Annotated in this window: 47 protein-coding genes; 18 read left to right on the top strand and 29 right to left on the bottom strand. The window is 73.5% G+C overall.

Translation table 11 applies throughout. The features are described from left to right. Window positions 1-85: 85 nt before the first annotated feature. A complete protein-coding gene (locus tag ACZ7GX_RS38215; protein WP_498784350.1) occupies window positions 86-604 on the bottom strand; it encodes a hypothetical protein in 519 nt (172 codons plus the stop codon). A gap of 186 nt (window positions 605-790) precedes the next feature. Between ACZ7GX_RS38215 and ACZ7GX_RS38210 the strand changes: the two genes are divergently transcribed. Further along, the gene (locus tag ACZ7GX_RS38210) at window positions 791-1378 is read left to right on the top strand and encodes a superoxide dismutase (protein WP_498784348.1); all 588 of its coding nucleotides are present in this window, start codon (window positions 791-793) and stop codon (window positions 1376-1378) included. A 4-nt stretch (window positions 1379-1382) separates the two neighbouring features. On the opposite strand, the gene ACZ7GX_RS38205 is transcribed toward ACZ7GX_RS38210, so the two are convergent. The 3 genes from ACZ7GX_RS38205 to ACZ7GX_RS38195 are packed head-to-tail and all read right to left on the bottom strand — an operon-like array spanning window position 1383 to window position 3192. Beyond that, window positions 1383-1688 (bottom strand): GNAT family N-acetyltransferase, encoded by a 306-nt coding sequence (locus ACZ7GX_RS38205; RefSeq protein ID WP_498784346.1) that lies wholly within the window; start codon window positions 1686-1688, stop codon window positions 1383-1385. A 26-nt stretch (window positions 1689-1714) separates the two neighbouring features. Further along, the gene (locus ACZ7GX_RS38200; RefSeq protein ID WP_498784344.1) at window positions 1715-2701 is read right to left on the bottom strand and encodes a hypothetical protein; all 987 of its coding nucleotides are present in this window, start codon (window positions 2699-2701) and stop codon (window positions 1715-1717) included. Next, complete coding sequence (locus ACZ7GX_RS38195; RefSeq protein ID WP_498784342.1) at window positions 2698-3192, bottom strand: SigE family RNA polymerase sigma factor; 495 nt, start codon at window positions 3190-3192, stop codon at window positions 2698-2700. The genes ACZ7GX_RS38200 and ACZ7GX_RS38195 overlap by 4 nt, the downstream gene beginning before the upstream one ends. Before the next feature lie 178 nt (window positions 3193-3370). Between ACZ7GX_RS38195 and ACZ7GX_RS38190 the strand changes: the two genes are divergently transcribed. Continuing rightward, window positions 3371-4111: a GNAT family N-acetyltransferase gene (locus tag ACZ7GX_RS38190; protein WP_498784340.1), complete on the top strand. Its 741-nt coding sequence runs from the start codon at window positions 3371-3373 to the stop codon at window positions 4109-4111. On the opposite strand, the gene ACZ7GX_RS38185 is transcribed toward ACZ7GX_RS38190, so the two are convergent. Then, window positions 4034-4942, bottom strand: a complete 909-nt coding sequence (locus ACZ7GX_RS38185; protein WP_498784338.1) for a S1C family serine protease — start codon at window positions 4940-4942, stop codon at window positions 4034-4036. The two genes, ACZ7GX_RS38190 and ACZ7GX_RS38185, sit on opposite strands and share 78 nt — an antisense overlap. A gap of 107 nt (window positions 4943-5049) precedes the next feature. Further along, window positions 5050-6267, bottom strand: coding sequence for an SGNH/GDSL hydrolase family protein (locus tag ACZ7GX_RS38180; RefSeq protein ID WP_498784336.1), 1218 nt, complete (start codon window positions 6265-6267; stop codon window positions 5050-5052). 191 nt (window positions 6268-6458) lie between these two features. On the opposite strand from ACZ7GX_RS38180, the gene ACZ7GX_RS38175 reads away from it, so the two are divergent. Continuing rightward, complete coding sequence (locus tag ACZ7GX_RS38175; RefSeq protein WP_498784334.1) at window positions 6459-7223, top strand: hypothetical protein; 765 nt, start codon at window positions 6459-6461, stop codon at window positions 7221-7223. 41 nt (window positions 7224-7264) lie between these two features. On the opposite strand, the gene ACZ7GX_RS38170 is transcribed toward ACZ7GX_RS38175, so the two are convergent. From ACZ7GX_RS38170 to ACZ7GX_RS38160, 3 genes are all read right to left on the bottom strand, one after another. Beyond that, window positions 7265-8410: a glycosyltransferase gene (locus tag ACZ7GX_RS38170; RefSeq protein WP_498784331.1), complete on the bottom strand. Its 1146-nt coding sequence runs from the start codon at window positions 8408-8410 to the stop codon at window positions 7265-7267. Window positions 8411-8513: 103 nt separating this feature from the next. Next, the gene (locus ACZ7GX_RS38165) at window positions 8514-9659 is read right to left on the bottom strand and encodes a glycosyltransferase (protein WP_498784329.1); all 1146 of its coding nucleotides are present in this window, start codon (window positions 9657-9659) and stop codon (window positions 8514-8516) included. Between the two features lie 49 nt (window positions 9660-9708). Continuing rightward, window positions 9709-10200: a MarR family winged helix-turn-helix transcriptional regulator gene (locus tag ACZ7GX_RS38160; RefSeq protein WP_498784327.1), complete on the bottom strand. Its 492-nt coding sequence runs from the start codon at window positions 10198-10200 to the stop codon at window positions 9709-9711. Between the two features lie 74 nt (window positions 10201-10274). Between ACZ7GX_RS38160 and ACZ7GX_RS38155 the strand changes: the two genes are divergently transcribed. From ACZ7GX_RS38155 to sigJ, 3 genes are all read left to right on the top strand, one after another. Further along, on the top strand, window positions 10275-12290 hold the full coding sequence (locus tag ACZ7GX_RS38155; RefSeq protein WP_498784325.1) for an MMPL family transporter: 2016 nt from the start codon (window positions 10275-10277) through the stop codon (window positions 12288-12290). An 82-nt stretch (window positions 12291-12372) separates the two neighbouring features. Further along, complete coding sequence (locus ACZ7GX_RS38150; protein WP_498784323.1) at window positions 12373-13113, top strand: SDR family oxidoreductase; 741 nt, start codon at window positions 12373-12375, stop codon at window positions 13111-13113. After that, the gene (sigJ, locus tag ACZ7GX_RS38145) at window positions 13110-14075 is read left to right on the top strand and encodes an RNA polymerase sigma factor SigJ (protein ID WP_498784321.1); all 966 of its coding nucleotides are present in this window, start codon (window positions 13110-13112) and stop codon (window positions 14073-14075) included. The genes ACZ7GX_RS38150 and sigJ overlap by 4 nt, the downstream gene beginning before the upstream one ends. 111 nt (window positions 14076-14186) lie before the next feature. Here sigJ and ACZ7GX_RS38140 read toward each other — a convergent pair whose 3' ends face one another. Continuing rightward, window positions 14187-14909 carry an SAM-dependent methyltransferase gene (locus ACZ7GX_RS38140; protein WP_498784319.1) on the bottom strand — a complete coding sequence of 241 codons (723 nt, stop codon included), beginning with the start codon at window positions 14907-14909 and terminating at the stop codon, window positions 14187-14189. Between the two features lie 224 nt (window positions 14910-15133). Here ACZ7GX_RS38140 and ACZ7GX_RS38135 point away from each other — a divergent pair, with 224 nt between their 5' ends. After that, window positions 15134-17008, top strand: coding sequence for a pectate lyase-like domain-containing protein (locus tag ACZ7GX_RS38135; protein ID WP_498784317.1), 1875 nt, complete (start codon window positions 15134-15136; stop codon window positions 17006-17008). 50 nt (window positions 17009-17058) lie between these two features. Here the strand turns inward: ACZ7GX_RS38135 and ilvD are convergent, their stop codons facing one another. From ilvD to ACZ7GX_RS38115, 4 genes are all read right to left on the bottom strand, one after another. Continuing rightward, window positions 17059-18756: a dihydroxy-acid dehydratase gene (gene ilvD, locus ACZ7GX_RS38130; RefSeq protein WP_498784315.1), complete on the bottom strand. Its 1698-nt coding sequence runs from the start codon at window positions 18754-18756 to the stop codon at window positions 17059-17061. Window positions 18757-18848: 92 nt separating this feature from the next. Next, complete coding sequence (locus ACZ7GX_RS38125; protein ID WP_498784313.1) at window positions 18849-19577, bottom strand: hypothetical protein; 729 nt, start codon at window positions 19575-19577, stop codon at window positions 18849-18851. Window positions 19578-19665: 88 nt separating this feature from the next. Further along, complete coding sequence (locus tag ACZ7GX_RS38120) at window positions 19666-21042, bottom strand: GntP family permease (protein WP_498784311.1); 1377 nt, start codon at window positions 21040-21042, stop codon at window positions 19666-19668. A gap of 34 nt (window positions 21043-21076) precedes the next feature. After that, on the bottom strand, window positions 21077-21616 hold the full coding sequence (locus ACZ7GX_RS38115; RefSeq protein ID WP_498784309.1) for a gluconokinase: 540 nt from the start codon (window positions 21614-21616) through the stop codon (window positions 21077-21079). A gap of 111 nt (window positions 21617-21727) precedes the next feature. Between ACZ7GX_RS38115 and ACZ7GX_RS38110 the strand changes: the two genes are divergently transcribed. Together ACZ7GX_RS38110 and ACZ7GX_RS38105 are read left to right on the top strand one after the other, a co-directional pair. Further along, on the top strand, window positions 21728-22465 hold the full coding sequence (locus ACZ7GX_RS38110) for a FadR/GntR family transcriptional regulator (RefSeq protein ID WP_498784307.1): 738 nt from the start codon (window positions 21728-21730) through the stop codon (window positions 22463-22465). A gap of 231 nt (window positions 22466-22696) precedes the next feature. Beyond that, the gene (locus ACZ7GX_RS38105; protein ID WP_498784305.1) at window positions 22697-23650 is read left to right on the top strand and encodes a hypothetical protein; all 954 of its coding nucleotides are present in this window, start codon (window positions 22697-22699) and stop codon (window positions 23648-23650) included. A gap of 12 nt (window positions 23651-23662) precedes the next feature. Here ACZ7GX_RS38105 and dacB read toward each other — a convergent pair whose 3' ends face one another. Further along, entirely contained in the window at window positions 23663-25213 is a 1551-nt protein-coding gene (gene dacB / locus ACZ7GX_RS38100) for a D-alanyl-D-alanine carboxypeptidase/D-alanyl-D-alanine endopeptidase (protein WP_498784304.1), read from the bottom strand. A 236-nt stretch (window positions 25214-25449) separates the two neighbouring features. Here dacB and ACZ7GX_RS38095 point away from each other — a divergent pair, with 236 nt between their 5' ends. Both ACZ7GX_RS38095 and ACZ7GX_RS38090 read left to right on the top strand, forming a co-directional pair. Next, window positions 25450-26256 (top strand): SAM-dependent methyltransferase, encoded by an 807-nt coding sequence (locus tag ACZ7GX_RS38095; protein WP_498784302.1) that lies wholly within the window; start codon window positions 25450-25452, stop codon window positions 26254-26256. A gap of 122 nt (window positions 26257-26378) precedes the next feature. Beyond that, window positions 26379-26795 carry a cold-shock protein gene (locus ACZ7GX_RS38090; RefSeq protein WP_498784300.1) on the top strand — a complete coding sequence of 139 codons (417 nt, stop codon included), beginning with the start codon at window positions 26379-26381 and terminating at the stop codon, window positions 26793-26795. Window positions 26796-26847: 52 nt separating this feature from the next. On the opposite strand, the gene ACZ7GX_RS38085 is transcribed toward ACZ7GX_RS38090, so the two are convergent. Next, on the bottom strand, window positions 26848-27759 hold the full coding sequence (locus ACZ7GX_RS38085; protein ID WP_498784298.1) for a LysR family transcriptional regulator: 912 nt from the start codon (window positions 27757-27759) through the stop codon (window positions 26848-26850). 74 nt (window positions 27760-27833) lie between these two features. On the opposite strand from ACZ7GX_RS38085, the gene ACZ7GX_RS38080 reads away from it, so the two are divergent. Next, window positions 27834-28880: an alpha/beta fold hydrolase gene (locus tag ACZ7GX_RS38080; protein WP_498784296.1), complete on the top strand. Its 1047-nt coding sequence runs from the start codon at window positions 27834-27836 to the stop codon at window positions 28878-28880. A gap of 6 nt (window positions 28881-28886) precedes the next feature. Here ACZ7GX_RS38080 and ACZ7GX_RS38075 read toward each other — a convergent pair whose 3' ends face one another. From ACZ7GX_RS38075 to ACZ7GX_RS38065, 3 genes are all read right to left on the bottom strand, one after another. Continuing rightward, complete coding sequence (locus tag ACZ7GX_RS38075; protein ID WP_498784293.1) at window positions 28887-29138, bottom strand: putative antibiotic biosynthesis monooxygenase; 252 nt, start codon at window positions 29136-29138, stop codon at window positions 28887-28889. 116 nt (window positions 29139-29254) lie between these two features. Continuing rightward, complete coding sequence (locus ACZ7GX_RS38070; RefSeq protein WP_498784352.1) at window positions 29255-30334, bottom strand: glycosyltransferase family 4 protein; 1080 nt, start codon at window positions 30332-30334, stop codon at window positions 29255-29257. Between the two features lie 5 nt (window positions 30335-30339). Further along, window positions 30340-32487: an amylo-alpha-1,6-glucosidase gene (locus tag ACZ7GX_RS38065; protein ID WP_498784291.1), complete on the bottom strand. Its 2148-nt coding sequence runs from the start codon at window positions 32485-32487 to the stop codon at window positions 30340-30342. 147 nt (window positions 32488-32634) lie between these two features. Between ACZ7GX_RS38065 and ACZ7GX_RS38060 the strand changes: the two genes are divergently transcribed. Together ACZ7GX_RS38060 and ACZ7GX_RS38055 are read left to right on the top strand one after the other, a co-directional pair. Then, the gene (locus ACZ7GX_RS38060) at window positions 32635-33681 is read left to right on the top strand and encodes a glucose 1-dehydrogenase (protein WP_498784290.1); all 1047 of its coding nucleotides are present in this window, start codon (window positions 32635-32637) and stop codon (window positions 33679-33681) included. Between the two features lie 75 nt (window positions 33682-33756). After that, a complete protein-coding gene (locus tag ACZ7GX_RS38055) occupies window positions 33757-34122 on the top strand; it encodes a DUF1330 domain-containing protein (protein ID WP_498784288.1) in 366 nt (121 codons plus the stop codon). Window positions 34123-34126: 4 nt separating this feature from the next. Here ACZ7GX_RS38055 and ACZ7GX_RS38050 read toward each other — a convergent pair whose 3' ends face one another. Both ACZ7GX_RS38050 and bla read right to left on the bottom strand, forming a co-directional pair. Continuing rightward, window positions 34127-34699, bottom strand: coding sequence for a D-alanyl-D-alanine carboxypeptidase family protein (locus tag ACZ7GX_RS38050; protein WP_498784286.1), 573 nt, complete (start codon window positions 34697-34699; stop codon window positions 34127-34129). After that, window positions 34699-35637 (bottom strand): class A beta-lactamase, encoded by a 939-nt coding sequence (gene bla, locus ACZ7GX_RS38045; RefSeq protein ID WP_498784284.1) that lies wholly within the window; start codon window positions 35635-35637, stop codon window positions 34699-34701. The genes ACZ7GX_RS38050 and bla overlap by 1 nt, the downstream gene beginning before the upstream one ends. A gap of 83 nt (window positions 35638-35720) precedes the next feature. On the opposite strand from bla, the gene ACZ7GX_RS38040 reads away from it, so the two are divergent. Next, entirely contained in the window at window positions 35721-36608 is an 888-nt protein-coding gene (locus tag ACZ7GX_RS38040; RefSeq protein ID WP_498784283.1) for a LysR family transcriptional regulator, read from the top strand. A 2-nt stretch (window positions 36609-36610) separates the two neighbouring features. Beyond that, complete coding sequence (locus ACZ7GX_RS38035) at window positions 36611-37513, top strand: serine hydrolase (RefSeq protein ID WP_498784281.1); 903 nt, start codon at window positions 36611-36613, stop codon at window positions 37511-37513. A gap of 1 nt (window position 37514) precedes the next feature. Here ACZ7GX_RS38035 and ACZ7GX_RS38030 read toward each other — a convergent pair whose 3' ends face one another. Continuing rightward, window positions 37515-38711, bottom strand: coding sequence for an MFS transporter (locus ACZ7GX_RS38030; protein ID WP_498784279.1), 1197 nt, complete (start codon window positions 38709-38711; stop codon window positions 37515-37517). A 6-nt stretch (window positions 38712-38717) separates the two neighbouring features. Continuing rightward, a complete protein-coding gene (sigC, locus tag ACZ7GX_RS38025; RefSeq protein WP_498784277.1) occupies window positions 38718-39287 on the bottom strand; it encodes an RNA polymerase sigma factor SigC in 570 nt (189 codons plus the stop codon). Window positions 39288-39350: 63 nt separating this feature from the next. Here sigC and ACZ7GX_RS38020 point away from each other — a divergent pair, with 63 nt between their 5' ends. Continuing rightward, a complete protein-coding gene (locus ACZ7GX_RS38020; protein WP_498784275.1) occupies window positions 39351-40067 on the top strand; it encodes a zf-HC2 domain-containing protein in 717 nt (238 codons plus the stop codon). Window positions 40068-40116: 49 nt separating this feature from the next. Here the strand turns inward: ACZ7GX_RS38020 and ACZ7GX_RS38015 are convergent, their stop codons facing one another. The 4 genes from ACZ7GX_RS38015 to ACZ7GX_RS38000 form a co-directional block, all read right to left on the bottom strand. Continuing rightward, window positions 40117-41319 carry an ATP-grasp domain-containing protein gene (locus ACZ7GX_RS38015; RefSeq protein WP_498784273.1) on the bottom strand — a complete coding sequence of 401 codons (1203 nt, stop codon included), beginning with the start codon at window positions 41317-41319 and terminating at the stop codon, window positions 40117-40119. Next, window positions 41316-42386 (bottom strand): pyridoxal-phosphate dependent enzyme, encoded by a 1071-nt coding sequence (locus ACZ7GX_RS38010; RefSeq protein WP_498784271.1) that lies wholly within the window; start codon window positions 42384-42386, stop codon window positions 41316-41318. The genes ACZ7GX_RS38015 and ACZ7GX_RS38010 overlap by 4 nt, the downstream gene beginning before the upstream one ends. A gap of 97 nt (window positions 42387-42483) precedes the next feature. After that, window positions 42484-43182 (bottom strand): DJ-1/PfpI family protein, encoded by a 699-nt coding sequence (locus ACZ7GX_RS38005; RefSeq protein WP_498784269.1) that lies wholly within the window; start codon window positions 43180-43182, stop codon window positions 42484-42486. Window positions 43183-43257: 75 nt separating this feature from the next. Continuing rightward, window positions 43258-44097, bottom strand: a complete 840-nt coding sequence (locus ACZ7GX_RS38000; protein WP_498784268.1) for a LysR family transcriptional regulator — start codon at window positions 44095-44097, stop codon at window positions 43258-43260. Between the two features lie 88 nt (window positions 44098-44185). On the opposite strand from ACZ7GX_RS38000, the gene ACZ7GX_RS37995 reads away from it, so the two are divergent. Continuing rightward, window positions 44186-45058 (top strand): SDR family oxidoreductase, encoded by an 873-nt coding sequence (locus tag ACZ7GX_RS37995; protein ID WP_498784266.1) that lies wholly within the window; start codon window positions 44186-44188, stop codon window positions 45056-45058. 86 nt (window positions 45059-45144) lie between these two features. Here the strand turns inward: ACZ7GX_RS37995 and ACZ7GX_RS37990 are convergent, their stop codons facing one another. Continuing rightward, complete coding sequence (locus ACZ7GX_RS37990) at window positions 45145-46041, bottom strand: SDR family oxidoreductase (protein WP_498784264.1); 897 nt, start codon at window positions 46039-46041, stop codon at window positions 45145-45147. A gap of 35 nt (window positions 46042-46076) precedes the next feature. Further along, window positions 46077-46853, bottom strand: a complete 777-nt coding sequence (locus tag ACZ7GX_RS37985) for an SDR family oxidoreductase (RefSeq protein ID WP_498784262.1) — start codon at window positions 46851-46853, stop codon at window positions 46077-46079. Between the last annotated feature and the right edge of the window lie 413 nt (window positions 46854-47266).

Raw genomic sequence — 47266 nt, 5'->3', positions numbered from 1 at the left:
GCTGTGGGCACTGTTGCGCGACAACCGGCCGTTCACAACGACAAGTTCCGCCACACCAGCGCCCACAGCCACTTGACACGGGTCATTAAGACTCGGTGACCCGGTAGTAGCGGATCGCGGTGTAGGCGCTCGCCGCCTGCGCCGTCCACTTCCGCTCCACGGGAGGCGCGCCGTCGGGGCCGGTCTGCTCGCGCACGACCGGCTCCGACTTCGCGTCGTCGGCCCAGCGCACGAACAGCGCGGCGTGGTAGGAGGTGATGAGCGCGTCACCCGGGCGCAGGTCGGCGTGCGCGATCGGGGTGGCCACGTCGCCGAGCGTGACCGTGGTGCGGGAGTGCGTCAGGCCCCACGCCATCGAGACGTAGCCCGAGCAGTCGGTGCGGTAGCTGCCGTGCTCGTTCTGGTGACAGGCCTGCTGGCTGTACGGCACCCCGGCGTCCAACCAGGACTGCGACCGGGTCAGCGCCTCGCCGCGCGAGGTGACGCGGTCCTCCGCGGTCGTGCCGCACGCGATCAACGCGCCGGGCTCGTCGGCCGCGTGCGCGATCGGCGCCTGGAACGCCGCCGTGCACGCGAGGGCGGCGATCAGGGTGCGGGTGCTCATCGAACCCCCTCGGGTCCCGGTGCGCCGCCCTCTCGGCGGGCGGCGACGTGGCACCACGAGGTTTCCCCGCGTCCGGCGGACCAGTGCCGAACCACTCGGCCGAGTGGTTCGCCACGCGCGCGGTTTCACCCGGAGCGGCGAGGGTAGTCGAGCGGTGATCGCAGCGGACGCGTGGAGGGAACCGGCATGCGCATCGTCTTCGTCGTGGCCGCGCTCAGCGTGGCGGTGGGGTGCGGCGGCGACCCGGGACCGGACGACGCCAGGTCGTCGGAGGAAGAGGTGGGCGTCCGGGAGATCGGTGTGCTCGCCCCGGTCGAGGCGGCGGACGTGGCGTTCACCTACGACCCCGAGGCCGCGCCGCCCGGCGCGGAGCTGGAGTTGGAGGTGGTCCCGGGCGACGGCGCGACGACCGTGCGGCTGTCCGCCGACCTGCTCCAGCCCGACCGCGGGTACGCCGTCCACGCGCACACCGACCCGTGCGGCAAGAACGGCACCGACGCCGGTCCGCACTACCAGCACGAGGTCGACCCCGCCGCGACGCCCGAGCGGCCGTCGGTCGACCCGGCCTACGCCAACCCGCGCAACGAGATCTGGCTGGAGCTGACCACCGACGGCCAGGGCAACGGCCTGGCCGAGACCACCGTGCCGTTCGCGTTCGACGACCGCGCGCCGTCCTCGATCGTGCTGCACGAGCAGCCGACCACCGCGACCGAGCACGGCCGGGCGGGCAGCGCGGGCGCCCGGCTCGCCTGCTTCACCGCGTCGTTCCGCTGAGCGCTCAGTCCACGGCGGTGCTCTTCGGCGCGCGGTAGACGATGTCGACGTACTCGCGGTGCCGCTCGATGTAGCCCTTGATGAACGGGCACAGCGGCAGCACGGGCAGCTCCCACGCCCGCGCCTGGTCGAGCGCGGCGCGGGCGAGGGCGCTGCCGACGCCCTTGCCCTCGAACGCGGGCTCCACCTCGGTGTGGGTGAACACGATCAGGTCGGGCGTGCGGAGGTAGACCGCCTTGCCCGCCGCCGTGCCGTCGACCACGGCCGCGAAGTGCTTCTCCGCGGGAACGTCGTGCACCTCGATGACCATGGCGGGATCCTCGCACGGCCCACCGCTCACGTCTCCTTGAGGACCACGGCCCAGTCGCCGCTGGTGCGCTCGACGATGACCGTGAGGTCCACCGTGGCCCCCGGCTCCACCGCGACCTCCCAGTACTCCTGACTGGTGTCCATCAGGTAGGAGGACCGGTAGGTCCACGTGGCGTGCTCGATCACCTCGACCCCGTTGACCAGCACCCGGATGCGGCCCGGGGTGTTGACGGCCACCCCGACGTAGACCGGCCGGCCCGGCAGGCTCACGGTGCTCCGCCACGTGCCGTTCGGCTGGTCGGGGTCGGCTCGCAGCTCGTAGACCCTCCGTTGGCCCGGGTTGGTGTTGTCCAGCGCCGGGTCGATGGGCTCCAAGGTCTCCGGGCGGGGCGGGAACGGGTAGTCCTCGGGCGCGACCGGGACGCCGACGGCCAGGCCCAAAGTGGCGTCGGGCGGCATCGGGCCGGAGTGCGGCCACCGCTCCTCCTCGTCCCAGAGCTGCTCTCCCGCCGACAGGGTCACCGTCACGGGCGTGCCGACCCCGATGCCGTGCTTCGCCCACTCGAAGGTGACGTTCATCGGGGGTCCGCAGGTCAGGCCGTCGCCGTACGGCACGCCGTTGACGACGAGGGTGGCGTACATCTGCTTGTCGTCGTCGTTCGCGTCGCAGGCGATGAACAGCTTCGGGTCGGGCGTGGTGGGCGCGAACCGGAGGGTGATGGCCGACGCGGGCGCCCGGCCGGACGTCTGCGCGACGATCCGCGTGCCTTCGTGGTGCTCGGAGAACACGATCGGCTTCGGCTCGGCGGGTTGGGACTCGCGCTGGACCGGCGTCCGCAACGCGAAGGCCACGCCCAGCACGGCCACGAGCGAGGCCGCGACCGCCGCCACCACCCGTCGCCGCCGGGAGGCCTCGACCCGGGCCTGGATACCGGACATGCGGGGGCCGTGCGCGGCGTCGGGCGGCAGTTCGGCGTGGTGGCGCAGCACCTCGGTGAGGTCGGTCAGGTTCATCGCCGCACCCCTTCCCGGGTGATGGTGTCGTCCAGCCGCAACCGGGCCAGCGCCTTGCTGGTCTGGCTCTTCACCGTGCCGACGGAGACGCCGAGGGCGTGCGCCGCCTGTGCTTCGGTCAGGTCCTCGTAGAACCGCAGCACGACCACGGCGCGTTGGCGGCGGGGGAGGCGTCCCAAGGCCTGCCACAGCCAGTCGCGCTGGTCGACGGCGGCCTCCGGGGACGCGCCGACCGGCTCGGGCAGCACGTCGGTCGGCCGTTCGTCGCGCCACTTGCGGCGCCACCAGGTGGCATAGGTGTTGACGATGATCCGGCGCACGTACGGCTCCGGGTCGCCCTGCACCCGCCGCCACGCCCGCCACGCCCGCGCCAGCGCCGTCTGCAGCAGGTCTTCCGCGTGCCCCCTGTCCCTGGTCAACAGGAACGCCGTGCGCAGCAGGCGTGGTGACGCCCCCGCCACGAACTCCTCGAACCCCTCGGGTACTCCCACCACCACGGCCCTTCGCCTCGTCCGACGCACCTACTACCAGTCGGCGTGCGCGGATGGTTGCCGTCGGCCGGGAATCCGGCCGGCCTGTCGACGACGTGCACCTTCTTTCAGGTGGTCCGCCCTCGGCGATCGGAGAAATCAGTGCACCTGGGTGGAGGCGATCGGGCAGGCTGTCGCGATGGGGTACGCGGTGCGCGACTACGTCGCCGGTGACGAACCGTCGTGGCTGCGGTGCCGGGTGTCGTCCTTCCTGGGCACCGCGTGGCACGACGACGCGGTCGCGGCGAAGCCGGCGGTGTCCGGCGCGGAACTCGTGGCGGTGGACGGTGACGTGGTGGTCGGCATCCTCGACCTGGCGGTCGACGGCGAGCTGGCCACCATCGAGACGATCGCCGTGCACCCCGACCACCAGCACCGGGGGATCGGCGGCGCGCTGCTGTCGCGGGCTCGGGCTCGGGCCACGGCGTTGGGGGCGACCACGTTGGACGCCTGGACCCGGGACGACCCGCCGACGGTGCGCTGGTACCGCGCCATGGGCTTCGCCGAGAGCGACCACCACCTGCGGGTGATCGCCGACGGGGCGGCGCGCGCCGTCGTGCCCCGCCCCGGTCCGCGCGTGGCGCAAGCGTTCCCGCGCGCTGGTCGGGTGGAGGAGGCGCGGTCGCGGAAGGCGTTCTCGCGCGCCGATCAGGCGGACGGGGCGGAGCCGCAGGGGAAATCCGCGCGCGTCGATCGGGCGGATGGGCCAGGGGCGCGGGACGCGCGCGCCGATCAGGCGGACGGGGCGCGGACGCGGCGGGAACTTGCGAGGGTGCGCGAGCACCGGCGGTTCGCGATGGCGTTACGTGGTGAGCTCGCTGGGCGTGGCGATGACGTCGACCATCGCGCCGTTGCGCAGGACCGTCACCGGCAGCGGTAGGCCGATGGCCTCGGCGAACAGCTGCCGCTGGATGCCCTGGGCGTCGCTGACCGGCGTGCGCGCCACGCTGAGCACCAGGTCGCCGTCGCGCAGCCCCGCCCGCTCGGCCGGACCGCCCGGCACGACCTGCACCAGCCGGACGCCCGCGCGTTGCCCGGTGCGCTCGGCGACGGCGTCCGGCAGCGGCGCGGGGGCGCCGATCACGCCGAGGTAGGCCCGCCGCACCCGGCCCTCGACCATCAGGGTCGACAGGATGCGCCGGGTGGTGCTGTTCATCGGGATGGCCAGGCCGAGGCCGATGCCCGCCAACGCGGTGTTGATGCCGACCACCTCGCCGGCGGAGTTGGCCAGCGCGCCGCCGGAGTTGCCCGGGTTGAGCGCCGCGTCGGTCTGGATCACGTCCTCGATCACGCGTCCGGCCCGGCCGTTGCTCACCGGCACCGCGCGGCCCAGCGCGCTGACCACCCCGGCGGTCACCGAGCCGGCCAGGCCCAGCGGGTTGCCGACGGCGATGACGAGCTGGCCGACCTGGAGGTGGTCGGCGTCGCCGAACCTCGCCGCGCCGGGGGCCTCCGCCGACGCCTTGAGCACGGCGAGATCGGCGAGCGGGTCGGCGCCGACGACCGTGAACGGCGACTCGGCGCCGTCGGCGAACACCGCCGTGCCGTCCCGCCCGCCGCCGACGACGTGCGCGTTGGTCAGCAGGTAGCCGTCGTCGGTGAACACCACCGCCGACCCGGTCCCGCGCGGCATGCGCACGCTGGCCACGTGCGGCGTGACCGACTTCGCGACCGCGATGACGGCCTGCGAGTAGGCGTCCAGCGGATCCATCGGCGCCTCCCTCGATTACACGATTACGCACTCAATCGTGCTCTCGCGCGGGCCGTGCTGTCCGGGGCGTTCGCCGACAGCGGACCCACCCCGGACAGCGCAGCGGCTCAGCGGCGCAGCAGCATGGCCAGGTCGACGGCGTTCGCCATGGCTTCCGTGCCCGCGTCGTTCGGGTGCAGGTGGTCGCCGCTGTCGTAGGCCGGGTTCAGCGTGGCCGGGTCGCCGGGCACGCCCGTCGCGGCGGCGAAGTCCACCACGCCGTCGAACTCGCCGGACGTGCGGATCCAGTCGTTGAGCGCGCGCCAGGTCGCTTCGCGCTCCTCGGTCCAGATGAAGGAACCCTTGAACGGCAGGATCGTGCCGCCGTAGACCTTCACGCCCGCGGCCCGCGCCTGCGCGATCACGTCCCGGTGCCCGGCGATCAGGTCCTCGGCCGACGCGCTGTAGCCGATGTCGTTGACCGCCTCCAGCAGGATCATCGCCTTGACGCCGGTCTGTGACAGCACGTCGCGCCGCACCCGCGTGACGCCCGCGACGCCCCAGAACGGCTCGTCCCGGTCGGCGATGAGGCGGTTGCCGCCCAGGCCCGCGTTCACCACGGACAGCGTGCGCCCCGGCACCGCGTTCAGCCGCCTGGCCAGGAAGTCCGGCCAGCGGCGGTTCGCGTTGCCGGTGGTGTTGGCGGTGTCGGTGATCGAGTCGCCGAACGCCACCACCGTGCCCGCGACCCGCCGCGCGGGTGCGACGTCGACGCCGTTGACGACCATCCAGCAGGGCGTGTCCCGGAACCCGCCCGACAGCGCGCCGGTCCGGTCGCCGGGCGCCAGGTAGTTGCCCTGCGCGGTGAACGGGTGGTTGGTCAGCGGGCCGGTGGCCTCCGGCACGTAGGCGCTCACCAGCAGCGTGGACAGCGCCTCGACGTCCAGCCGGACCGGGTCGCTGAAGACCTCCCGGCCGGCCGGCACCGTGACGTCCCGCCTGCCCTTGAACGTCAACGCGCGCAACGTGCCGGGCACCGCCGCGTCACCAGACTGCTGCACGGCGACCGTCGCGCGGCCCACCCGCAACGGCGTCGTGCCGAACGCGTTGGTCACCCGGACCCGCACCGACCCGCCGCCGGCGCTGAGGAACACCACGTTGCGCACGGTCTGGTCCCGCAGCCCCTCGCCCGCCGGGCAGTCGCTCCACGGGATCTCGCTGCCCACCACGGGACTCGCCGCCCAGCCGGCCACCCAGGGCCTGCCGTGCGCGGTCGCGGCCGACGGCAGCACTGCCGTCGCCACGAGCGCGGCTATCACGGCCAGTGTCCCCACGTGTCTTGCCATGAAGGTCTCCCAACGCCGGTCGTCTTTGGTGGCGTCGCCGACCGTGGCAGCGGGTCGATTAACCGGTCAAGCGCCTCACGACGAGCGGCGCGATAGTTGCGATGAGTGGCCCGGACTTACGTGTTAAGCAGGGCTGTGGGTGGGTGGTCACACCGATGCGCCGGGCCCGCCGACCCGCCGAGACTGGCGGCATGGACTCGGTGCGGATCTACGACATCATGGCCTGCAACGTCTACTGGGACTTCGACGGTTCCGGCCTGCCGCGCGAGCAGCACAAGTTCCTGGTGTCGTTCCACCCGACCGACACGCCGACGCCGGAGCTGATCGAGTCGATCGTGGCCCGCGGGCCGGGCGGCTACCGGGTCGAGTTCGCCAACGAGCCCTTCACCCAGCGCAACCTCAACGGGCACATCCACGACTCCGCCATCGGCTTCTACTGGTACATGGTGAACCTGCCGACCGGGTACCTGCCGGAGGGCGAGTACACGATCGAGGTCACCGCGAAGGACGGTTCGGTGACGAGCCGGTCGCGCGTGCAGCGCCAGGAGCCGACGGACCGGATCGTGCCGGTCTACCGGGAGAACCGGGCGAAGGTCCTCGACGCGTTCACGCCGTCGCGCACCGCCGAACCCACCGGCGCCGTGCGGCGGGTCGACTGGCTCACCCTGGACGAGCTGGGCGGCCCGGACGCGTTCTACGTGTTCCGGCTCGCCGAGGGCGGCACGCTGCGCGAGTTCGACACGCAACGCCTGCTGTGGTGGGACAACATCTACCTCGACGCGGTCCGGTCGGGCGAGCCGACCACCGGCCTCAACCGCGGCGGGGTCGCCCTGCCGGTCCCGCTCGACCCGGGCAGGTCCTACGGCTACTTCGTGGAGATCACCGACGGCAACGTGCAGAGCGACGCCAACATCTGCGTGTTCCAGCCGCACCAGTTCTTCACGGTGCCCGCCTGACCGCGACCCCCGGGGTTGCGCGGTCAGGCGGGTGCGCGGTGTCAGGCGTAGTCGGGCAGGGTGCGGGCCACGTCGTGCGGCGACGGCATGGCGGCCACCTCGTCGGCGATCGCCCGCGCCGCGCCGAGGACCGCCTCGTCAGCGAGCAGGCGCCGCGCCTCGGTCGCGATCGCCTCGGCGGTCACGTCCGCGCCGAGCAGCTGCCGGCCCAGCCCGGCCTCGGTGACCACGGCGGCGTTGCTGAACTGGTCGGCGCCCTGCGGCAGGATCAGCTGCGGCACGCCCGCGCCGAACGTGCCCATCGTCGTGCCGCTGCCGCCGTGGTGCACCACGAGGTCCACGTGCGGCAGCAGGTCCGCCTGCGCCACCCACGGGAGCACGACGACGTCGTCCGGCAGCTCGCCGAGCGCGCCGGCGTCGACCGTCGGTCCGGCGGCGACGAGGACCTTGGCGCCCACGGCGGCGAGGCCGTCGATGGCGGTGCGCAGCACGCCCGTCTCGCCGAACGCCGTGCCCAGCGTCAGGTACACCAGCGGTTCGCGGTGTTCGAGCACCCACGGCGGCAGCTCGCCCGGCTCGGCGAAGGGCACCGGCCGCAGCGGGATCCGGTGGCGCGCCGTGGCCAGGAACGTCGGGTCCTGCACCGACGGCGGGCAGATGTCGATGTACGGGTTGCCGAGCCCCATGACGTCGTCCTCGGGGATCTCGACACCGAGCTCCGCGGCGACGTCGAGGAGGTGCCCGCGCGCGGTGCTCGCGAACTGGTCCGCCTGCCACATCCGGCCGAACGAGTGGCACAGCCCGGGCACGCCGGCCACCTTCGCGGCCAGTCCCGCACCGGGGTTGCCCAGCTCGTGCACCACCAGGTCGGGCTTGAGGTCGGCGATGACCGGCGCGAGCTCGGCGGCGAAGTTGCGCGGCAGCACCGAGGCGAACGCGGCCGCGATCCGGGCCGGGTCGGCGTCCTGCGGCTTGCCCACGGCGACGCCCTCGTTCGCGAGCTCGAACGCCGCGCGCAGGTCCATGCCGCCCACGACGTGCTCGATGCCGTGCGAGGTCAGGGCGTTCGCGAACGCGGCGCCGGTGAAGTAGGAGACGTCGTGGCCCAGCTCGCGGGCGGCGATCGCCAGCGGCAGCAGCGGGTAGGTGTGTCCGTGTAAACCTAGGCTGGAGAAGAGGATTCGCACTGGTTCGAGCGTAGCGAGATTTTTTCCACGGTGGGTGAATTTCGTCCGATTGGCGCTCTTCGCACCGTGAGGCGAAGATCACCTCACGGCGTCCGCGCCGCGGTCAGGCGTAGTCCGGCAGCACGCTCACCACGTCGGCCGGCGACGGCATGGCGGCGACCTCGTCGGCCATCGCCCGCGCCGCGTCGAGCACGGCGTCGTCGGTGAGCAGGCGGCGCGCCTTGTCGGCGATCACCTCGACCGCCACCTCCGCGCCGAGCACCTGGTCGCCCAGCCCGGCCTCGGTCACCATCGCGGCGTTGCCGAACTGGTCGGCGCCCTGCGGCAGGATCAGCTGCGGCACGCCCGCGCCCAACGTGCCCATCGTGGTGCCGGCGCCGCCGTGGTGCACCACGAGGTCCGCGTGCGGCAGCAGGTCGGCCTGCGGCAGCCACTCCCGCACGACGACGTTGTCCGGCAGATCGCCCAGGTCGCCCACCTGCACGACCGTGCCGGTGGACACGAGCACCTTCGCGTCCAGCGCGGCGAGGCCCCCGATGGCGGTGCGCAGCACGTCCACCGTGGTGAACGCCGTGCCCAGGGTCAGGTACACCAGCGGTTCGCGGTGGTCGAGCACCCACGGCGGCAGCACGCCGGGCTCGGCGAACGCCACCGGCCGCAGCGGGACGCGGTCCGTCGCGGTGGCCAGGAAGTCCGGGTCCTGCAACGAGGGAGGGCAGATGTCCAGGTAGGGGTTGCCGAACCGCATGACGTCGCCGTCGGGCAGCTCCACGCCGTGCTCCGCGGCGACCTCGGCCAGGTGCAGGCGGATGTCCTCCATCGGGCCGCTGGGTCGCCAGTACCTCCCGAACGAGTGGCACACCGCGGGCACGCCGGTGGCCCTGGCCGCGAGCGCGACGCCGACGTTGGCCACCTCGTGCACGACCAGGTCGGGCTTGTGCTCGACGATGATCGGGACCAGGTCCGCGGCGTGGCGGCGCGCCAGGATCGAGCCGAACACCTTCGACACGCGCCTGGGGTCGAAGTCCGCCGCCTTGCGCGCGGCGGGGCTCGCGTTGCCGAGCTCGAACGCGTCGAGCATGTCCATCCCGCCCGTGACGTGCTCGATGCCGAGCGCGGTCAGGGCTTTCGCGAACGTGTCGGTGGTCGCGAACGTGACGTCGTGGCCCTGCTCGCGGGCGGCGATGGCCAGGGGCACCAAGGGGAACGTGTGCCCGTGCGAGCCGAGGCTAGAGAAGAGGATCTCCACTCGTGAGAGTTTGTCGCTTTGGGTCCGGCGCGGTCCGGTTACCCGCTGGTCACTGCGGGTCCGGCGAGGATGACTTCGGGTCCGGTGACCGCGTCAGCCCCGCCCGCACCGCCACGGTCGCGTCGATGCTCGCGGTCAGGAACCGGGCGATGACCTCCTTGTCGGCGTCGTCGAACTGCCGCCACGCACGGGTGAACGCGTGGTCCAGCGGCTCGAAGAAGTCGCGGCCCAGCTCCAGCGCCTTGGCCGGGACGCGCAGCTCGACCTTGCGCCGGTCGTGGGGGTTGCGCGCGCGTTCGACGTGCCCGGACGCCTCCAGCCGGTCGAGCACGGACGTGGTCGCGGACGCGCTCAGGTGCAGGGCCTCGGCCAGCCTGGTCGGCGACATCGGCTCGTCGCCCCACCGCGCGTCCATGATCACCGCGAGCGCGTCGAGGTCGGTGCGGTGCATCCGCTGCCGCTCGCCGAAGATCTCCACGAACCGGTCGGTTTCGACCGTGAGCTGCCGGAGCAACCTGACCAGGACCGAGTGGTCGGCCATGCGCCCTCCCGTTATTGTTTCGACGGTCGAATTATTGGATCGTCGAACTACATGGTCTCGGAGGTCATTGTCCCGTGCACACGACCCGGTCCCGCACGCGCTGGTTGCTGCCCGCCCTCGTGGCGGTCGCGTGGCTGGCGCTCGGCGGGTTCTCCGGCCCGTTCGCGGGCAAGCTGAGCGAGGTCGCGGTCAACGACAGCACCGCGTTCCTGCCCGCCTCCGCCGAGGCGACGGAGGTGTCCGAGCGGGTCAAGGCGTTCGGCGACGCGCGCGGCCTGCCCGCGGTCGTGGTGGCCGAACGCGCCTCCGGCCTCACCCCGGCCGACCGCGACTACCTGGGCGGCCGGGAGTTCCCCGGCGAGGCGTCGCCGGTGATCCCGTCACCGCGCGACGACCAGGCCGCGCAGGTCGTCGTCGCCGTCGACCCGGGCGACCCGGCCGGCGCGGTGGAGGCCATCCGGGCGAAGCTGACGGACCAGCCCGAGGGGCTCACCGTGCTGGTGACCGGGCCCGCCGCGCAGGTCGCCGACCTGAAGGAGGCGTTCGGCGGCATCGACGGCCTGCTGCTCCTGGTCGCGGGCGCGGTGGTGGCGCTGATCCTCGTGCTCGTCTACCGCAGCCCGTTGCTGCCGCTGGTGGTGCTGCTGTCCGGGGTGTTCGCGCTCGGGGTGGCCAGCCTCGCCGTGTACCTGCTGGCGGACGGCGACGTGATCGACCTCAACGGCCAGAGCCAGGGCATCCTGTTCATCCTGGTGTTCGGCGCGGCGACGGACTACGCGCTGCTGCTGGTGTCCCGGTTCCGCGAGGAGCTGCGCGACACCGAGGACCGCTACCGGGCGATGCGGGTGGCGTGGCGGGCCACCATCGAGCCGATCGCCGCGTCGGCGGGCACGGTCGTGCTCGGTGTGCTGTGCCTGCTGTTCAGCGACCTCAACTCGAACAAGGGCCTCGGGCCGGTGGCGGCGATCGGGATCGGCGCGGCGCTGCTCGCCTCGGTGACGTTCCTGCCCGCCGTGCTGGTGCTGCTGGGGCGGTCGGCGTTCTGGCCGTTGCGCCCGAAGCTCGGCTCGCCGCACCCGGAGGCGAGCGGGCTGTGGGCGCGGGTGGCCCGCGTGATCTCCGCCCGGCCGCGCGCGACGTGGGTCGTGACGACGGTGGTGCTGCTGGTGGGCGTGGCGTTCGTGCCGCAGCTCAAGGCGTCGGGCACGGCGCAGTCGGACGTGTTCCTCACCGAGGTCGACTCGGTGGCCGGGCAGGAGGTGCTGTCCCGCCACTTCCCGGGCGGCAGCGGCGCGCCGACCGTCGTGCTGGCCCGTGCGGGGCAGGCGCAGGCGGTGGCGGGTGCGGCGGACGTGGACGGCGTGTCCTCGGTGCGGCCGGCGGGCGAGGCGGCGGGGCTGGTGCGGCTCGACGTCGTGCTGGAGGACCCGGCGGACTCCGAGGCGGCGCTGGCGACCGTGCAACGGCTGCGTGAGGCCGTGCGCGCGGTGCCGGACGCCGACGCCAAGGTCGGCGGGCCCACCGCCACCCAGCTGGACACGCAGCTCACGTCCGAACGCGACCGGCTGGTGATCATCCCGATCGTGCTGCTGGTGATCTTCCTGGTGCTGGCGCTGCTGCTGCGGTCGCTGCTCGCGCCGTTGCTGCTGATCGCCACGGTGGTGCTGTCGTTCGCCGCGACCATGGGCGTGGCGGCGCTGGTGTTCAACGGGATCTTCGACTTCCCGGGCGCCGACCCGGTGGTGCCGCTGTTCGGGTTCGTGTTCCTGGTGGCGTTGGGGATCGACTACAACATCTTCCTGATGACGCGGGTGCGCGAGGAGTCCGCCGAGCTGGGCACGCAGGCGGGCGTGCTGCGCGGGCTGACCATCACCGGCGGGGTGATCACCTCGGCGGGGGTCGTGCTCGCGGCGACGTTCTCGGCGTTGGCGGTGCTGCCCATCCTGTTCCTCGCGCAGATCGCGTTCATCGTGGCGTTCGGCGTGCTGCTGGACACGTTCGTGGTGCGGTCGCTGCTGGTGCCGGCGCTGGGCGTGGACGTGGGCAGGCGCATCTGGTGGCCGTCCCGGCTGGCCCGGGGGAGTGACTGAGACCGGGTGATGTCACAGTCCGCGCCGGCCGGGTCGTCCTGTCCGTGACAGGGTTTTCCGGCAGGTCACGAGGACGGGTTCGATGATGAGGATCGCGGTGGTCGGCGGTACGGGCGCGGCGGGGCGTCGGGTGGTCGACGAGGTGCGGCGGGTCGGGCACGAGCCGGTGGTGCTGAGCCGTGCGGACGGGGTCGACCTGCTCACCGGCGCCGGGCTCGACGCGGCGCTGGCGGGGGCCGAGGCGGTGGTCGACGTGTCGAACCCGGCGAACTGGCGGAGCCTGGAGGAGGTCGAGCGCTTCTTCACCGAGGGCACCGGCCACCTGCTGGCGTCGGCGGCGCGGGCGGGCGTGCGGCACCTGGTGGTGCTGTCGATCGTGGGCTCGGACGTGGTCGACCTCGACTACTACCTGGGCAAGCGGCGTCAGGAGGCGCTGGTGGCGGCCGGGCCGGTGCCGTGGACGGTGCTGCGGGCCACGCAGTTCTTCGAGTTCGCGTGGCAGGTGCTGGCGGGCGCGACCGGCCCGGTGGCGCAGGTGCCGCCGATGCTGTCGCAGCCGGTGTCGACGGCCGACGTGGCGGCGCGGCTGGTGGAGCTGGCGGTGGGTGAGCCGCAGGGGCTGGCCTTGCCGATCGCGGGGCCGGAGCGGATCCGGGTGGTCGACATGGCCCGGCGGGTGGTGGCGCGGCGGGGTGACGCGGTGCGGGTCGAGGAGGCGGCGGAGGGTCCGGCCGGGCTGTCCACGGGCGCGCTGTGCCCGGCGGGCGAGTACACCGAGGGCAGGGAGACGTTCGCCGAGTACCTGGAGACGGTGGGCCCGTGACCGACCGCCGCACCGGCCCCGCCGCCGACCGCGCTGCCGACCGGGTCGCCGACGCCGCCGACCCCGCGACCGGCCCCGCCGCCGATCGGGTCGCCCGGCTCGCCGCCGAGTACACCCGCCTGCGGCCACGGCTGGTCGGTGTCGCGTACTCCCTGGTCGGCACGGTCGCCGAGGCGCAGGACGTGGTGTCGGACTGCTGGCTGCGGCTGGCCGCCGCCGACGAGCAGGAGACCGTCCGCGACGTCGAGGCGTGGGCGGTGGTGGCGGTGGCGCGACGCGCGGTGGACGTGCTGCGGTCCGCGCGGGTGCGGCGCGAGGAGTACGTCGGGCCCTGGCTGCCCGAGCCGCTGGTGGACCCCGTCGCCGACGACCCGGCGGATCGGGTGACGCTGGACGACGCGGTGAGCTTCGCGCTCATGGTCGTGCTCGAAACCCTCACGCCCGCCGAACGCACCACGTGGGTGCTGCACGAGGTGTTCGGCATGCCGTTCCCGGAGATCGCCGGCGTCGTCGGCCGCAGTCCGGCCGCCGTGCGGCAACTGGCCGTCCGGGCCCGGGCGCACGTCGCGGCCGGCGCGCCGAGGGTCGACGTCGGCACGGTCGAGCACCGCCGCGCCGTCGACGCGTTCCTGCGTGCCGTCGGCCACGGCGACCTGCGCGGCCTGCTGGCCGTGCTCGACCCGGACGTCGTGCTGACCAGCGATGGCGGCGGCCTGCGCGGGGTGGCCCGTCGGCCGGTGCTCGGCGCGGACCGGGTGGCGTGGTTCCTGGTCGCCGTGCACCGCAAGATGCCCGCCGGTCAGGGCATCACGCCGGTCGCGGTGAACGGCGGTCCCGGGTTCGCCGCGACGACCGGCACGTCCACCAGGTTCGTCTGCTCCTTCACCGTCCACGACGGGAAGGTCCGGCGGGTGGACATCGTGGCCACGCCGGACAAGCTGCCGCCCGAGCCGGCCGGGTAGGACACCGCACGCCGCCGGGCGTCACGTCCGGCGGCGTGCGGGCCGCGACGGCATGACCGGGCTGTCGGCCGGGGCCTGGTCGACCCCCCGTCGTGATAGCGCTCGCGCTCCCTACGGCGTCGGCCGCAGCACGAGGGTGACGAAGCCGAGCACGCCGCGATAGCCGTTGAGCCAGCTGTCCCGGTGCGCGGCGGAGGTGGCGAGCACCTGCTCGCGGTCCGGGTGGTCGGGGTGGTCCAGCGCCCACGCGGCCAGCGAGCCGGTCCAGCTCCACTCGTACTCGTCCCACTCCGCGAGCGTGCTCACGTGGCCGTGCACCGGGGTCCAGCCGTCGGCGACCACGCGCGCGACCGTGGTCGCCAGGTCGGCGTACTTCTGCGGGCCGTCCTCCAGCTCCGCCCGCAGCTCCGGGCTCGGCTCGCGTTCCCAGAAGCAGTCGCCGAGCACTACCACGCCGTCCTCGGCGAGGTGGCCCCGCGCGGCGGCGAGGGCGGGCAGCAGCTCGCCGAAGGCGTAGGCCGCGCCGACGCTGAGCACCACGTCCGCCTTGCGGTCCGACCGGTACGCGGTCACGTCCTGCTGGAGGAGTTCCAGCCGGTCGGCCACGCCGAGCCGGGCGGCGTCGGCGAGGGTCCCGTCGAACCCCGCGCCGGAGATGTCCACGCCCACCGCGGTGATGCCGTCGTGCTCCTGCGCCGCGCGCAGCAACCACGCGCCCTCGCCGCAGCCGAGGTCGAGCAGGTGGGCGTCCGGCCGACGGATCGCCCGGTCCAGGAGGTCGCTGACGGTCGCGTCGCCGAGGGGCGCCGCAATCGGGTGTTCCGCATGCGCCAAGGCGCTGATTGTCTGTCGATCCACCTTCAGTGACCAGCACAACGCGCAGGGGAACCGCGCGCGCGTTTCCCGGTCGTACCGGGACGAATTCGTGCTCGTCGGGCATGGCGCGGGAGCGGATCGTGAAGTAGAAATAGCCAACTCCACACCGCCAACGCCTGACCTCCCCGAACCTGAGAGAGCGCTCTCACGTTCGAGTGGTCGGCGTCACTACCCTCAGAGGCATGTCAATGACGATCATGCGCCACGCCAGACGCGAGAGCGCTCCCGCGAGACTGCGCCGGGTGTTCGTGCTCGGTCTCGCCCTGGCCGCCGCCACCACGGCCGCGGCGCCGGCCGTGAGCGCCGACCCGCCCCGGCGCACGCAGGACCTCGGCGTGAACGTGAAGGTGTTCGACCCGTCCATGCCGGTCGCCGAGATCCAGGCCGCGCTCGACGCCACGCACGCCGCCCAGGTCGACAACGAGATGGGCGCCCAGCGGTACGCCTACCTGTTCAAGCCGGGCCACTACGGCACGGCCGAGCGGCCGTTGCAGATCAAGGTCGGCTACTACACCGAGATCGCGGGCCTCGGCGCCTCCCCGACCGACGTCGTGATCAACGGCAAGGTCGAGGTCTACAACCGCTGCCTGACCGAGGGCGGCACGGCCAACTGCCTGGCGCTGGTGAACTTCTGGCGCACCCTGGGCAACCTCACCATCAACATCGACGGCAAGGGGCAGGACGGCTGCCGCGCCGGCGCCAACTTCTGGGCCGTGTCCCAGGCGGTGTCGCTGCGCCGGCTCAACGTCACCAGCGGCACGTTCACGCTGATGGACTACTGCACCGCCGGCCCGCAGTACGCCAGCGGCGGCTTCATCGCCGACTCCCGGCTGCCCGCCGTCGTCAACGGCTCGCAGCAGCAGTGGCTGACCCGCAACAGCGAGCTGGGCAGCTGGTCGAACGGCGTGTGGAACCAGGTGTTCTCCGGTGTCGCGGGCGCGCCCGACGACGCGGCGTTCCCGAACCCGCCCTACACCACGCTCGACACCACGTCGCTGAGCCGTGAGAAGCCGTACCTGTTCGTCGACGACAAGGGCCGCTACAACGTCCGCGTCCCGGCCGCCAAGCGCGACACCAGCGGTGTGTCGTGGGCGAACGGCGTGACGCCCGGCCGCACGATCCCGCTGTCGGAGTTCTTCGTCGCCAAGCCCGGCGACTCGGCGCGCGACATCAACAACCAGCTGGCGCGCGGCAAGCACCTGCTGCTCACGCCGGGCGTCTACGACATCGCCCGCAGCATCGAGGTCAAGCGGGCCGACACCGTGGTCCTCGGTCTCGGGCACGCCACGCTGACCGCCGTGAACGGCTCGACCCCGCTGGACGTCGCGGACGTGCCGGGCGTCGTCATCGCCGGCGTCACGATCGACGCGGGCACCGAGCTGTCGCCCGTGCTGCTGCGCGTGGGCAAGAAGCACGGCAACCGGCCGGCCGACCCGGCCAACCCGACCACGCTGTCGGACGTGTACTTCCGCGTCGGCGGCCCGCACGTCGGCAAGGTCGACACCGCGCTGGAGGTCAACAGCGACCACGTGCTCATCGACCACACGTGGGTGTGGCGCGCGGACCACGGCGTGGAGGTCTTCACCGACACGCAGCGCTGGAACACCAACACGGGCCTCACCGGCGTGGTCGTCAACGGTGACGACGTGACCGCGACCGGCTTGTTCGTGGAGCACTTCCAGCGGCACAACACCGTCTGGAACGGCGAGCGCGGCACCGTCGTGCTCTACCAGAACGAGCTGCCCTACGACCCGCCGACGCAGGCGGACTGGATGAAGGGCGACGTCGAGGGCTGGGCCGGCTACAAGGTCGGCGACCACGTCCGCGAGCACACCCTGCACGGCGCGGGCGTGTACGTGTTCAACCAGAACAACCCGACGATCCACACCGAGAACGGCTTCGAGGTCCCCGAGACGCCGGGCGTGAAGCTGCGCCACATCATGACCGTCAACCTCAGCGCGGGCGTGATCGACCACGTCGTCAACGGCGTGGGCGGCCCGGCCGACCTGACCGGAGTCGGCGTTCCGGTCTACATCGCGGAGTACCCGGCTCCCTGAGCCGGTAGCGGTGCCCGACCCTCGCGAGGGGGTCGGGCACCGTTCGCGCGTCAGCCGCAGACCGCGCCGCCGGAGGCGGAGCCGACGAGCTTCGAGTACTTCGCCAGCACGCCCCGCTGGTAGCGGGCGGGCAGCGGCGCCCAGCCCTCGCGGCGGGCGGCCAGCTCGGCGGCGTCCACGTCGACGTCCAGCGTGCCGTTGGCGACGTCGAGCGTGATCCGGTCGCCGTCGCGGACGAACGCGATCGGACCGCCGTCCGCCGCCTCCGGCGCGACGTGGCCGACGCACAGGCCGGTCGTGCCGCCGGAGAACCGGCCGTCGGTGAGCAGCAGGACGTCCTTGCCCAGCCCGGCGCCCTTGATCGCGGCCGTGATAGCGAGCATCTCGCGCATCCCCGGCCCGCCCTTGGGGCCTTCGTAGCGGATGACGACCACGTCGCCGGCGGTGATCGTGCCGTCCTCCAGCGCGTCCATGGCCGCGCGCTCGCGGTCGAACACGCGGGCGGTGCCGGTGAACACGTCGGAGTCGAACCCGGCGGACTTCACCACCGCGCCGTCGGGCGCGAGCGAGCCGCGCAGGATCGTGATGCCGCCGGTGCGGTGGATCGGCTCGCTCATCGCGCGCAGCACCGTGCCGTCGGGGTCCGGCGGCGCGATGTCGGCCAGGTTCTCGGCGACCGTGCGGCCGGTGACGGTCAGGCAGTCGCCGTGCAGCAGGCCCGCGTCCAGCAGCGCCTTCATCACCACGGGCACGCCGCCGATGCGGTCGACGTCGGTCATCACGTGCCGTCCGAACGGCTTGACGTCGGCGAGGTGGGGCACCTTCTCGCCGATCCGGGTGAAGTCGTCCAGGCTCAGCTCCACCTCGGCCTCGTGCGCGATGGCCAGCAGGTGCAGCACGGCGTTGGTCGACCCGCCGAACGCCATCACCACGGCGATCGCGTTCTCGAACGCCTCCCGGGTCATGATCTGCCGCGCGGTGATGCCCTTGCGCAGCATCCCGACCACGGCCTCGCCGGACTTGCGGGCGAACCCGTCGCGCCGCCGGTCCGTGGCGGGCGGCGCGGCGCTGCCCGGCAGGGACATGCCCAGCGCCTCGGCCGCGCTCGCCATGGTGTTCGCGGTGTACATGCCGCCGCACGCGCCCTCGCCGGGGCAGATGGCGCGTTCGATCAGGTCGACGTCCTCACGGCTCATCAGGCCGCGGGCACAGGCGCCGACGGCCTCGAACGCGTCGATGATCGTGACCTCGCGCTCGCTGCCGTCGGTCAGGGTGACCCGACCGGGCAGGATCGAGCCCGCGTAGAGGAACACGCTGGCCAGGTCGAGCCGCGCGGCGGCCATGAGCATGCCGGGCAGCGACTTGTCGCAGCCGGCGAGCAGCACCGAGCCGTCCAGCCGCTCGGCCTGCATGACCGTCTCCACGCTGTCCGCGATGACCTCGCGCGACACCAGGGAGAAGTGCATGCCCTCGTGGCCCATGGAGATGCCGTCGGACACCGAGATCGTGCCGAACTCCAGCGGGTAGCCGCCCGCCGCGTGCACGCCGTCCTTGCTCGCCTTCGCCAGCCGGTCCAACGACAGGTTGCACGGCGTGATCTCGTTCCACGACGAGGCGACACCGATCTGGGGCTTGGCCCAGTCGTCGTCACCCATCCCGACCGCCCGCAGCATCCCGCGCGCGGCGGTCCTCTCCAGGCCGTCGGTGACGTCGCGACTGCGCGGCTTGATGTCCGGGGTCTCGTTCATGGCACGAAACCTAACGCCCCGGCGGGGCCGTCGCACCGGCGACCGGCCGGTACCGGCCCCGACCGGTCGGAGCGGTCGAGGCCGGGGACCCGTCACAGCTCGGTGTAGCTCTTCAACCCCACCAGGGTGGTGAGCCTCATCGAGTTCGCGCCGGCGGGGGAGGGCAGGCCGAACCGCTTGTCCACCAACCGGTCCAGGCCGCCGCAGCCGCGGGCCGCGGGCACGGCGAACGCGGTGTCCTCGATGGTGAACCGGACCACCGGCGGATCGGCGGAGATCCGGTCGGGGCCGCTGGTCCGGACGGGGCGGAACACGAGCGGGTCCGCGTCGTCGCCGATCGAGCACGTGTCGGGCAGCAGGCCGTTGAGCACGCGGAGCTTCAGGTGCTGCACGCCCATCCGGTCGCCGTCGGAGAGGAAGTCGGCGAACCCGGCGTACTCGATGCGCAGGTCCGTGCGCAGCACCGGGTGGTGCCTGGGCACGCCGAGCAGGCCGCCCGGCACGCGGGTCGGCTCGGCCCGCAGCGCGCCGAAGACCTGCGCGAACTCGCCGTCCAGCCGCCCCTCGGCGAACGTCAGCCGCATCGCGCCGGTGCTCTGCTCGGGCAGGGTGCCGAACTTGATGGCGCCGGTGGACACCAGCACCTCGCAGCGCCACTGCGCGGGGTCGGCGCCGGCGGGGATCGCGGGGCAGTCGGCGAAGTCGAACGCGGGCGTCGGCGCGGGCTGCGCGGCGGCCTGCTGCGGGACCGCCGCGGCCAACCCGATCAGCGCGGTGCCCGCCAGTGCCGCGACGGCGGCGCGGCGGAAGGTTCTCGTCATGCCGCCGAGCCTCCCGCCTCGCGCCGCGTCCATGATCCGGCGGATCCCGGAGATCACCCCCGGTTCGCCCCCGAGGCGCGGCCGGGGGTCAACCGAGCAGGAACAGCACCGCGGACAGGCCGAAGCCGACCAGGCTGATCATGGTCTCCATGACCGTCCACGTCGTCAACGTGGTCCGCACGTCCATCCCCATCAGGTTGCCGACCAGCCAGAAGCCCGAGTCGTTGACGTGGCTCGCGATCACCGAGCCCGCCGCCAGGGCGAGCACGATCGCGGCCAGCTCGACCGCGCTGAACCCGCCCGCCTGCACGACGGGCTGCACCAGACCCGCGGCCGTGGTCAGCGCGACCGTCGCCGAGCCCTGCGCGATCCGCAGCGCGGCGGCCATGACGAACCCGGCCGCGAACACCGGCAGCCCGACGTCGGTCAGCCCGACCGACAGCGCGTCCCCGATGCCGCCGGCCCGCAGCACCGCGCCGAACATGCCGCCCGCGCCGGTGATGAGGATGACCGCGCACACCGGCCCGAGGGCTGAGTCGACCAGCTTCTCCACCGACTCCTTGCGCAGCCCGAGGGCGTAGGAGGCGACGAGCACGGTCACCAGCAGCGCCACCGGTGTCGAGCCGAGCGCGCGGGCGACCTGGAACCAGGACGCCTCGCCGTCGACCCACCCGGCGGCGCGCGCCGCGTCCAGCCCGGTGTTGGTGAAGATCATGACGAGCGGGAGCAGCAGGAGCGCGACGACCGTGCCCGGGCGCGGCGGGTTCTCGTGGTCCTCGACCTGCGGTCCGCCGCTGAGGATCGTCGGCACGGGCAGCTCCAGCCGCCTGCCCATCGCCAGCCCGAACAGGTAGCTGGTCAGGTACCAGGTGGGGATCGCGATCAGCAGGCCGAACGCGATCACCAGGCCGACGTCCGCGCCGAGCAGCTCAGTCGCCGCGACCGGACCGGGGTGGGGCGGCACGAACACGTGCATCACGGAGAACGCGCCCGCAGCGGGCAGGCCGTAGCGCAGCACGCCGCCGCCCAGCCGCCGGGCCACCGCGAACACGATCGGCAGCATCACGACCAGGCCGGCGTCGAAGAAGATGGGGAAGCCGAACACCAGCGAGCTGACGCCGAGCGCGAGCGGCGCGCGCTGCTCGCCGAACCGGCGGATCAACGCCTCGGTCAACGACTGGGCGCCGCCCGTGACCTCCACGAGCCTGCCCAGGATCGCGCCGAGGCCGACGAGCAGCGCGACGCTGCCGAGGGTGGTGCCGAACCCGCCGACGAGAGTGGGCACCACCGTGTCGGCCGGGATGCGCGCGGCGAACGCGGTGAGCAGGCTGACCAGCACCAACGCCAGGAACGCGTGCACCCGCAGGTACATGATGAGGAACAGCAGCAGGGCGACCGCGCCCGCGGCGATGCCGAGCAGGGCGCCCGTGCCGAAGGTCTGGACCCAGTCGTCGTTGGTGGTCATCGGCAGCTCCGTCGCTCTCGAGGGTTCCGGCGGGTCAGGGGGTGGCCGGGTGTCCGGCGGCGAGGTCGAGCCGGGTCACGGCTTCCTCGACGATCAGCTCGGGCGCCGAGGTCACGTCGACCTCGGCGCCGTCCTCGTCGGACCGCAGCGGTTCGAGGGTGTCGAACTGCGACCGGAGCAGGGACGGCGGCATGAAGTGGCCGGAGCGGTGCCGCATCCGCTCGCCGACCACGTCGGCGGCGCCGTGCAGGTGCAGGAAGCGGACCCGTGCGCCCGCCTCCCGCAGCACGTCGCGGTAGGCGCGTTTGAGCGCCGAGCACGTGACGACCGCGCTCTCGCCGGCGGCGGCGCGGGCGGTGATCCAGTCGCGGATCGCGGCCAGCCAGGGCGCGCGGTCGTCGTCGGTGAGCGGGGTGCCCGCCGACATCTTCCCGATGTTGGCGGCCGGGTGGAACTCGTCGGCCTCGGCCATCGGCCAGTCGAGCCGGTCGGCCAGCACCCGGGCGACGGTGCTCTTGCCGGATCCGGACACGCCCATCACGACCACGCAGGTCGGCTCGGCACTCGTGGTCATGGGGTGCACCTCTCGGCTGCGACGACGAGACGATCAAAAGTAGTACCTTTGGCGGCGAAAGGTATCACCTTTGATCGCGCTGAGGAAGGCCTGCCGGGCTACGCTGCTGCCGTGCCGGTACCACGTCGTGAGGGCGTCCCGGGCGGCGACGCCCTGCATACCTCCGTGCTCGACACCCTCGGGCTGGAGATCACCAGCGGCGACCTCGCCGAGGGGCGGGTGCTGACGCTCGACGGCATCCAGGAGCGGTTCGGGGTGTCCCGGACCGTCGCCCGCGAAACCATGCGGGTGCTGGAGTCGATGGGCCTGGTGACGTCGCGGCGGCGGGTCGGCATCACCGTGCAGCCCCCGTCGTCCTGGCAGGTCTACGACCCGAGGTTGATCTGGTGGCGGCTGGCCGGGCCGCACCGCGACGCCCAGTTGCGCGCGCTCACCGAACTGCGGATCGCGGTCGAGCCGGTGGCCGCGGCGCGGGCGGCGTGGAACGCGTCGGCGCGGGAGCGCGACCGCCTGCTCGACCTCGCCACGCGGATGCGCCGGCTGGGCGAGGCGGGGCGGCTGGAGGAGTTCCTCGAGCTGGACGTCGCCTTCCACGCGCTGCTGCTGGAGTCGGGCGGCAACGAGATGTTCGCCGCGCTCCAAGGGGTGGTCGCGGTCGTGCTGCGCGGGCGGACGAGCCTGGGGCTGATGCCGGAGAAGCCCGTGCCCGGCGCGTTGGACCTGCACGAGGAGGTGGCGCGGGCGGTCGCGTCCCGGCGCCCGGAGGCCGCCGAACTGGCCATGCGCGCGTTGGTGGCCGAGGTGCGCGACGCCGTGGTGCCCGTGAACGGCCCGCGCGCGGTTCGCTGACCGCGGCGACCGGGCCTCCCGCGACTCGGGAAGATCGTCCGGGATCGACGGTCGTGGCCCGCGGAGCCGCCGCCCGCCGAATGCGGTCCACAGTGGACCTGGCTCGGCGTGGTCGTTCGGGGACTGCGCGTCACCGCTGTCGGCCGTGAGGCGACGCGCTTCGTCACCGGTGCCGGGAACGCGCGGCCCCCGTTCGTCGTCGAAGGCGCGAACCACGAACGGGGAGGCGCCGTGAACTACCCACAACAACCGCCGAGCGGGCAGGACCCCTACGGGCAGCCGGGCCAGTACGGCGGCTACCAGTACGGCGGGTTCGCGCCCCAGCCTCCGCCCGCGCCGAAGAAGCGGACCGGGGCGATCGTGGCCGCCGTCGTGGTGGTCGTGCTGGTGCTGGGCGGCGTGGCGTTCACCGGGTTCGTGCAGCCCGGGTTCTTCGTGGGCGCGGCGGACCCGACGACGACCACGACCACGCCGCCGACCACCGCGTCGTCCACGACGGCGAAGGGCGGCGACGCGGAGAAGCTGCTGGAGGCGCTGGTGGCCGGGCTGGACTCCCAGGACGCCGCCGCCCTCAAGAAGCTCAAGTGCGCGAAGGCCAAGTCCGGCGTGGACAACGCCATCAAGGACGTGTCCGCGCTCAAGAAGGCCGAGCTCGTCGGCAGCGACGAGGTCACCGACGACAAGGTGGAGGGGACCGTCGAGGTCACCACGTCCTCGCGGACGTCGCAGGTCGAGGTGACGGTCGTCCGCGAGGACGGCGACTGGTGCTGGCAGGACATCGCGCGGGCCAACGGCCCGTCGGCCAGCGGACGCCCGACGGCGACCACCGAGCCGACCACCGACCGCGAGCCCACGGCCGGCGGCAAGCCGGTGCCGCCCGAGGCGCTCGCCGCCATGCGGTCCTTCCTGGACAGCGTGAACGCTGGCGACGCGGCGGCCGCGGCCGGCCTGCTGTGCCCGGACGCCAACAACGACGCGGCGGACGTGGAGAAGCTGGTCGGCTACGACCCGGACCTGGCCATCGACCCGGACATGGACGGCGGGACGACGGGGGAGGACTCCTTCCAGGTCTACCTCAAGGGCACGGCCAAGGGGCAGAAGTTGGGTGGCTACTCCACGAACCTTTGGGTGACCAGCTACGACGGCCCGTGGTGCGTGCACGGGTTCCGCGCGGTCGTCATCTGATCACCGCCCGGCTCAGCAGGACTTGGTCCAACTGCACTCCAGCCGTTCGTCGGCGACCGGCTCGGGCGCGACCCTGACCGCGGGCGGGGTCGCGCCGTCCCGGTGGCCGGCCAACCGGACCGCGACGGCGTCCTCGAGCGGTTTCGCCGACGTGAGGGTGTCGTTGCTGATCATGGCGAACACCAGCGGGGTGCCGTCGGCGGTCGTCACGTAGCCGGACAGGGCGCTGACGCCGGTCAGGGTGCCGGTCTTGGCCCGCACGTTGCCCTCGGCCGGGGTGCCGCGCATCCGGTTGCGCAGGGTGCCGCCGACCATCCGGTCGCTCTTCCCGGCCACGGGCAGCGAGTCGTACCAGGGCTGGAACCACGGCTCGCGCCGGGCGGCGAGCAGCAGCGCGGCCACCTGGTCGGGCGAGACCTGGTCCATCCTGGACAGTCCGGAACCGTCCCGCAGCGACAGCGCGGCCGGGTCCACGCCCAGCTCGCCGAGCCTCGCCGTCATCGCGCGCAGCCCCGCGGTCCAGCTGCCCTCGCCGAACACGGCCCGGCCGGCGGTCTTGACCAGGATCTCGGCGTGCATGTTGTTGCTCAGCTTCATGAACGGCACCATCAGCTGCGACAACGGCATCGACCGGTGCTCGCCGAGCAGCCGTGCGTCGGCCGGGGTCGCGCCCGTGCCCGTGCCGCCGAGCACGTGCACGCCGTGCCGGGCCAGGGCGTCGCGGAACAGGGACGTGACCAGCCCGGTCGGTTCCCAGACCGTGCTCCACTCGCTCTCGACGGCGCCGCCGGCGGGGATGCTGCCGCGCACTGCGATCACGTTGGCGCCGTGCTGCCGTTCGACGGACACGCTCGACGCCGAGCCGGGCGCGCCGGTGACGGCGGTGTTGGCGATCGTGACGTAGTCCGTCGGCGGGTCGGTGGTGACCGTGGCCGGTTGGCCCGCCGCGCCGGGCGCGACCCGGACGATGACGGTCCCGGCGTCGTAGTCGGTGTCCGGGGAGACGGTCAGCGCCGAGATCTGGGCGTTGTAGTAGTACGGCTCGTCGTCCCAGGCCCAGCCGGTGCCCAGGCGCACGGAGTCGAACCAGGTGTCGTCGGCGACGAGCTTGCCGCGGACCAGCCGGACGCCGCTGCGGGCGACCTCGGCGGCCAGCGCGTCGTAGTCGGCGGCGAGCATGGTCGGGTCGCCCGTGCCGCGCAGGTGCAGGTCGCCCGCCAGCACCCCGGCGCGCTCGCGACCGGTCGCGGCCACGGTGGTGCTGAACCGGTGGTCCGGGCCGAGGATGTCGAGCGCCGCGGCGGAGCTGAACAGCTTGCCGTTGGACGCGGGCTGGCCGCGCTCGTCGCCTTCCCGGGCGAACACCACGGTGCCGGTCTCGGCGTGGCGGACGACGAGCCCGACGTCCGCGCCGTCGAGGGCCGCGCTGGTGATGATCGCGTCGAGGTCCCGGCTGAGCGCGTCGTCGGCCAGCGCGGACGCGGGCGTCGCCAGGTCGGCGGCCGGCGCCGCGGCGAACGCGACGGCGGCCAGGACGAGCGCGAACGACCGTGATCTGGGCATGGGAGCTCCTCCAGGGACGCCGGTGCGACTTCTGGTCAAGGATTGTCCACGTATCGGGATGCCTTGTGAAGTTCTGACACGCGAAGGGTGGTGGCGGACGACGACCTTCGGGCACGGTCCAACCCCTGCGCGGGAGCGCACCGATTGCGAACCCCGATAGGGGCTCTCGTGGCGGTTCGCCCGTTGTAGCGTGCACCCGAGCAATCACGGTCCGTGGCGAACCGAGGAGCGGCAGCGTGGAAAGACCTTCGTGGGTGGGCCCCGACATCGACCTCTCGCGACCGAGCCCGGCGCGCGTCTACGACGTGCACCTGGGCGGCGCGCACAACTTCCAGGTGGACCGGGAGGCGGCGCAGCGCATCGTCGAGGTCATGCCGGGGTTGCCGCGGATCCTCCGGGCCAACCGCGCGTTCCTGCGCCGCGCGGTGCGCTACCTGGTCGGCCGGGGCGTCACCCAGTTCCTCGACCTCGGGTCGGGCATCCCCACGGCCGGCAACGTGCACGAGGTCGCGTGGAGCGCCGACCCGGACTGCCGGATCGTCTACGTGGACGTCGACCCGGTCGCGGTCGCGCACAGCCGGGCGATCCTCAGCGAGCACGCCAACGCCACGGCGGTGCAGGGCGACCTGCGCCGGCCGCGCGAGGTGCTGACCCACCCGGACGTGGTGCGGACGCTGGACTTCACCCGGCCGGTCGGCGTGCTGATGTTCGCGGTGCTGCACTTCGTGCCGGACTCCGACAAGCCCGCCGAGATCGTCCGGGAATACCTCGACGCCACCGTGCCGGGCAGCTACCTCGCCCTCTCGCACGCCAGCCTGGAGGGCGAGGCCGACCGGGCCGAGGAGGCGACCGAGCAGTTCCGCAACCGGGTGACGGACTTCTCGATGCGCACCCGGGCCGAGATCACCGACCTGCTCGCGGGCGTGGAGCTGGTCGACCCCGGTGTGGTGGACCTGACCGAGTGGCGCCCGGAACCCGGTGACGAGGACCCGGACCCGAAGCAGATGTCGACGTTCGCGGCCGTCGGTCGCAAGGCGGGCTGAGCGCGCTCCGAGGACGGAGGAGTCCGGACGTCGTGCCCACGAGTCGCGCGCGGGCGTCCGGGATAGGATCGTGGTGATGTCGCCACAGGTGTGGCGCGTGCTGCTGGTAAGGGGTTGCGGTGGTGGTGAAGGGCAAGGTCGTCCGGTTCGACGAGGTGCGCGGGTACGGGTTCGTGTCGCCCGAGGAGGGCGGCGAGGACGTGTTCATCCACGTCAACGACATCGACTTCGACAAGAGGCTGATGGCGCCCGGCGCGCTGGTCGAGTTCCTGGTGGAGATGGGCGACCGGGGGCCGAAGGCCTCCCGGGTGAGCCTGGTGCGGGAAGCGTCCGTGCGGGCCGGGACGCCGTCGTACCACTCGGGTGACGACGTCAACGGCAACGACATGTTCTGCGAGGTCGTGTCGACCAAGCGCTACTTGCAGGAGGTCACCGAGACGCTGCTGGCCTCGGCGCCCGGCATGACGGCCGAGCAGATCCTGAACGTGCGCAAGAACCTGGTCGGCATGGCGCGCAAGTACAACTGGCTCGAGGACTGAGCGCCGGTCACCCGATCGCCGGGACCTCCCGGAGGGCCGCGCCTCGCACCGGTCACCCGGCCGGCGTCGTGCCGCGCGCCCTGGTGAGGTCCCGGGCCAGGGCGGTGAAGTTGGCGGCCGCCGGGGAGTGGTTCGGCACGGGCAGCGCGATCGCCAGGTCGACCAGCCGCACGGTGGGGCTCAGCGGCAGGAACGCGACCTCCGGCCGCGGCTGGGCGGCGGACGAGCCGGGCACGATGGACACCCCGCAGCCCGCCGCGACCAGGCCGACGATGGTCGGCATCTGGACGGCCTCCTGCGCGACCTCGGGGGTGAACCCGCCGCGTCGGCACAGCGCGGTGATCTCGTCGTGCAGCCCGGGTCCCAGGTGGCGCGGGAACAGCACGAACGGCTCGCCGGCCAGCGACCGGACGTGCACCCGCCGCCGGCCGGCCAGGCGGTGGTCGTTCGGCACCACGGCGACCAGCGGCTCGCGCGACACCGGCACCAGCTCCAGGTCGTCGGACGGGCCCGGTAGCGGCGGGCGGAGCAGGCCCACGTCCAGCGCCGCCGCGCGCAGCCGCTCGACCTGCGGCACGGTCGGCAGCACGGAGAAGGACAGGGCGACGGCGGGGTAGCGCGCCCGGAACTCGCGGATGATCATCGGCAGCGGGTGCAGCACCGACGAGCCGACCATCCCGATCGACAGCGAGCCCTCCTCGCCCCGCCCCGCCGCACGCGCCCGACGCGCCGCGGCGTCCACCATGGACAGCGCGGCGCGCGCGTCCGCGACGAACGCCTCACCGGCCCGGGTGACGTGGACGTTCCTGGTGTCGCGGTGGAACAGCGCCACCCCGAGCTCGGTCTCCAGCGCCTTCACGGTCTGGCTCAACGGCGGCTGCGCCAGGCCGAGCGCGGCGGCGGCCCGGCCGAAGTGCAGGTGGTCGGCGACCGCGACGGCGGCCCGCAGGTGCCTGAGATCCATATCCACCCCGTATCAATCGCACCGATTCTGTGCACGATCAGATCAGGTGACCGGTCCGGCGGCATCCTGGCCGCATGCTGAAGACGATCCTCACGCTCGCGATGGCCGCGACGATCACGCAGGCGCCGCCGTCCGACCAGGTGGTGCGCAAGGACTGGAAGGTGCGTGGCGAAGCCGGGCACCTGGGTGTCCGGGAGGTGCGGACGGCCCGGTCGGCACGCGGCCGGCCGGTGCTGCTGCTGCACGGCGCCCGCGTGCCGGGCGTCGCGTCGTTCGACCTGCCCGTGCCCGGCGGGTCGCTGGCGGCCGACCTGGCGCGCGAAGGCCACCGGGTGTTCATCGTGGACGCGCGCGGCTACGGCGCCTCCGACCGCCCTGAAGCGCTCGACGCGCCACTGTCGGCCAACCCGCCCGCCGTGACCGGCGAGCAGGTGGTGCGCGACATCGCGTCGGTCGTCGACCGGCTGCGCGCGACGACCGGCCACGACCGCGTCGACCTCGTCGGCTGGGCGACCGGCGGGCACTGGGCCGCCTGGTACGCGAGCGAGCACCCGGACCGGGTCGCGCACCTCGTGATCTACAACAGCCTGTACGGCGCGATCGACGGGCACCCGGTGCTCGGCCGCGGCTCGGACTACGAGGACCCGGCGCGGCCCGGCCACTTCGACGACGCGCGCCACGGCGCGTACCGGCTCTCGACCGGGCCGGGCCTGCTCCGCGGTTGGGACGCCGCCATCCCGGTGGACGACAAGTCCGCGTGGCGCGACCCCCGCGTCGCGGCGGCCTACGTCGAGCACGCGGTGGCGAGCGACCCGACGTCGGCCGACCGCGAGCCGCCGAGCTTCCGCGCCCCGACCGGCGCGCTGAAGGACAGCTTCCACCTCGCGACCGGCCGACGCCTCTGGCACGCGGGCACGATCACCGCCCGGACGCTCGTCCTGCGCGGCGAGCACGACTTCTGGTCACGCGAGGGCGACGTGACCACGCTGGTCGCCGACCTCGACCGGGCGGCGGACGTGCGGGCGGCGCGCCTGGACGGCGCGACGCACTTCGCCCACCTGGACCGGGCCGGGCACGGCCGGGACCGGTTGCTCGACGAGGTGGTGCGGTGGCTGCGCTAGCGCCGGTCACGACCGCCGGGAGAGCAGGCGGACGCGGAGCCGTTGCAGCGGCGGCATGAGCCCGTAGATGACGATCGGCACCGCGATCGTCGCCAGCACGAGGGTCCGCAGCACGGTCGGCGCGCCGTCGAGGAGGTCGCCGAACAGCAGCTGCAGCACGGTGAGCGTCGGGAAGACGGCCACCCAGATCATCAGGGCCAAGTGGTGCCGCGGCGGTGGCCCCACGCGGGTCACCGCCGCCGTGTCGTTCTCGGTCATGGCGCCAGCTTCGGCCCGACCCGCCGGAAACGACAACTCCTGTTGCCGTTTCCGGGAATCGCTCAGGTGGAGCGCCGGCCGGGCGACCCTGGCGTCGAGCCAGGAGGTCGACCGGGTCAGCGGGCGGCGGCGGTGCGGGTCGTGGTCACCGCCTCCAGCACGTGCGGGGACTCGGCGGCGGCGGAGCGGTAGACGTCCTCGTAGCGGGCGGCCATCAGCTCGACGTCGAACCGGCGGACCGCCTCGGCCCGGCACCGCTCGGCCGACAACCGGTCGACCCGGCGCAGCGCCGCGACCAGCGACGCGTGGTCGTCGCACACGAAGCCGGTCTCACCGTGCGCGACGACCTCCGGGACGGAGCCGCGGCGGGTGGCGACCACGGGCGTGCCGCACGCCATCGCCTCCACCATCACCAGCCCGAACGGCTCGTCCCAGCTGATCGGGAACACCAGGCAGCGCGCGGCGGTCAGCAGGTGCAGCTTCTCCTCGCGGTCCACCTCGCCGAGCCACTCGACGCCCGGGCCGAGCAACGGCGCGATCTCGCGCCGGAAGTACTCCCGCTCCACCGGCTCGCGGCACTTGGCCGCGATGCGCAGCGGGACACCGGCCGCGGTGGCGGCGGCGATCGCCTCGGGGATCCCCTTGAACGGCGCGGTCCGCCCGAGGAACAGCGCGTAGTCCTCCTTGTCCCGGCGGAACGGGAACGTGCCGACGTCGACGGCGTTGTGCACGGTGCCCGCCCAGTCCAGGTCCGGCGCGAGCCGGCGTTGCGCGTTGGAGACGGCCACGAGGTTCACGCTGCCGTTCAGGCCCCGGTAGTAGCGGCCCGTCTCCCCGGTTACGGGCAGGTGGGCGGTGACCACGGTCGGCAGCGAACGGCCGCGGGCCAGCAGCGGTCCGGCGAGGCTGTGGTCGTGCACGACGTCCACGTCCAGGTCGGCCAGGATGGCGGGCAGCGCGGCGGCGTGCACCACCTCCGGCACGCCCTGCCCCATCCGGTCCGGCTGCGCGCGGTCCCACGTGGCCCGGAACTCGGCGGCCGTGCCGTTGCGGCCGACGCCGACCAGGACGACGTGGTTGCCGCGCGCGACCAACCGGTCCGCCAGGTCGGCGCAGATCGACTCGATGCCGCCGTAGGCCGAGGGCGGCAGCTCGAACCAGGGCGGGGCGATCATCGCGACGCGCAGCGGTGTCACCGTGCTCACCCCCTGTCGTCCAGGCCCGGGTGCACCCCTACCGGCGCACGGACCAGTTCGACGTCCTCGGGCAGGCCGCGCACCCGGACGTCGTCGCCGTCGACCTCCAGGTCGACGCGCGCGCCCAGCATCGGTATGCCGTCGAGGGCCAAGGGCTGGAACGACTCCGGCAGCACGGGCGCGAGCCACACCTTGCGGCGCGGCGAGTACGGCTCCACCCGCAGCAGCACGCGCAGCAGGTGCACGGGCGTGGCCGACGCCCACGCCTGCGGCGAGCACGACGTCGGGTACGGGATCGGGTCCGGGTACTCGGCGCGGTCGAAGCCGCACAGCAGCTCGGGCAGCCTGCCGCCGAACGCCTCGGCGGCCTCCAGGACGGCCATCGTCACCCGCTGCGCGGCCTCCACGAAGCCGTACCGCATGAGCCCGTGCACGATGAGGGCGTTGTCGTGCGGCCACACCGACCCGTTGTGGTAGCTCATCGGGTTGTACGCGCCCATGCCGGACGCGAGGGTCCGCACGCCCCACCCGGTGAACATCTCCGGCGACAGCAGGTGCTCGACGACCCGCTCGGCCTTGTCCCCGTCCACGATGCCGCTCCACAGGCAGTGCCCGATGTTCGAGGTCAGCGCGTCCACCGGCTGCTTGTCCCCGTCCAGGGCGACCGCGTAGTAACCGCGGTCGCGCAGCCAGAAGCGGTCGTTGAACTCCGCCTTCAGCCGCGCCGCGCGCTCGCGCCAGCGCCGGGCGCCGGCCAGGTCCTCGAAGTCCTCGCAGATGCACGCACGCGCCAGGTAGGCGTGGTAGACGTAACCCTGGACCTCGCACAGCGCGATCGGCGGCTTCGCGATGCTCCCGTCGGCGAAGTTCACCCCGTCCCACGAGTCCTTCCACCCCTGGTTGACCAGTCCGCCGGCGGTCGCGCGCTGGTACTCCACGAAACCGTCGCCGTCGCGGTCCCCGTAGTGCTCGATCCACTCCAGCGCGCGGTCGACGTGCGGGATCATGGCCTCGACCTGGTCGCGGTCGATGCCCCAGCGGGACAGCTCGCCCAGCAGCATCACGAACAGCGGCGTGGCGTCCGCCGTGCCGTAGTAGACGTTGCTGCCGCCCAGCGCCAGCGAGGCGTCCGCGCCGAACCTCATCTCGTGCAGGATGCGGCCCGGTTCCTCCTCGCTGTTCGGCTCGACGCGCGTGCCCTGGTGGTGGGCGAGGGTCCGGACCGTGCCGAGGGCGAGGTTGGGGTCGATGGGCAGCGACATCAGCGACGCGAGGATCGAGTCGCGGCCGAACAGCGTCATGAACCAGGGCGCGCCGGCGGCGACCGCGATGTCCGAGGGCCGGTCCGGGTCGAAGATCCGCAGCGCGCCCAGGTCCTGCCTGCTGCGCAGCAGCGTCGCGCCCAGCGCCGGCCTGCCCGTGTACCGCAGGACGGGCACGTCCTCGCGCCACCGGCGGGCGCGCAGCACCGGGACGGACTCGTCGATCGGGCGTTCCGGCGGGAACATCGTCTCGGTCGTCCGACCGTCCACGACGGGCTGCACGGTCACGCACGTCGACCACTCGCCCTTGGGCGGGATGACGGCGCGGAAGGTCAGGGTGGACGGCGAGTAGTCGGCGCCCTCCGCCCGCACCCGCACGCCGCGGCTCTGGCCGTCCAGGCGCCGGGTCAGGCGCAGCTCGTCCGGCTCGACCTCGCACTGGTGCCGCCCCCGTGCGCGGACCCGGCTCTCCTTGACCTCGAACAGGTCGGCGAAGTCGGCCTCCACGTGCACCGAGACGACGTGCGCGACGGACTCCCGGCCGAAGTTGCGCAGCGTGATGTCCTCGCGCATGCCCGCGCCGACGTACCGCTCGCGGCGCACGAGCAGGGTGCTCTCGGCCTCGTGCCCGCGGGACCGGCCGCGGCCGACGAACGTCATCCGGAACGGGTCGCGGGTGAGCGTGGTGATGTGCTCGACGGTCGCGCCGTCCACCCGCAACGCCCACCCGGACACGATCCGGGTGTCCTGGAAGAACACGCCCTGGGCGGCGGCGCCGTCCACGTTCCCGTCGCTGCCGCAGACGCAGAACGAGGTGCCGTGCACGAGCGTCACGGTGTCGGGTGACAGCGTGACGGGCTCACCGTCGTAGGCCCAACCACCCTCGGTCATCGTCGGCCTCCTCCGCCGGGTGTTTCCTCCCGCCGACCGGGTGCACCACGGGTGCCACCCCTCGAGGAGGGCAAACAACACCCATCCCACCGGGGGACGTCGGCGGCCGGGCCCGCATGCGGGTCGCGCGCGGGGGTAGCCCAGACCATGCGCGCGCTCACGCTCGACCCGAAGAAGGCGGATTCGCTGCAGGTCACCGAGGTGCCGGAACCCGAGCCGCGGCCAGGTGACCTGCTGGTCGAGGGACTGGTCGTCGGTGTCTGCGGCACGGACAAGGAGATCGCCCGCGCCGAGTACGGCTGGGCGCCGCCGGGACGCGACCGGTTGGTGCTCGGCCACGAATCGCTCGGCCGGGTGGCGATGGCGCCTCCGGAGAGTGGTTTCGCGGCCGGTGACCTGGTGGTGGGAGTGGTCCGGCGACCCGATCCGGCGCCCTGCGGCGCGTGCGCGCACGGCGAGTTCGACAACTGCCGCAACGGCGGCTACACCGAGCGCGGCATCAAGGAGTTGGACGGGTACGCGGCCGAGCGGTGGTGCGTCGAGTCGGACTACGCGGTGGCGCTGGACCCGGGGCTGGCGCACGCCGGCGTGCTCATGGAGCCGACGTCGGTGGTCGCGAAGGCGTGGGAGCAGGTCGCCCGGGTGGGTGAGCGGGCGTGGTACGAGCCGGAACGCGCGCTGGTGACGGGCGCGGGGCCGATCGGGCTGCTGGCCGCGATGATCGGCGTGCAGCAGGGGTTGGACGTGCACGTGCTCGACCGGGTCGAGGACGGCCCGAAGCCGCGGCTGGTGCGGCGGCTCGGCGCGACCTACCACGACGGCGACGTGGACGAGGTCGCCTCCCGGCTGCGGCCCGACGTGGTGATCGAGGCGACCGGCGTGGGCAGCGTGGTGATCTCTGTCGTGCGCAACACCGCACCGTACGGCGTGGTGTGCCTGACCGGCATCTCCTCGGGCGGCCACACGGTGGACGTGGACGTCGCGGGCGCGAACCGGGTGATGGTGCTGGAGAACGACGTCGTGGTCGGCTCGGTCAACGCCAACCTGCGCCACTACCGCCAGGCGGCCGACGCGTTGGCGAAGGCCGACCGGGACTGGCTTGACGGCCTGATCAGCCGCCGCGTGCCGCTGGAGAGGTTCGCCGACGCGTTCGACTCCCGGCCGGACGACGTCAAGGTGGTCATCGCCCTCTGAGGTCATCACCTCTGGACCGGTGCGGCAGGTGGACTCACCGATGCGGACGTGATCGCGTGCGTCCATGCTGTCGGCATGGCTGTGGACCCGCGTGGCGCCGACCTGAAGCGACTGCTGGCCGAGGACCCCGGCGGTCCGGTCGTCATGCTGAACCTGCTGCGGTTCGCCGAGGGCGGTGTGGCGTCGTACGAGGAGTACGCGCGGCACCTGCGCAAGACGTTCCTGCCCCGCTACGGCGCGGAGGTCCTCTACGCGGGCGCGGGCTCCACCGCGCTGGTGGCCGAGGACGGGCAGAGCTGGGACGCCGTGGTGATCGTCCGCTACCCCGACCGCGCGGCGTTCGGCCGCATGGTCGCCGACCCGGAGTACCAGCAGGTCACGCACCTGCGCACGCGGGCGCTGACCGAGGCGGTGCTCCAGGCCACGATCCCGTGGGCCTGAGCGTTCAGGAGCCGCTCGCGCTGGGCAGCATGGGCGGGCAGCCGGCGGTCGCGTACGCGGGGTCGTGCTCGAAGTGCCACTCCTCGTTGAGGTAGCGGCGGCACCAGCCGAACGCGGACCCGTTGCGCTCGACCCAGGCGGCCGACTCGAGCGGCTGCACGTCCACCGCGATCCCCTTGACGTGCATGGACTTCTCCGGCGGCAGGACGTACCGCGCGGCGAGCTCCGCGGTGCCGAACCGCCGCACGGCGTCCTCGAACTCCCGCCGCTGCTGGCCGGTGCTCCGCTTGCCGTCGTTCAGGCACAGCCCGACGCCCTGCGCGCCGGCGGCGGCCCGCAACCGGCGCCACGCCTCCAGCACGTCCGGGCGCAGGCCGTCGGGCCGTTCGTCGACGTACCGCGCGTCCAGCGGGCAGACCTGCCCGGTCTCCGGGCCCGGCACCTCCTCCACGATCGCCACCGGGCGTCCGGTGACCGGGTGGTGGACCAGGACGACCCGGCCGGTCGCGCCGAGCGCGCCCACCGAGGCCACGGCCGCCAGCAGCGCCAGCAGCAGACCGATCACGACGCGTCGCATCAGGTCAACGAGTCCACGGCGTAGGCGGCGGCCTTCGCGACCAGCGCCTGGTCGTACCCGGCGTCCGCGGTCGCCTTGCTGGACATGATCGAGACCACGAGCGGCGCGGCGTCCGGCGGCCACACCACGGCGATGTCGTTGACCGTGCCGTAATCGCCGGTGCCGGTCTTGTCGGCCACCGCCCACCCCTGCGGCACGCCGGCGCGGACGCGGTGCGCGCCGGCCTTGGTGGCGTTGCGCTCGAGCAGGTCGCGGAGGAACGCGCGCTGGTCGGGCCCGAGGGCGTCGCCGAGCACGATCCGCTGGTAGTCGGCGCCGATGGCGCGGGGCGAGGTCGTGTCGCGGGGGTCTCCCGGCACGGCGGTCGTGAGGTGCGGCTCGAACCGGTCCGATCGCGTGACGGTGTCGCCGAGGGTGCGCAGGTAGGCGGTCAGCCCGGCCGGGCCGCCCAGCTCGCGCAGCAGCAGGTTGCCCGCCGTGCCGTCGCTGTGGCGGACCGCCGCGTCGCAGACCTGGCGGAGGGTCAGGCCGGTGGCCACGTGCTGCCGGGTGATGGTGGAACTCGCCATCAGGTCGTCCTCGGTGTACATGACGACAGTGTCCAGGTGGGACGGCGGGTTGCGGTGCAGGACCGCGGCCGCCGCCAGCCCTTTGAACGTCGAGCAGAACGCGAACCGCTCGTCCGCCCGGTACGCCAGGGTCGCCCCGGTGCCCGTGGCCACGGCGTACACGCCCAGTCGTGCGTCGAACTCCCGTTCCAGCCCGATCAGGTGATCGTGCGGCACGGCGGAAGGAGTGGGGGAGGCGGCGGACGTGCCGACCGGCGCGGAGGAGGGCGCGGACGGCGGCGCCGGTTCCCGCGCGCAGCCGGCCAGCGGGAGCAGCGCCGCCGCGCCCAGGAACGCACGGCGGCTGACGGTTCGGTACGGCGGTGTCACGCCGTCGAGCTTCACAGGCGGTCGTGGATGCTGTCCAAGACACCGAGGCGGGCATCGATGCCGATCTGGCATAGTCGCGGCTCGTGGACGTGGTCGAGGCGTGCAAGGCGTTCGTGGCCGTGAGCGGGCACGGCAGCTTCACCGTCGGCGCCGCGGCGGCGCGGATACCGCAGTCCGTGGCCAGCCGGCGCGTGGCGGCGCTCGAGAGGCACTTCGGCGCCCGGCTGTTCACCCGGACCTCGCGGAGCGTGGCGCTGACGCCGTTCGGTCGGGAGATGCTGCCCTCCGCGCGGCGGTTGGTCGACCTCGCCGAGGCGATGGAGCACGACGCCGAGCGCGCCAAGCTGCGCCCCTTCCGGCTGGCCGTGCCCGAGGTGTGCGCGCCGCGCCCGCTGGCCCGGCTCGTCGCCGACGCCCGCCGCCACGACCTGGACCTGGACCCGCGCCCGGCCGGTCCGGCCGAACGCGCGGAGCTGGCCCGCACGCTGGACGTCCGGGCCGCGCTGGTCGCCGTGCCGCCCGACGAGGGCGCCTGGCGGGTGCCGCTCGGCCTCGCCGGTCACGCCGACCCCGGCCCCGTCCCGGCGGTCTACGTGGAGACCCTGCGCGCCGGCCGAGCCGAGCGCAACGCCCGCCGGCGGCGGATCCGGCTCCAGCCGGAGGACGACGTGCCGCACGTCCGCGACCGCCTCACGCGCCTGCGCGACGCCGTCGGCCTGCAACCCGCCCAGGTGGTCGTGGCGGCCTCGCTGGTCGCGGCCACCGCCGACGTGCTCGGCTCCACCGACCTCCTGCTCTGCTCACCGGGCCAGGCCCACGAGCTCGGGCTGCACTGGCGGCCGGTCGGCGAGCTGGACCTCGCCCGCGGCTACGACGTCGCGGCCGGGCTGCGCGAGGACGCCCGCCGGATCCGCGACCTGCCGCCCGCCGCGATCGGGCACTGCCTCGGCGTCCCGGCCGCAGGAGCGTGACGATGGGGACGACCAAGGTCCTGCGTGCGGCGCGGGAAGTGCTGGAGGACGCCGGCCTGCGCGGCTCGTTCCTCGTGCGAGACCTCGACACCGGCGACGAGCTGGGCCTCGACGCCGAGGTGGAGTACCCGGTCGCGTCGCTGGTCAAGGTGCCGCTCGCGATCGCCACGCTGGAACGCGTCGACCGGGGCGAGCTCAACGCCGCCACCCCGGTCGTGGTGCCACCGGACCGGGTCGCCGCGCCAGGCCCGATCGGGCTGCCCAAGTTCCGCCACCCCGCCACGATCGCGCTGGACGACCTGCTCTACCTGAGCATCGCGATCAGCGACAGCACCGCCGCCGACGCCCTCTTCGCGCTGACCCCGCCCCACGCGGTCGCCGCCGAGCTGCGCCGGCTCGGCCACGACGGCATCGCCGTGCGCCACCTCATGCGCGACCTCGTCGACACGCCCGCCGAGCGGTTCACCCCGGCGGAGGGCCACCTCGCCCACTCGCTGGCCATCGCGGCCGCGACCGAGGGGCGCGGGCACCCGGTGACGCAGCTGGACATCAGCCGCGCGAACGCCGGTTCCGCCCGCGCGTTCGTCGACCTCCTGCACGGCGTGTGGCGGCCGACCACGATCCGGCCCGCCGTCGCCGGACGGGTCCGGGAACTGATGGGGGACAACGCGTTGCGCCACCGGCTCGCACCCGACTTCAGCTCCGACGCGTCACGGTGGTCGTCCAAGACCGGCACGCTGCTCAACCTGCGGCACGAGGTCGGCGTGGTCGAGCACGCCGACGGCCGGGCGTTCGCCGTCGCCGCGCTCACCGAGTCGCGCGTGCCCGCCGTGGTGCAGCCCGGGGCGGAGGCGTTGATGGCGCACGTCGCCCGCACGCTGCGCGACGAGCTGCGGGCGTCGTGAGTCAGCGGAAGTCGCGCGCGGACGGCACGAGCGCGGCGGCGGCCGGCGCGGCGAAGCAGACCACCGCGCACACGGCGAGGACGACGCCCGCGCCGAACCCGTCGATCGCCGGTGCGATCAGGGCCAGGCCGACCGGCGCGAGACCGTAGGACAGCAGGAAGTCCAAGGACGACACCCTGGCCAGGGCCGAGGGCTCGACCTCGCGCTGCGCGGCGGTGAACCACGGCACGTTGAACAGCTCGATCCCCACCCCCGCCACCACGTACGCGGCGATGACGACCACCGCGTGCACCGGCAGCAACAGGCTCAACGGCACGAACCCGTAGCACGCCAACCCCGCCAACGCGGTCCAGCCCTGCGCCCGGGAACCCCACCGTCCGGCGATGATCGCGCCACCCAAGGCGCCCACCGTGTACGCGGTCATGGCGGCGGCGAGCACCGCACCCGTGCCGTACCGGTCGCGACTCACCAGGGGCAGCACGACACCCGTCGCCGAGTAGCCCGTGGCGATCACCGCGGTCAACGCGCCCAGACCCGCGACGAACCACGGGTGCCGCCGCGCCTCGCGGACCCCCTCGAAGAACTCGACCGCGAAACGTCGACGGGCCACCGGGACGACGACTCCGCCGGCAGGAGGGATCACCGCCGCGCCCAACCACAGCACCGCCGTCGCGACGATCAACGCCGGTGTGTCGACCACCAGCGCCAGCAACGCCGTCAGGCCCGGCGCGACCAACGTGGTGACCCGCACCGCCAACGTCATCGCCGCGTTCGCCCGCCGCCGCCGGTCGGGGGCGACGACTTCCGCCGTGAGCGCCTGGAACGCCGGTCGGCACGCGCCCTGCCCCGCGCCGACCACGGCCGCCGCCACGGCCATCACCACGACCGACCGTCCCAACCCGACCGCGATGACCGGCGAGGCGACCGCGGCGACCAGTCCCGCCCACCACACCACCCGACGCCGGGAGTGCCGATCGGCCAGCACACCGGCGACCGGCACCGCGACCAGGAACCCGGCGGTCCGGGCGGCCAGCACGATCCCCAGCTCCACCGCGGTCATCGACCGCTCCAGCACGGCGAACCCGAGCACGAACGGCAACGCCCACGTGGCCAACCCGGACGCCGTGGTCCCGATCCACAACCGCAGGAACGCCGCGTCGCGCACCAGCGGCCGGCCGGACCGGACGTCGGGTCGCACGGACGCTCAGCCGACCTCGGTGGCGCCGGACCGGCCGGTCGCGCGCAGCAGGTCGTCACGCGCCCGCGCGACGCGGGACCGGATCGTGCCCACCGGGCAGCCCGCGATCTCGGCCGCCTCCGCGTAGGACAGTCCCAGCACCTGCGTGAGCACCAAGGCCTCGCGGCGATCCGGGTCGAGCGCGTCCAGCAGGAGGTTCAGCTCGACGGTGTCCTCGAAGCCGGACCCGACCGGCCGCCGGTCCGCCTCGCGCTCCCAGTCCGCGCCGGGCGACAGCCGCGGCCGTGACCGCGCCATCCGGACCTGGTCGACCACCACCCGGCGGGCGATCGACAGCAGCCAGGTGCGGGCCGACGAACGCCCGGCGAACCGGCGCAGGCTCACCAGGGCGCGCGCGTAGGTCTCCTGGGCGAGGTCGTCGGCCACGCCGACGTCGGCGAGGTGGGCGATGAACCGCCATACGTCCCGTTGCGTCGCCCGCACGAACCGCTCCAGCGCGTCCCGGTCGCCGGCACGGGCCCGCAACGCCCAGCGCGTCACCTCGTCGTCGGGGTTGGTCACGTTGGGGGAGGTCACGACTTCGAATCGTAACCACAGAAAGTCGGGAACTCGTGCGCCGAATGGAGCGACTACTGGGGCGTGGACTGCCGAACCTGCCGTGAAGTGTTGTCCGCGCGCCTCGACGGCGAAGCCGAGCCCGCGCCCGCCGCCGAAGTGGACGCGCACGTCGAGCAGTGCGCGGACTGCTCGACGTGGCTGGTCCGGGCGCAGGCGTTGACCAGGGCGATCCGGGTGCGCCCGGCGCAGCCCGCGCCGGACCTGGTCGCCGCCGTGCTGGCGGACGCGCCGCCGCGCCACGTCGCCCTGACACCGCGCCTGGCGCTGGCCGCGGTCGCGATCGTCCAGTTGTGGCTGGCGCTGGCGCAACTGCTCGCGGGCGCCACGTCGCCGCCCGCGCACGGCATCTCCGGGCACCTGTTCAACGAGGGCGCGGCGTGGAACCTGGCGCTGGGCATCGGCTTGCTCGTCGCCGCCGTGCACGCGCACCGCGCCGCCGGGCTGCTGCCCACGCTCGGCGGTTTCGTCGCGGTGCTCGCCGCGTTCTCCGCGCACGACCTGCTCACCGGCGCCACGACCGCGGCCCGCGTGCTGACGCACGTGCCGGTCCTGGCCGGTCTGGTGCTGCTGTTCCTGGTCCACCGCGCGCACCGCGACCAGCCGACGCCCGGCACACCGGCCAAGCACGAGCACGACGAGCACGACGGCTCGGACGAGTCGGAAGACGACCGGCCGCCGCGCGCGGGGAAGCGGGGCCGGGGCGGCCTGAGGCCCACGGCTCACCGGCGTGCCGCCTGATCGTTCGACATGACGGGCGTGATCGCGCCCGCGGCGGCCAGCGCGCGGCTCACCGGCGTGCTGCCTGAGCGGTGGACACGATGGGCGTGATCGCGCCCGCGGCGGCCAGCGCGCGGTGCAGGGCGAGTTCGGCGGTCGGGCCCTCGGCGAGCACGATCCCGGTGCACGAGCGCTGGTCGGTCAGGTGCTCGACCACGTCACCGGGACTCGCGGTCGGGTACCACTCGGGCGAGCCGGGCAGGCCGGTCACCCGGTCGAGCCCGGACCAGCCACTGAGGACACCCGCCCGCGCGGGGTAGGCCAGGACGAACGCGACCCCGGTGCCGGGCTTGAGCGGCTCGGTCAGCAACGCCGGTTCCACCGCCAGCGCCATCGAGACCATCGCGTCGTAGACGTTGACGTCCAGCGACCGGCACAGCGCCTCGCCGACGAGCGCGCCGCCGATCCGCGCGTTGACCTCGACCACCTCGGGCCCGTCGGCGGTGAGCACGAACTCGGTGTGCGCGAACCCGCGTTCGTGGCCGGCGACGGCCAGCACCCGGGCGATCCACCGGCCGAGCTCGGCGAGGTCGGCGGCGGGGAACGCGACCGGGAACGCGGCGGCTTCCTCCCGTCGCACCGGTTCGGGCGAGAGCTGGCGGCTGAACACGCCCAGCAGCCGCGTGCGGCCGGCCCACGTGACGGTCTCGGCGCTGTAGAGCGGCCCGGCGAAGTACGGTTCGGCGATCAGCCTGCCCTTGAGCGGTGTGCGTTCGGCTTCGCGCAACGCGTCGTCCAGTTCGGCGCGGGTGCGCACCAGCCACACGGCGCGCGACGACGTGCCCGCGGAATCCTTGACCACCAACGGGAACCCGTCGTCCGACGTCGGGTCGACCGGCCCGCCGCGGCTGAGCCCGTGCTCGTGCAGCAACGCGCGGACCGCGCCCTTGTCCCGCAGCACGCGCACCGCGTCCACGTCGGGTCCCGGCAGACCCAGTCGCCGCGCCAGTTCCGCCCCCGGCACGGCCCACGTGTCGGTGGAGCTGATCAACCCGGCCAGGTCCGGTATCGCGCGCAGGGCCGCCTCGCACGCCGTCACGTCCGCGGTGTCGATGTCGACGACGCGCACCCGGTCCGGGCCGAGGGTGCGGAGTTCGTGGGTGTAGATCGACCGGTCGCCGGTGAGCAGGCACAGGTCGTGGCCCGCGTCCCCGGCGGCGTCGGCGAGCCTGCCGAGGCCGAAGGTGAGGGCTTCCAGCAGCGCGATCGTCACGGCACGGGGTCCTTCCGGCGTTCCTGCGCGGGCACCCGCGGACCGTGGGCCCGGCGCGCCCAGTCCATCGCGGCCCACGGCGGTGCCAGGTCGTCGAGCGAGGCGATCTCCACCGGCGCCAGCAGCGCCGGGTCGAGGGCTTCGCGGTGACGGGCGAAGACGCGGGCCGCGTACCGGTGGCCGGTGTCCGCGCCGATGACGAGGTGCGTGCGGCCGGGGTCGCGTTCGGCTTCCCAGCGCGCGGCGAGGTGCGCGGCGCCGGTGGACAGGCCCGCGAACACGGCGTGCTCGCGCAGCAGCCCGACAGTGGCGGCCATGGCGTGCTGGAAGTCCAACCAGTGCACGCGGTCGTACAGCTCGTGGTGCACGTTGCCGAACGGGATGGCGCTGCCGATGCCCGCGATGATGGCGTCGGGGTCGGTGAACCGCTCGCTGCCGAACGTGACGCTGCCGAACGGTTGCACGCCGACCAGCCGCACCTCCGGGTCGTGCCGCCGCAACGACCGGGTCAGCCCGCCGCTGGACGCGCCGGTGCCGACGCTGCCCACCACCGTCAGCGCCTCGGCCGGCAGGGCGCGCCGCAGGTGCTCGGCCAGTTCGGCGTACCCCAGGTGGTGGACGGGGTCGTGGTACTGCCGCATCCAGTGCAGGTCCGGGTCGCGGGCCAGCAGTTCGCGGACCCGGGCGACCCGGCGGTTCTGGTCCAGCCGCAGGTCGTCCGACGGCGGCATCTGGTCCACGGTGACGCCGAGGATCTCCAGCTGGGCGCGGATGGTGTCGTCCACGGTGGTGGAGGCGACGATGTGGCAGCGCAACCCGTGCCGGTGGCAGGCCATCGCCAGCGCCAGCGCGTAGATGCCGCTGGAGCTGTCGACCAGGGTCTGTCCTCTGTGGACCACCCCGGTGTCGAGGAGGTGCCGGACCGCGCCCAGAGCGGCGTAAACCTTCAACGTCTCGAAGCGGATCAGCACGATGCCGGGGGACAACCGCACGAGCGACGGCGTCTTCACCGCGTCGGTGATGTGGTCGTGCACCGGTAAGCCGGGGTGGTCGAGCACTGCCGTCACCGCCCGATCGGACGCAGGTAGGTGGCCAAGTCGGCTCCCGGACGTAGAGGTCGTCGGCACGGGGCGTTCGGTTCCCGGCAACCGCCGGTCGAGGCGCTCAGCCGCGCCAGACCGTGCCGCGCCGTTCGTGCTCCAGGACCGTCTCCACCCGCTGGGCGAGCTTCGCGCCGAGGAACCGCTCCGCCAGCCACAGCGCCACGTCCAGCCCGGAGGTGATGCCGCCGCCTGTGATCAGGTCGCCGTCGTCCACCACGCGGGCGTTGACGACGGTGGCTCCCTGCGCGGCCAGGTCGGCTTTCGCGCCGGTGTGCGTGGTCGCGTTGCGGCCCTTGGTCAACCCCGCGGCGGACAGCACCATCGTCCCGGTGCAGATGCCGACCCGCAGCAGGTCGGCGGCGGCCAGGCGGCGCAGGAAGCCCTGGTCGGCGATGAGCCGGTTGACCCCGGGCCCGGTCTTGTCGGCGTACCCGCCACCGGGCACGACCAGCACGTCCGCCTGCTCAGGCGACCAGCCCGCGGCCACCTGGACCTTGGTGCCGTACGTGCAGGTGACCGTGCCGGGACGACCGGTGGTCACCAAGGTCGTCGTCAACGCGCCGCCGCTCATCCGCCCGGCGAGGCCCAGCACCTCCACCGGTGCGATGAAGTCCTGCTCCTCCACCCCGTCGAACAGCAGCACCTGCACCCGCAGCGGCGTCGCCGCCGACGCGGTGGCCGCACCACCCGACATCGTCCCCACTGCTCCCATCGTGCCGACGGACAGCGCCGACGCGCGCAAGAACGCACGACGTTCCACGGTGACCTCCCCGGTTCCGGTTCACCACAGTGGTCGGTCGAAACGCCCGTCCGGTTCCTGGCGGTCGGCGAGTCGTCACCGGGTGGCCGCGCGGACGAGTGCCGCGGTGGCCGTCGAGCGGGACTGCTGGGGCCAGGCGATCGAGAGGGTCGCGGGCGGCGCGTCCGGCACGTCGAGGTAGGCGATCCCCGGTCGCGGGTAGCGGTCGATCACGGACTCGGGCAGCAGGGTGACCAGCTCGCCCAGTTCGACCAGCTTGAGCAGTTGGGGCAGGTCGCGGACGTCGTGCCGGGCGACGATCCCGTCGAGGTAGTGGTGGAGCTGGTCCAGGCGCGTGGCGTCGTCGACGGGCAGCCCGAGCTCGGCGAGGGTGGCGTGCCCGCGTGCCGCGAGCGGGTGGTCGGTCGGGACGGCGGCGACGTGCCGCTCGACGGCCACGGTCTCGGCGTCGAGGCCGGTGCGGTCGAACGGCTCGTAGATCAGGGCGGCGTCGGCCTCTCCTTGGCGCAGGAGTCCGGGTTGCTCGCCCCACCGGCACAGGCGGACCGCGACCGGCAAGGACGACGCCGGGTCGGCCGCGTACCCGGCGAGGATGGCCTCCAGCAGCCCCGCGTCGCTGTCGGCCTTGACCGCCAGGACGAGCTTCGGCTCCGCGGCGCGTTGTGCTCGCCGGCCGGCCGCCTGCAGCGCGTCGAGGGCGATCCGGGCCTGGTCGAGGAGGACGGAGCCCGCGGCCGTCAGCGCGACGCTGTGGGTGGTCCGCTCGAACAGCGTGACACCCAACTCCGCTTCCAGCTTGCGGATCGTGCGCGACAGGGGAGGGGCCGAGATGCCCAGCCGCTCGGCCGCGCGCGTGAAGTTGAGCTCTTCGGCGACGGCGACGAAGTAGCGCAGGGGACGTGACTCCAAGCCCACCTACCTCCGATCGGTATGTCCCTGAGGGTAACAACCCGGTGCCGGCTGATCCTTCCGGCACGGCGGCGTCGCGGGCAGGGTTGGTCGCATGATCATCGTCAGTGGTGCCAACGGGAAGCTCGGTCGAGCGGTGGTGGAACGGCTGCTGCGCCGGGTCGGGCCGGACCGGATCGGTGTGTGCGTCCGCGAGGCGGAGCGGGCTCGCGGGCTGGCGGAGCGGGGCGTTCGGGTCAGGCAGGGCGACTTCGCGGACGAGGGGAGCCTGGCGCACGCGTTCGAGGGCGCGTCACGGGTGTTGGTCGTGTCGGTGGACAACAGCGGCGAGACGGCGGTGCGCCTGCACGAGACCGCGATCAACGCCGCCGGCAAGGCCGGGGCCGAGCGCGTCGTCTACACCAGCCACGTGGGCTCGAACCCGTCGTCGCCCTTCGCGCCGATGGTCGACCACGCCGCCACGGAGGTGGTGCTGCGGGAGTCGGGCCTCGCTTTCACGTCGCTGCGCAACGGTTTCTACGCGTCGACCGTGGCCATGCTGCTCGGTGGCGCGGCGGAGACGGGTGAGCTGGCCGCGCCGGAGGACGGCCCGGTGTCCTGGACGTCCCACGACGACCTGGCCGAGGCGGCGGCGCTCGCGTTGACCGAGGACGTCTTCGACGGCGTGACGCCGGCCCTCACCGGTCCGGTGGCGGTGGACCTGGCAGAGGTCGCGGCGATCGCGTCGGAGGCGACGGGCCGGCCGATCCGCCGGGTCGTCGTGCCGGACGACGACTACCGGGCCGGGCTCGTCACCCACGGTCTGCCCGAGCACGTCGCGGACTTGCTGGTGGGGATGTTCGCGGCGAGTCGTCAAGGCGAGTTCGCCCGGGTCGACCCCGCGCTCGCCGGTCTGATCGGACGGCCGACCGTGCCGCTGCGCGACGTCCTGGAAGCCCGGCCCCGGTCGGCCGATCTTGCCCAATAACCTCTATAGCTTCAGTGTCGACCGAGTTCAACTCTCGGACGTGTGCCCCGGCGCAGCTTGCACAATCGGCCCTGACGAGCTGTCGGCTACCCGGCCGGCTGGACGGTGAGCAGGTCGTCCAGGTCGATGCGGGTGAGGAAGTCGCGGCGGACGCGGTCGGCGACCTCGGAGACCTCTTCGGAGCCGTCGTCAGCCGGGTCGACGTGCACCCGGAAGGGGCGTTCGCCGCGAGGGAGGGCGACGATCCGGGCGATCTCGTCGGCGACGAGCGAGGCGTCGGCGTCTTCGGGCGCGAGGGCGGCGAGCTTGTCGGCGACCTGCTCGACCAGCCCGGCGTACCTCGTCCCGTACTCGGCCTCCACGGCGGTGTCGGCCGGGCGGCCGGAGTGGGCGAAGTGGTTGGTGCCCGAGGTGAACGAGCCGGGCACGACGATGGACGTCTCGACGCCCCAGCGGGCGAGTTCGCCCGCGTAGCTCACCGCGAGCGAGTCCATGCCCGCCTTGGCCGCGAAGTACGGCGCGAGGTACGGCGGGGTGCCGCCCTTGACGCTGGAGCTGGACACCCAGATCACCAGGCCGTGGCCGCGGTGGCGCATGCCGGGCAGCACGGCGCGGTTGACCCGCTGGGTGCTCAGCACGTTCACGTCGTACAGCTCGGCCAGCTGGTCGGGGGTGAACGCCTCGGTGGGCCCGGTGGCCAGGTGGCCGGCGTTGTGGACGAGGACGTCGACGCGGCCGTGCTCGGCCTCGATCCGGGCGATGGCGGCGTCGACGGACTCCTGCGAGTTCACGTCGAGCTCGATCGCGCGGAGGTCGACGCCGTGCTGCCGGGCGTAGTCGGCGGCGGCTCGGACCCGGGGCGCGTTGCGGCCGGTGGTCTCGCGCATCCCGGCGTAGACGGTGTCGCCGGTGTCGGCGAGGGCACGGGCGGTGAGGGCGCCGAAGCCGCTGGACGCGCCGGTGATGACGATGACGTTGCTCATGGCGGTTCCTTCCGGTGTGGACGGAGGTGTGGTGATCAGGCGAGGCCGCCGTTGGCGAAGAGGACCTGGCCGTTGACCCAGCGGGCGGGGCCGGCGAGGAACGAGACCGCGTCGGCGATGTCCTCGGGCCGGCCGAGCCGTTCGAGCGGGGTGGCCTTGGCGAAGTTGGCGATCAGGTCGTCGTCCTTGCCCCGCAGGAACAACGGGGTCGCGGTGGGGCCGGGTGCGACCGCGTTGACGGTGATGTCCTTGCCGCGCAGTTCGCGGGCGAGGATCAGGGTGATGCTCTCGACGGCGGCCTTGCTCGCGACGTAGGCGCCGTAGGTGGGCAGCTGGGTGCGGGTGACCGAGGTGGAGAAGTTGACGATCGCGCCGCCCCGGCGGAGGCGGCGGGCGGCCTGCTGTGACACGACGAACGTGCCGCGGACGTTGGTGCGGTGCACGCGGTCCAGGTCGTCCAGGTCCAGTTCGGCGATCGGCGCCAGGACCATGGTCCCGGCGGTGTTCACGACCACGTCGACGCCGCCGAACGCGGCCTCGACGGCGTCGAAGGCGGCGCTCATGTCGTGCTCGTCGGCGACATCCCCACCGACCGCGATGGCCTGCCCGCCGCGAGCGGTGATGTCGGCGACGATCGCCTCGGCCCTGCCTTTGTTGCCGGCGTAGTGCACGCCCACCGCGAAACCGTCGGCGACGAGCCGCTCGGCGACCGCCCGCCCGATCCCCCCACTGCCGCCGGTGACGAGGACGACTCGGGTAGTGGTGGCGGTAGGAGTGGCGTTGGTGGTGTCGGTGGCGGTGTTGTCGGTCATGTCATTTCCTTTCGGCGCAAGGGATGCGCAGTGCGTGCCGAAGATGGAGCCGGCGAGGGGGTGGCCATGGGCCGCGAGGGAGGGGCGGCGGGGTAGTGGCGAAGGGGCGGACGGAGAGCCGCTCGACTTGGTGTGCGGGCGCGCGAAAGAGGCGCGTGGATGCGCCGGGCGCCGGAAGTGCGGGCCAGGCATGGCGACTGTCCAGGCCGGCTGGGTGGGGCTGCGCTGGTGGCTGGGCCGGGCCTGCGACGGTGTGGCCGTGTGCGGTGGCAGCGGTGCCGGCTGTCGGGGGTGGCTGCGGTCCGGCTGTCCGGGGTGGGCTAAGAGGTCCTAACAAAATGATCACTGCGGTGGCGGCGGGCCAGCCTGATGTGGATCATGTTCGGTCGTGAGGAGGGGTGAGTCGCCGCCGT

The sequence above is a fragment of the Actinosynnema sp. NPDC037264 genome, assembly GCF_055603705.1.
This window is presented reverse-complemented; position numbering and strand designations above follow the sequence as displayed.

What these genes read in the sequence shown, in the direction of transcription:
- ACZ7GX_RS38065 (WP_498784291.1), bottom strand. Translation starts at nt 32,487, where the DNA reads ATGACCGAGGGTGGTTGGGCCTACGACGGTGAGCCCGTCACGCTGTCA.
- ACZ7GX_RS38085 (WP_498784298.1), bottom strand. Translation starts at nt 27,759, where the DNA reads ATGGATCTCAGGCACCTGCGGGCCGCCGTCGCGGTCGCCGACCACCTG.
- ACZ7GX_RS38175 (WP_498784334.1), top strand. Translation starts at nt 6,459, where the DNA reads ATGGACTCGGTGCGGATCTACGACATCATGGCCTGCAACGTCTACTGG.
- ACZ7GX_RS38135 (WP_498784317.1), top strand. Translation starts at nt 15,134, where the DNA reads ATGTCAATGACGATCATGCGCCACGCCAGACGCGAGAGCGCTCCCGCG.
- ACZ7GX_RS38060 (WP_498784290.1), top strand. Translation starts at nt 32,635, where the DNA reads ATGCGCGCGCTCACGCTCGACCCGAAGAAGGCGGATTCGCTGCAGGTC.
- ACZ7GX_RS38120 (WP_498784311.1), bottom strand. Translation starts at nt 21,042, where the DNA reads ATGACCACCAACGACGACTGGGTCCAGACCTTCGGCACGGGCGCCCTG.
- ACZ7GX_RS38160 (WP_498784327.1), bottom strand. Translation starts at nt 10,200, where the DNA reads ATGGCCGACCACTCGGTCCTGGTCAGGTTGCTCCGGCAGCTCACGGTC.
- ilvD (WP_498784315.1), bottom strand. Translation starts at nt 18,756, where the DNA reads ATGAACGAGACCCCGGACATCAAGCCGCGCAGTCGCGACGTCACCGAC.
- ACZ7GX_RS38115 (WP_498784309.1), bottom strand. Translation starts at nt 21,616, where the DNA reads ATGACCACGAGTGCCGAGCCGACCTGCGTGGTCGTGATGGGCGTGTCC.
- ACZ7GX_RS38205 (WP_498784346.1), bottom strand. Translation starts at nt 1,688, where the DNA reads ATGGTCATCGAGGTGCACGACGTTCCCGCGGAGAAGCACTTCGCGGCC.
- ACZ7GX_RS38080 (WP_498784296.1), top strand. Translation starts at nt 27,834, where the DNA reads ATGCTGAAGACGATCCTCACGCTCGCGATGGCCGCGACGATCACGCAG.
- ACZ7GX_RS38215 (WP_498784350.1), bottom strand. Translation starts at nt 604, where the DNA reads ATGAGCACCCGCACCCTGATCGCCGCCCTCGCGTGCACGGCGGCGTTC.
- ACZ7GX_RS38055 (WP_498784288.1), top strand. Translation starts at nt 33,757, where the DNA reads ATGGCTGTGGACCCGCGTGGCGCCGACCTGAAGCGACTGCTGGCCGAG.
- ACZ7GX_RS38200 (WP_498784344.1), bottom strand. Translation starts at nt 2,701, where the DNA reads ATGAACCTGACCGACCTCACCGAGGTGCTGCGCCACCACGCCGAACTG.
- ACZ7GX_RS38185 (WP_498784338.1), bottom strand. Translation starts at nt 4,942, where the DNA reads ATGGATCCGCTGGACGCCTACTCGCAGGCCGTCATCGCGGTCGCGAAG.
- ACZ7GX_RS38050 (WP_498784286.1), bottom strand. Translation starts at nt 34,699, where the DNA reads ATGCGACGCGTCGTGATCGGTCTGCTGCTGGCGCTGCTGGCGGCCGTG.
- dacB (WP_498784304.1), bottom strand. Translation starts at nt 25,213, where the DNA reads ATGCCCAGATCACGGTCGTTCGCGCTCGTCCTGGCCGCCGTCGCGTTC.
- ACZ7GX_RS37995 (WP_498784266.1), top strand. Translation starts at nt 44,186, where the DNA reads ATGATCATCGTCAGTGGTGCCAACGGGAAGCTCGGTCGAGCGGTGGTG.
- ACZ7GX_RS38075 (WP_498784293.1), bottom strand. Translation starts at nt 29,138, where the DNA reads ATGACCGAGAACGACACGGCGGCGGTGACCCGCGTGGGGCCACCGCCG.
- ACZ7GX_RS38180 (WP_498784336.1), bottom strand. Translation starts at nt 6,267, where the DNA reads ATGGCAAGACACGTGGGGACACTGGCCGTGATAGCCGCGCTCGTGGCG.
- ACZ7GX_RS37985 (WP_498784262.1), bottom strand. Translation starts at nt 46,853, where the DNA reads ATGACCGACAACACCGCCACCGACACCACCAACGCCACTCCTACCGCC.
- ACZ7GX_RS37990 (WP_498784264.1), bottom strand. Translation starts at nt 46,041, where the DNA reads ATGAGCAACGTCATCGTCATCACCGGCGCGTCCAGCGGCTTCGGCGCC.
- ACZ7GX_RS38035 (WP_498784281.1), top strand. Translation starts at nt 36,611, where the DNA reads ATGGGGACGACCAAGGTCCTGCGTGCGGCGCGGGAAGTGCTGGAGGAC.
- ACZ7GX_RS38125 (WP_498784313.1), bottom strand. Translation starts at nt 19,577, where the DNA reads ATGACGAGAACCTTCCGCCGCGCCGCCGTCGCGGCACTGGCGGGCACC.
- ACZ7GX_RS38150 (WP_498784323.1), top strand. Translation starts at nt 12,373, where the DNA reads ATGATGAGGATCGCGGTGGTCGGCGGTACGGGCGCGGCGGGGCGTCGG.
- ACZ7GX_RS38190 (WP_498784340.1), top strand. Translation starts at nt 3,371, where the DNA reads ATGGGGTACGCGGTGCGCGACTACGTCGCCGGTGACGAACCGTCGTGG.
- ACZ7GX_RS38210 (WP_498784348.1), top strand. Translation starts at nt 791, where the DNA reads ATGCGCATCGTCTTCGTCGTGGCCGCGCTCAGCGTGGCGGTGGGGTGC.